Source organism: Agrobacterium sp. DKPNP3, assembly GCF_052686535.1.
Genome location: NZ_JBQYSN010000014.1, coordinates 1 through 57,671 on the forward strand (window position 1 = coordinate 1; position 57,671 = coordinate 57,671).

At 56.5% G+C, this 57,671-nt stretch carries 40 protein-coding genes and 6 pseudogenes (1 of these 46 running past the window's edge); 30 read left to right on the forward strand and 16 right to left on the reverse strand.

Translation table 11 applies throughout. The features are described 5' to 3' along the window. Together ACUTJJ_RS06215 and ACUTJJ_RS06220 are read right to left on the reverse strand one after the other, a co-directional pair. A partial coding sequence (locus ACUTJJ_RS06215; RefSeq protein ID WP_445541654.1) for a putative Ig domain-containing protein occupies window positions 1-2,580 on the reverse strand: 2,580 nt, incomplete at its 3' end. Between the two features lie 172 nt (window positions 2,581-2,752). Beyond that, a complete protein-coding gene (locus tag ACUTJJ_RS06220; protein ID WP_445541655.1) occupies window positions 2,753-3,322 on the reverse strand; it encodes a TetR/AcrR family transcriptional regulator in 570 nt (189 codons plus the stop codon). A gap of 47 nt (window positions 3,323-3,369) precedes the next feature. On the opposite strand from ACUTJJ_RS06220, the gene ACUTJJ_RS06225 reads away from it, so the two are divergent. Beyond that, window positions 3,370-3,897: a dihydrofolate reductase family protein gene (locus ACUTJJ_RS06225; protein WP_004438981.1), complete on the forward strand. Its 528-nt coding sequence runs from the start codon at window positions 3,370-3,372 to the stop codon at window positions 3,895-3,897. 39 nt (window positions 3,898-3,936) lie between these two features. On the opposite strand, the gene ACUTJJ_RS06230 is transcribed toward ACUTJJ_RS06225, so the two are convergent. Next, complete coding sequence (locus tag ACUTJJ_RS06230) at window positions 3,937-5,004, reverse strand: linear amide C-N hydrolase (RefSeq protein ID WP_445541656.1); 1,068 nt, start codon at window positions 5,002-5,004, stop codon at window positions 3,937-3,939. Window positions 5,005-5,144: 140 nt separating this feature from the next. Here ACUTJJ_RS06230 and ACUTJJ_RS06235 point away from each other — a divergent pair, with 140 nt between their 5' ends. Next, window positions 5,145-5,945 (forward strand): hypothetical protein, encoded by an 801-nt coding sequence (locus ACUTJJ_RS06235; protein WP_080843264.1) that lies wholly within the window; start codon window positions 5,145-5,147, stop codon window positions 5,943-5,945. Window positions 5,946-6,045: 100 nt separating this feature from the next. Here the strand turns inward: ACUTJJ_RS06235 and traA are convergent, their stop codons facing one another. Further along, window positions 6,046-9,864 carry a Ti-type conjugative transfer relaxase TraA gene (gene traA, locus ACUTJJ_RS06240; protein ID WP_445541657.1) on the reverse strand — a complete coding sequence of 1,273 codons (3,819 nt, stop codon included), beginning with the start codon at window positions 9,862-9,864 and terminating at the stop codon, window positions 6,046-6,048. A gap of 393 nt (window positions 9,865-10,257) precedes the next feature. Here traA and ACUTJJ_RS06245 point away from each other — a divergent pair, with 393 nt between their 5' ends. The 4 genes and pseudogenes from ACUTJJ_RS06245 (at window position 10,258) to ACUTJJ_RS06260 (ending at window position 14,520) form a co-directional block, all read left to right on the forward strand. Continuing rightward, window positions 10,258-11,175 carry a nucleotidyltransferase and HEPN domain-containing protein gene (locus ACUTJJ_RS06245; protein ID WP_445541691.1) on the forward strand — a complete coding sequence of 306 codons (918 nt, stop codon included), beginning with the start codon at window positions 10,258-10,260 and terminating at the stop codon, window positions 11,173-11,175. A gap of 185 nt (window positions 11,176-11,360) precedes the next feature. After that, on the forward strand, window positions 11,361-11,669 hold the full coding sequence (locus tag ACUTJJ_RS06250; protein WP_445541658.1) for a mobilization protein: 309 nt from the start codon (window positions 11,361-11,363) through the stop codon (window positions 11,667-11,669). Next, window positions 11,666-13,328, forward strand: a pseudogene (locus ACUTJJ_RS06255) (type IV secretory system conjugative DNA transfer family protein). Before ACUTJJ_RS06250 ends, ACUTJJ_RS06255 begins: the two are co-directional and overlap by 4 nt. Before the next feature lie 241 nt (window positions 13,329-13,569). Beyond that, a complete protein-coding gene (locus ACUTJJ_RS06260) occupies window positions 13,570-14,520 on the forward strand; it encodes a bile acid:sodium symporter family protein (RefSeq protein ID WP_445541659.1) in 951 nt (316 codons plus the stop codon). Window positions 14,521-14,569: 49 nt separating this feature from the next. Here ACUTJJ_RS06260 and ACUTJJ_RS06265 read toward each other — a convergent pair whose 3' ends face one another. Then, window positions 14,570-15,625 (reverse strand): aldo/keto reductase, encoded by a 1,056-nt coding sequence (locus tag ACUTJJ_RS06265; RefSeq protein ID WP_445541660.1) that lies wholly within the window; start codon window positions 15,623-15,625, stop codon window positions 14,570-14,572. A 184-nt stretch (window positions 15,626-15,809) separates the two neighbouring features. Here ACUTJJ_RS06265 and ACUTJJ_RS06270 point away from each other — a divergent pair, with 184 nt between their 5' ends. After that, window positions 15,810-16,715, forward strand: coding sequence for a LysR family transcriptional regulator (locus ACUTJJ_RS06270; protein ID WP_445541661.1), 906 nt, complete (start codon window positions 15,810-15,812; stop codon window positions 16,713-16,715). Window positions 16,716-16,809: 94 nt separating this feature from the next. On the opposite strand, the pseudogene ACUTJJ_RS06275 reads toward ACUTJJ_RS06270, so the two are convergent. From ACUTJJ_RS06275 to ACUTJJ_RS06285, 3 genes and pseudogenes are all read right to left on the reverse strand, one after another. Further along, a pseudogene (locus ACUTJJ_RS06275) lies at window positions 16,810-17,573 on the reverse strand (2-keto-4-pentenoate hydratase). Window positions 17,574-17,901: 328 nt separating this feature from the next. Further along, complete coding sequence (locus tag ACUTJJ_RS06280) at window positions 17,902-19,665, reverse strand: ABC transporter ATP-binding protein (protein WP_034495639.1); 1,764 nt, start codon at window positions 19,663-19,665, stop codon at window positions 17,902-17,904. Between the two features lie 373 nt (window positions 19,666-20,038). Then, the gene (locus ACUTJJ_RS06285) at window positions 20,039-21,346 is read right to left on the reverse strand and encodes a polysaccharide pyruvyl transferase family protein (protein WP_445541662.1); all 1,308 of its coding nucleotides are present in this window, start codon (window positions 21,344-21,346) and stop codon (window positions 20,039-20,041) included. A gap of 508 nt (window positions 21,347-21,854) precedes the next feature. On the opposite strand from ACUTJJ_RS06285, the gene ACUTJJ_RS06290 reads away from it, so the two are divergent. From ACUTJJ_RS06290 to ACUTJJ_RS06320, 7 genes and pseudogenes are all read left to right on the forward strand, one after another. Further along, on the forward strand, window positions 21,855-23,132 hold the full coding sequence (locus ACUTJJ_RS06290) for a glycosyltransferase family 4 protein (RefSeq protein WP_034495601.1): 1,278 nt from the start codon (window positions 21,855-21,857) through the stop codon (window positions 23,130-23,132). Between the two features lie 357 nt (window positions 23,133-23,489). Then, entirely contained in the window at window positions 23,490-24,950 is a 1,461-nt protein-coding gene (gene rfaE1 / locus ACUTJJ_RS06295) for a D-glycero-beta-D-manno-heptose-7-phosphate kinase (RefSeq protein ID WP_445541663.1), read from the forward strand. Next, the gene (gene rfaD / locus ACUTJJ_RS06300; RefSeq protein ID WP_445541664.1) at window positions 24,950-25,936 is read left to right on the forward strand and encodes an ADP-glyceromanno-heptose 6-epimerase; all 987 of its coding nucleotides are present in this window, start codon (window positions 24,950-24,952) and stop codon (window positions 25,934-25,936) included. The genes rfaE1 and rfaD overlap by 1 nt, the downstream gene beginning before the upstream one ends. Before the next feature lie 143 nt (window positions 25,937-26,079). Beyond that, complete coding sequence (locus tag ACUTJJ_RS06305; RefSeq protein WP_445541665.1) at window positions 26,080-27,759, forward strand: HAD-IIIA family hydrolase; 1,680 nt, start codon at window positions 26,080-26,082, stop codon at window positions 27,757-27,759. A gap of 40 nt (window positions 27,760-27,799) precedes the next feature. Next, on the forward strand, window positions 27,800-29,881 hold the full coding sequence (locus ACUTJJ_RS06310) for a glycosyltransferase family 9 protein (protein WP_445541666.1): 2,082 nt from the start codon (window positions 27,800-27,802) through the stop codon (window positions 29,879-29,881). A 54-nt stretch (window positions 29,882-29,935) separates the two neighbouring features. Next, window positions 29,936-31,048 carry a glycosyltransferase family 9 protein gene (locus ACUTJJ_RS06315; RefSeq protein WP_445541667.1) on the forward strand — a complete coding sequence of 371 codons (1,113 nt, stop codon included), beginning with the start codon at window positions 29,936-29,938 and terminating at the stop codon, window positions 31,046-31,048. A gap of 299 nt (window positions 31,049-31,347) precedes the next feature. Beyond that, window positions 31,348-31,560 (forward strand): annotated as a pseudogene (locus tag ACUTJJ_RS06320) (transposase); the annotation flags it as partial. Between the two features lie 57 nt (window positions 31,561-31,617). Here ACUTJJ_RS06320 and ACUTJJ_RS06325 read toward each other — a convergent pair. Continuing rightward, complete coding sequence (locus tag ACUTJJ_RS06325; protein ID WP_445541668.1) at window positions 31,618-33,156, reverse strand: IS3 family transposase; 1,539 nt, start codon at window positions 33,154-33,156, stop codon at window positions 31,618-31,620. A 174-nt stretch (window positions 33,157-33,330) separates the two neighbouring features. Between ACUTJJ_RS06325 and ACUTJJ_RS06330 the strand changes: the two genes are divergently transcribed. From ACUTJJ_RS06330 to tnpC, 5 genes and pseudogenes are all read left to right on the forward strand, one after another. Next, the gene (locus tag ACUTJJ_RS06330) at window positions 33,331-34,503 is read left to right on the forward strand and encodes an acyltransferase family protein (protein WP_445541669.1); all 1,173 of its coding nucleotides are present in this window, start codon (window positions 33,331-33,333) and stop codon (window positions 34,501-34,503) included. A 246-nt stretch (window positions 34,504-34,749) separates the two neighbouring features. Further along, a pseudogene (locus tag ACUTJJ_RS06335) lies at window positions 34,750-35,204 on the forward strand (transposase). A 349-nt stretch (window positions 35,205-35,553) separates the two neighbouring features. Continuing rightward, on the forward strand, window positions 35,554-35,916 hold the full coding sequence (tnpA, locus tag ACUTJJ_RS06340; RefSeq protein ID WP_445541670.1) for an IS66-like element accessory protein TnpA: 363 nt from the start codon (window positions 35,554-35,556) through the stop codon (window positions 35,914-35,916). Continuing rightward, window positions 35,913-36,260: an IS66 family insertion sequence element accessory protein TnpB gene (tnpB, locus tag ACUTJJ_RS06345; RefSeq protein ID WP_445541671.1), complete on the forward strand. Its 348-nt coding sequence runs from the start codon at window positions 35,913-35,915 to the stop codon at window positions 36,258-36,260. Before tnpA ends, tnpB begins: the two co-directional genes overlap by 4 nt. Before the next feature lie 72 nt (window positions 36,261-36,332). Then, window positions 36,333-37,666 (forward strand): annotated as a pseudogene (gene tnpC, locus ACUTJJ_RS06350) (IS66 family transposase); the annotation flags it as partial. 2 nt (window positions 37,667-37,668) lie between these two features. On the opposite strand, the pseudogene ACUTJJ_RS06355 reads toward tnpC, so the two are convergent. The 3 genes and pseudogenes from ACUTJJ_RS06355 to ACUTJJ_RS06365 all read right to left on the reverse strand — a co-directional run. Beyond that, window positions 37,669-38,013 (reverse strand): annotated as a pseudogene (locus tag ACUTJJ_RS06355) (IS110 family transposase); the annotation flags it as partial. Window positions 38,014-38,072: 59 nt separating this feature from the next. Beyond that, complete coding sequence (locus ACUTJJ_RS06360; protein ID WP_445541668.1) at window positions 38,073-39,611, reverse strand: IS3 family transposase; 1,539 nt, start codon at window positions 39,609-39,611, stop codon at window positions 38,073-38,075. A 154-nt stretch (window positions 39,612-39,765) separates the two neighbouring features. Further along, complete coding sequence (locus ACUTJJ_RS06365) at window positions 39,766-41,832, reverse strand: ATP-dependent helicase (protein ID WP_445541672.1); 2,067 nt, start codon at window positions 41,830-41,832, stop codon at window positions 39,766-39,768. A 412-nt stretch (window positions 41,833-42,244) separates the two neighbouring features. On the opposite strand from ACUTJJ_RS06365, the gene ACUTJJ_RS06370 reads away from it, so the two are divergent. The 7 genes from ACUTJJ_RS06370 to ACUTJJ_RS06400 all read left to right on the forward strand — a co-directional run bounded on the left by ACUTJJ_RS06370 (window position 42,245) and on the right by ACUTJJ_RS06400 (window position 50,024). Further along, a complete protein-coding gene (locus tag ACUTJJ_RS06370; RefSeq protein WP_445541673.1) occupies window positions 42,245-42,982 on the forward strand; it encodes a carboxylesterase family protein in 738 nt (245 codons plus the stop codon). 198 nt (window positions 42,983-43,180) lie between these two features. Next, window positions 43,181-44,251 carry a LacI family DNA-binding transcriptional regulator gene (locus ACUTJJ_RS06375; protein WP_100911468.1) on the forward strand — a complete coding sequence of 357 codons (1,071 nt, stop codon included), beginning with the start codon at window positions 43,181-43,183 and terminating at the stop codon, window positions 44,249-44,251. A 5-nt stretch (window positions 44,252-44,256) separates the two neighbouring features. Continuing rightward, on the forward strand, window positions 44,257-45,858 hold the full coding sequence (locus ACUTJJ_RS06380) for an FAD-dependent oxidoreductase (protein WP_445541692.1): 1,602 nt from the start codon (window positions 44,257-44,259) through the stop codon (window positions 45,856-45,858). Between the two features lie 49 nt (window positions 45,859-45,907). After that, window positions 45,908-47,179 (forward strand): ABC transporter substrate-binding protein, encoded by a 1,272-nt coding sequence (locus ACUTJJ_RS06385; RefSeq protein ID WP_445541674.1) that lies wholly within the window; start codon window positions 45,908-45,910, stop codon window positions 47,177-47,179. Between the two features lie 10 nt (window positions 47,180-47,189). Further along, a complete protein-coding gene (locus ACUTJJ_RS06390) occupies window positions 47,190-48,122 on the forward strand; it encodes a carbohydrate ABC transporter permease (RefSeq protein WP_445541675.1) in 933 nt (310 codons plus the stop codon). After that, the gene (locus ACUTJJ_RS06395; RefSeq protein ID WP_064264113.1) at window positions 48,112-48,954 is read left to right on the forward strand and encodes a carbohydrate ABC transporter permease; all 843 of its coding nucleotides are present in this window, start codon (window positions 48,112-48,114) and stop codon (window positions 48,952-48,954) included. Before ACUTJJ_RS06390 ends, ACUTJJ_RS06395 begins: the two co-directional genes overlap by 11 nt. A gap of 17 nt (window positions 48,955-48,971) precedes the next feature. Continuing rightward, a complete protein-coding gene (locus tag ACUTJJ_RS06400; protein ID WP_445541676.1) occupies window positions 48,972-50,024 on the forward strand; it encodes an ABC transporter ATP-binding protein in 1,053 nt (350 codons plus the stop codon). Between the two features lie 60 nt (window positions 50,025-50,084). Here ACUTJJ_RS06400 and ACUTJJ_RS06405 read toward each other — a convergent pair whose 3' ends face one another. From ACUTJJ_RS06405 to ACUTJJ_RS06420, 4 genes are read right to left on the reverse strand one after another with little or no spacing between them, the layout of a single operon-like run. After that, complete coding sequence (locus tag ACUTJJ_RS06405; RefSeq protein ID WP_034498002.1) at window positions 50,085-50,822, reverse strand: ABC transporter ATP-binding protein; 738 nt, start codon at window positions 50,820-50,822, stop codon at window positions 50,085-50,087. After that, window positions 50,819-51,664, reverse strand: coding sequence for an ABC transporter ATP-binding protein (locus ACUTJJ_RS06410; protein ID WP_004444772.1), 846 nt, complete (start codon window positions 51,662-51,664; stop codon window positions 50,819-50,821). Before ACUTJJ_RS06410 ends, ACUTJJ_RS06405 begins: the two co-directional genes overlap by 4 nt. Further along, entirely contained in the window at window positions 51,651-52,550 is a 900-nt protein-coding gene (locus ACUTJJ_RS06415; RefSeq protein ID WP_045533899.1) for an ABC transporter permease, read from the reverse strand. Before ACUTJJ_RS06415 ends, ACUTJJ_RS06410 begins: the two co-directional genes overlap by 14 nt. Further along, window positions 52,547-53,575 carry an ABC transporter permease gene (locus ACUTJJ_RS06420; RefSeq protein WP_445541677.1) on the reverse strand — a complete coding sequence of 343 codons (1,029 nt, stop codon included), beginning with the start codon at window positions 53,573-53,575 and terminating at the stop codon, window positions 52,547-52,549. Before ACUTJJ_RS06420 ends, ACUTJJ_RS06415 begins: the two co-directional genes overlap by 4 nt. Before the next feature lie 206 nt (window positions 53,576-53,781). Here ACUTJJ_RS06420 and ACUTJJ_RS06425 point away from each other — a divergent pair, with 206 nt between their 5' ends. The 4 genes from ACUTJJ_RS06425 to ACUTJJ_RS06440 form a co-directional block, all read left to right on the forward strand. Beyond that, the gene (locus tag ACUTJJ_RS06425) at window positions 53,782-54,495 is read left to right on the forward strand and encodes a FadR/GntR family transcriptional regulator (RefSeq protein WP_445541678.1); all 714 of its coding nucleotides are present in this window, start codon (window positions 53,782-53,784) and stop codon (window positions 54,493-54,495) included. A gap of 67 nt (window positions 54,496-54,562) precedes the next feature. Continuing rightward, complete coding sequence (locus tag ACUTJJ_RS06430; RefSeq protein WP_445541679.1) at window positions 54,563-55,543, forward strand: mannonate dehydratase; 981 nt, start codon at window positions 54,563-54,565, stop codon at window positions 55,541-55,543. Between the two features lie 124 nt (window positions 55,544-55,667). Beyond that, window positions 55,668-57,206, forward strand: a complete 1,539-nt coding sequence (locus ACUTJJ_RS06435; protein ID WP_445541693.1) for an ABC transporter substrate-binding protein — start codon at window positions 55,668-55,670, stop codon at window positions 57,204-57,206. 272 nt (window positions 57,207-57,478) lie between these two features. Then, on the forward strand, window positions 57,479-57,671 hold the 5' end (the start) of the coding sequence (locus tag ACUTJJ_RS06440; protein WP_445541680.1) for a hypothetical protein. Its footprint extends 911 nt past the window's final position; 193 of the gene's 1,104 nt are visible here — the first part of the coding sequence; its start codon is at window positions 57,479-57,481; the stop codon falls past the right edge of the window.

Here is a 57,671-nt window from a genome sequence, read left to right on the forward strand (position 1 = left end):
GAAGCTTGCGACGCCCTCCGCCGTCGGCACGCCAGCGATTTCGCCCGTTGCTGCATTCAAGCTCAAGCCGCTCGGAAGCGTGCCGCTGACGGCGTACTGATAGGGTGCACGTCCACCTGAAACCGAGATGATGGCCGTGTAAGGTACGGCAGTAAAAGCATCGGCCAGTCGTCCGGGAGCGGGCGAAAAAACAAGTGTCGTTGCGGTCACATTGATATTGACTGTCGCCGGCGCAGACGTACCACTGACATTGGTCGCAGTGTAGGTAAAGCTGTCCTGACCGGTATAGCCCGGCGCCGGCGTGTAGCTGATCGTGGTTCCAGTTGCGGTCGCCGTTCCATGCGCCGGTGCAGTCGCAACACTAACCGTGGTCGCTGCGCCGCCCGTTATGTCAAGAGGAAGGACGTTGTTGGATGAATCCGGCAGGATCGTGACCGAAACATCGTTTGCAATGGGCGCCGCTGGGTTGACCGTGAAACTACGCGTTACCTGCGTTGCGGCGAGGTAATTGTCGTTACCTGGCTGATCCGCGTTGATCGTGCAGGTTCCGGTCGACACAAATGCCAAGATGCCGGTCGTTGTAACCGTGCAGACGGCTGTGGTGCTGGATGTGAAGACAGGCGTCAGGCCGGAATCGCTTGTCGCTGTCAGAGTGGGCGTCGTACCGAATGTCTGCGTGCCGGGATTAGCGAACGTTATCGTTTGGGTTCCACGCGGCGTAATGCTATTTGATGCTGTCGAGGCAGAGCCGAACCCTACACTGTTTTCGGCTGTAACGGTGAAGGTGTAGCTTAGGCCGTTAGTGAGACCGGTAACAATGATTGGACTGCTCTGCCCCCTTACAGGCGCTACATCTGCGGGGATTGTGGTTACTACGTAGGACGAAACAGAGGTGCCGCCGGTTTTCTGCGGAGGCTGAAACGATACCGATGCCTGCGTATCGCCAGCGGTTGCAGAGACGCCTGTCGGCGCATCGGGAACGGTGGGGGCGACGTTGATGGAATAGGCCCGGCTACCTGTTTCGCCATTTGCATCTGTTGCGGTAATGGTGAAGGCCGTATTCTCAGCTGCTAACGGCGTACCGGAGACCACGCCAGCGGACGACAGTGTCAAGCCATACGGGAGAGCCCCCGTGGTTACCGAAAGGACTAGGGGGAGAGCGCCACCCGAGGCAGTCAGTGTCTGGTTGTAGGCGGTATCATAGGTTGCCGCGGGAAGACTGGTCGGATTGATTTCGATAACGGGAGCGGCGATTGCCATCGAATAGGATTGCGAGCCGGTGCCGCCCGTGGAATCCGTTGCGGTCACTGTAAAAGGGAAATTGCCGCTTCGGGTAGGGGTGCCGCTGAGTTCACCGTTGGTTGTCAGTGAGAGACCGGGGGGAAGCGCGCCAGCCGACACCGCAAAAGTGTGTGGCGCGGTGCCACCACCCGCGGAGAGGGTAATCGGCCCATAGGACTGCTGATAAACAGGGTTTGAAATCGTGACCGGCGTAATTCTTACCGGGTCATAGGTCACACTGTTGTCTGAACTTGTGGACGCTTCGTTTGGAAGCCCCGCCGGCGTCATCACGCTTCCGGCCGCAATTGCTGCAGTGACAGTTCCGGCGCGGCTCATTCCGGTTACCGCAACCCGGTAACTCGGGCCTGAGCCCGTGATCGCGACATTGGTCGCTCCTGCGGTGCCGGAAAGCTGAATGTCGGCTGCGGAAAAACCGACGATCGGCTTGTCAAAAACGACATCAAACAGGATTGGAGAGCGAGAGGTCGGATCTGCCTGAGTGGCGGCCTGATTGATCGTCACCGTTGGATTAGTGTCCACCGTATGGCTTGAGCCGGAACCTGTACCCGTGCTGCAACCGCCGCCGCCTGAATAGGATGCGTTTACCTGATAGGTGCCGGACGCAAGGGTCGTGGTACGAAATGTGGCGGACGACGCCGGGCTGACTGGCCCTGTCGGCGACAGGCCGAGATTTGCAGATTGCGAACCGATGGAAATGTTGACGCTGCCTGAAGGTGATTGGCCGGCGTTGCAACCCATCGAGGAGACCATCGCGGTCACGGCGACTTCTTGTCCGGGTATTGAAGGATTTGGCGACGATGTCACCGAAATGACAACGGGTCCGCCATCAACTGCTCGAACGACAGTCGGATTACTTTGGAACGACACAGGGATGCCGCCAAGTCTGAGGCCGGTGAATGAGGCTAGTTCCGTGAATTGGCCGGACATGACATCCATAGCATCCACTTGATAAGTAGCCGTGCAGAAAAGCTGCGCTCCGGTTCCTGTTGGGCTGTTGAATGGGTTACAGGAGATGTCCCTTTCCTTGATGGACGTCTTAGCGGGATCTAGCGTTGTTAAACTGTATGAGCCGGTGTCAATGACGAAGTCAAAGCGGACGGTGTCGCCGACCCGAGTGAACGTGTCGGGAGTGGCCGTCATCGAAACAGATTGAGCGAGGCTGGCCGTTACCGAAACGGTAACGAGCGCCAGGGCAAGCGAAGCCGACGTCAGTATCCCGTAAAAACTCGACGCCGCACCACGGGCAACGTCACTCCACCAACTACGCCCGCTGCCCATATGCCCCCCAGCATTAGAATGTGCGAATATGCGAGACTTTGCTAGAGATGATTGGAGGTGGGAGTCAACCTTTGCTTGAATAAATCACAGGTGCTTCTTGCTATTTGCGGACAGCGTGTCGTTTTTGCCCCATCTGAAGGCGAAAAGTCGGTGCAACGATGAGGATTTCTGTTCACCGCCCGGCCCGTTCCACCATATCCACCCAATCCTGAAGCGCTCTTCGAATTGCCGAATCCGCATCTTCACCGCGGGTGAACGCCCACCACGTGTGCGCGCCCTGCCAGACGGCAGCCATCTGCCAGCCGAGACTTGCTGCGGTTTCTTCATCTTTCGAAACCCGGCGCCCCAGCGATTGTGCGAGAATCTCGCCCCAGAGGGCACCTTTCGCCCTGAGTTTCGGATTGCGGATATCTTCTCTAAGCAGCAGGAGCCCGTCACAGGCGTTCCGTTCTGCAGCGTCGCCCGGCATAAGTCGCATCAGCAGGGATATCGCGCCCAGTGGGGTCAACGGCTCCTCCTCGTCCGCTGTCCGCGTCTGCGTCAGCAGGTTGTCCCATGCGCGCATCAGCACAGACTCCACGAGGTCTTCGCGGTTGCCGTAGCGCTGTACCAGCGTAGCGGCAGAGAGGCCACTGGCTTTGGCCGCGGCAGCAAAGGTCAGGCCGTCAGGCCCTGTCTGCAACATCAGCGGCAGCAGGGCGTCAAGTACCTCTTCATCGGAAACAAGCTTGTGTCTTGGCATGAGGATATTTATAAACGTATATTCATTTATAAATCAAGGAGGGTGGGATGGCAATCATTCGTGGATATATAGCTGCCAGTCTGGACGGCTTGATCGTAGCGGGAGACGGGTCTCTCGACTGGCTCTACAAGTATGACGACATGAACCTCGGCGAGCATGATTATCGCCTGTTCCTGAAGGGGATAAGGACCGTGGTCATGGGGCGGGCGACCTATGATTTCATTGCCGGGGAGCAGAGCCCCTGGGCCTATGACGGCCACCGTGTCATCGTCGTCACGTCGCGGCCGATCGAGCAGCCGAAAGGCGCGCTGGAAGTGCGCGCCGACCTGGATTCGCTGATCGAGGAACTGCGTGCTCTCGATGACGGCGATGTCTGGATGCTCGGCGGGGGCCGGCTGCAGATGGCCTTCATGGAGCGCGGCGCGCTGGATGAGATCGAAATATATGTGATCCCGGAAATGCTCGGCTCCGGCCAGCCTCTCTTTCCTCTGACCGGTTATCGGGCAAGCCCGACGCTGATAAGTGCAACGGCAATCGACAAGGGCTGTGTGAGATTGCATTACCGCTTTTCATGACGCTCCGGCGACCAGGAACCGCAGCGGCCAGGATGAGACTCAAAGCCCCAGGAATTTGAAAGGTGGAGCCTCCTTCAGGCTGTCATTCGCCATGCCGGAATAGATATGGATCTGATTGGGGCCCAGGTCGAGTTTCTTCACCGTACCCGTCTCTTTGGAAAGATCGAGCTTCGTCAGGTCAATCCAGAAAATATTCGGTGTCAGCGCGGATTCGAAGAAATACAGCTTGCGCTTGTGATCGATCACCGTGCGCCAGCGCGTGGAGGATATGTTGGGCTGGTCCGGGGCCGTGATGCCGTAAGGAACGGAGACGTTGCGGATGACACTGAACACGCTTGCGATGGCTTCGACCGGGTTTTCGCTTTTGGGTATTGCGTTTGCGTAAAAGGATGCGCGGGCGAAACGGTCGGACGCGCGGTTCGTGCCCGGCAGCATGACGGTGCCGCCAATCTGCTTCCAGTATTCGTTCAATGCCAACTGATGGTCGAAAGTCGGCGAATTGGTCATCACCTGATACTGGCGGCCGTGATGGATGACCTGCTTGCCATCGATATATTCAACGATCGCACTGTCGCCACTCCCATCGGAGAGCGATAGATGCAGTGTCGCCAGACGCTCTTCGCCGGGGACATTATCAGTCACGATCGTGAACGGGTTTTTCTCGAGCGCACGCACCGCTTCCTCCACGGTCGCGAAATTGTCGAGTACATATTGCGCCCATGCTGCGATAGACAAGCCCGGAGATTTCCCGTCATAGACGGGATAACTCGACTCAACGAGCCAGAGAACGTTGGCCGCCAGGCCTGCCTCGTTCATGCCGTCCGTCGTGGAAATGTCGTAACCCGATGCAATGACGCTGCCATATTTAGAGGTCCATTTTATGGAATTCGGACCGGCCTCACCGGAACGTTCCATGCCGCGGGGGAAAGCCCAGATATTTGTCCCCACATCCGTTTTCCAGTCCATCGAACGGGCCGTCATCACCTGATTATTTTCGCCCAGATAAACGAAACGCGTGCAGGCTTCCGCAACTGACGTGGTGAGCGTGGCGATGGAAAACATGGCGGCGGTGAAGGCAGAGAAAAGCGGCAGGGTCTTCGGGCGCATTTAAACGTCTCCGGTGCTTTCGGTACAAGATACAGCGTATGATAGAAGATCGGACTTGTTGGCGGGAGTCAAATAGGTTTAGCTACGGGCAATTAGTTGGGGAGAAGGCATTGCTAAAATTATCGGTTTTTGCGGTCTTTATGGCCTTTTCCGCAACTGCCGCCTCAGGCGCGGATGAGGTTCGTGCCGCGCCCGCAACGGTTGATGGAGCCGATTGGGCGTTTCAGGCCACGGGTTATCTGTGGGCCACTGGTTTGAACGGCAACATCTCGCCGTTCCGGCGGGCGCCCACGCTTCATGTCGAAAAATCCTTCTCCGACGTGATGGAGGATCTCAACTTCGGCGGGTTTCTTAACGTCTGGGGCCGTTATGACCGCTTCGTCCTTTCCGGCGACATCATGTATGTCGATACTACGGACAGCAAGGCGGCCGGGCCGCTGCCAGCGTTGCAGATTCCCGGTTTACCAACCTTGCCGGCCGGCGCTGCAATCGATGCAGATGTAGACACGCAGGAATTCATGGCGACGCTGCAGGCCGGGTACCGCATCGTTGACGCAGATGGATTTTCGCTGGACGCGCTGGCCGGGGCTCGCTTCTGGCATATTTCCAATGAGGTGGCGGTGACCGCCAGCCATCCCCTAATCGGCAGCGTGTCCGCCACCCACAAGGAAAGTTTTGGCTGGATAGATCCCGTCATCGGCGCACGCGCTTTTTTCAGCCTGACGGATAAGCTGTCCGTTCAGGGGCAGGTGGATATCGGCGGCTTTGGCGCGGGATCCGATCTCACCTGGTCAGCCTTGGCTACGGTCAACTACATCTTCACCGACACATTGTCCGTCTCGGCAGGCTATAAGGTGCTCGATGTCGATTATTCAGACGATGGTTATGTTTTTGATTCCCGATTGAGCGGGCCTGTGATGGGCCTAACTTACCGGTTCTAGTCATTGTTTGTCTCAGTCTCCGCCATAATGGGTCCACGGCCCAGAAGACGGAGGCGACCGGCGCAACAGCTAGTTAATGCTATGTAGCAGTCAGCGCTAGCTAACGGCTCAATCCAAGCCCGCGAGACCGGTTCATTTGCTGTTTCAGCGTATAGTCATGACTAAGCTCGGCATGGCGTGTCCGATCCACTATGCGGGCGATCGTCTTAATCTGCTCGGTCTGTTTTGCCAGCTCCGGGCGTGCCGCAAGCTCCTCGGCGAACCTGCGAGGATCGGAACTACCAAAGCGCCGGGTGAGCGCTTCGGCCACCAGCGTGGCCTCATCAAGCGCGGTCCGGCCCTCAGGCGATGATCGCAGTTCTTTGATGAACTTGCTTCGCCTCTCGACCGGCATTTTCTCCACCTGGCTGATGATCTCGGCACTACGCGGCGTGAGGCCTGGCACCTCGATCTTGTCACGCTTGTCGCGCTGCCATTGTTCGCTTTGACGTTCTTCGCCAAGCCGGCGCTCCCATGCCTCGGAGACATAGCCGATATGGGCCGACAGAGACCTGGCATATTGCAACGCCTCCTTCCGCTCCTTGCTGTTTCCGAACAGACCCGACTTGCCGCGTAGCTCCCCGAAGCGCTCTGGCTGCTCCGCCATGGCCTTCGCCATGATCTTGCCATTGCCTTCCTTGTCGGTCATCGCGGTGCGCAGTCTTGCTGCGACCTCGGCCGGATCACGGAACGCACGCCGCACTAGCGATTCCACCGTATCGAACCTCTGATCGATAACGGACATCGCCCTTTGTTGCGCCACCTCTTCGACGCTGCGGTCGTATCGGGTGATGGCTGGCACAAGCGGAGTGGGCTTACCGGGTTCCAGTGACGATTGCTGGCCGACAGTTTCTGTGGGGGCAGGGAAGGCGCCGCCTTGCGACATGAGGTCGGACCACCTGATGCGGCGATATCCTTTATTATCCTCTGTCCGGTCGTCCCGCTGTCCGTCATCGATATCTCCGGCGACCGAATTGCGAGGGTCTACGCGGTGAGCAGGACCGGGCAGATCGCCGGCAGGTTCCTCGTCAACCTGCTGACGCTCTGATGGCCGACCATGTTGCTCCCGTTGCAGATGGGCCGCACGGGACAAAACCTGTTGGCGCTCATTCCGGTCGGAAGCAAGTTCGATCTCGCTTTTGAGCCCGAGCTGCTCCGCGATCCCTTGGTCGCCTGCGATTCCCTGGTCGCTGGCAATCCATCGGTGGCTGGCGATCCCGCGCCGCTCGGCAAAGTCGCTGATGTAATCCAGCGTGGTTTCCTTGGCGCCGGAACGCGACAGGCGGCTTGCCAGCTTCTGGTAGGCGAGTTCATCACCCTTGACGACACGCCATGCATTGCGCTCGGCCTGCGTGCCGTCCGGAAGGGTGACGGGCGTCGCGCCTTCATGCTGCAGAACGATCCTGTCTCCGATCTTAGGTGATGCATCTCGCATGGCCCGCTTGAGGTCGACGCCCCACACCGTGCGCTGATCGCCCTTGTCATTCGCAAGGGTCACAAAATAGCTGTCGCGTGATTGCGGATTATGCTCGTAGGGCGCAACGCCGTGATCAACCAGCCGGCCCGCATTCGTGAACTCCTGGATGTCGGCATAGAGCTGCACGCTGTCGCGATGCCTGGTCATGGCGACATAGGCCAGATGCCGGTCCATGGTGCTGGACGCCAGCACAAAGGCGCGATCGACCGTCGCGCCTTGGTTTTTATGGATCGTCGTCGCATAACCGTGGTCGATCGCCTGGTAGCTGTCCGTGGCAATGCTGACACTGTCGCCGCCTCGACCATCGAGCCGGGCAACGATCCGACCCTTCTCGACATGCTCGACGGTGCCAAGCATGCCGTTTTTGACACCGAGGTCGCGGTTATTTTCGAGGAAGATGATCCGGTCACCAGGAGCGAAAGCGCGTTTGCCGTTACTGGTCTGGAAGGTGAGTTCTCCAACATTCTCACTGTTCCCACGGTCCTCAACCTCCCCACGGTCTCCTCGGTCCGCACCGGCGCTCAGCTCTTGAGTGCTCCCCAGCCTTTGACGGTCCTGAAGTTCGGAGCGGATAGCGGTATTGAGGGCGCGTACATCAGCGCGACGATGCGCCATGGCAACCCGGCTGCCATCGGCACGCCGCTCACTATCGGCAACATAATCACGCACGATCTCTGCCATCGCCGCGTCGCGGCTTTCCGCAAGGTGGATATCGCCGTGATCGCGATAGGCAGCCAAGCCATCTGCCGTCTTGTGGGTGGCAAAGGCAATCGATGCTTCTCGCTGCCAATCATGGCGCTGGCGGCGAATGCCGGAAAGTTCGACGTGGCCGATCTGCTCGGCAATCGCCCTGAAGGGGGCGCCGGCTCCGATTGCCTGGAGCTGTTCATGGTCGCCAACAAGAACGATCTTTGCGCCGCGCTCTTCAGCCTCGCCGATGAACCGGGCAAGCTGACGGCTTCCTACCATGCCGGCCTCGTCGATGACGAACACGTCACGTCGGCCGATTACGCCCCGACCACGGTCCCAACTGTAAGACCATGACGCCAGCGTGCGGCTCTCTATGCCGGAACTTTCCTCAAGACCCTCGGCTGCCTTTCCACTAAGCGCCGCACCATGGACTTGATAACCTTGAGCCTCCCACGCCTCACGCGCTGCTGCCAGCATGGTGGACTTTCCCGCACCGGCAAAACCGACCACGGCGGCGATGCGTTCTCGCCCGGTAATATGCGCAATCGCATAACGCTGTTCGTCCGACAATCCTGAAGAAGGATCGCTCGCGGCCACCATTCCGCCAGAGCTTGTCCGAAGAGCGTGATCCTGCCTTTCCATCGCGCGCTCGACATGGCGCGGATCGACGCCATGGGACTGCGCCTGATGCAGCCGCTCCGCCGATCGCGCCATTGCGAGTTCCAGATTTATCATGTCCCGCGTCGAATAGCGCGCATTGGAGACGTCGCCCGTCTCAGGATCGATGTGCTCAGCCTGGAGTTCGACAAGCGCTGGCGACGCCAAAACAGCGGCAAAGGCGTTCCGGAACGTTTGGGCGTCATCGTTGATATAGCGATGCAAGGTTTTGGCTATATCGTGCCGATCGAACACGTTCTTCTCATGGCTGATCAGCGTCAGAACCTGTTCCGGTTTTTGACGGATCAGTTCGGCATTTTGCCGTGCTGCCTCGTCATCCAGCCGGCCGCGCTCGACGGCCATTCCTTGCTGCTGCATCTGCGAGGCATGCACGCCCATATGTTCGGTCGGCGACAATTCGAGACCGCGCTCAATATGCGAGCGATGATCGATGCGAACATCAAGGCCTTCGCGTTGAAGCTGACGGTTGGCAATGCCTTCCCATGCCTGCCTGACATCGCGAAGCTGCATGTCGGTTGTCGCCATGCCTTGTGTCAGCAGCCGTGCGTTCTTGTGCTCGAGATAAGTTTTCTCACGAAGGCCGGTTCTGCCAACCTGTCGCGTCGTCATCAGCACATGCGCATGGTGGTTCCTGTCATCACCATGCTCACTTGGCGAATGGATGGCAAAATCCACGGCCGCGCCATAGCGGTTTGCAAGATCCCGGGCAAAGGCGCGTGCAGCCTTCAGCCGCCCTTCTGGCGACAGCTCATGCGGAAGCGCGATTTCGAATTCGCGGGCGACGCGGGCATCTTTTCGCCTTTCTGCAAATTCGGCCGCGTTCCACAAAGCCGAACGATCCAGAGCCCAATCGGCAGAAAGACCGTCCGGCAGCACGATCTCTTTATGCTCCACGCCCTCTTTGCGGGTAAAATCATGCACAAGGCCATCGCGATGATTGGTGAGAAGAACCGCGCAACGATAGGCGGCAGACGCCACAGCACTGCGGCCGGATGAGCGCGAGACAGGTTTGGTGCTGAGATGATAAATCGCCAACCGAAATCTCCGATCCGCAAACGGGGAAATTCAGCGCTCAACTGCGGTGCAAGTCGTAAGTGCGCCCTTGTCTCTTTACCGGTGGCGAGGTTAGCAACATCGAAGAGGCATTTCGACTACTAAAAGTAGTAGTCGCCAAGTGGCAATTACTCGTGTTTGAATAGGGACACAAACGCATCAATCAGGGGAGGGCGATAGGTGCAGGTCGATCGCACAAGCGACCAATGACAATCGACAAGGGACGAGGGAGCTGGAACGCGGAGGAAGATGTTGCAGGCGCGGCTCGACAAAACAGGAGCGGGCGCAGGCATTCGATTGGCGGCTGCCAAAAATCGGAGTTTCAAAGAAGTTTACAATGGACCATACAGGATACCGTCCAGAAACGGAGCAGACATGAAGACCAGCCTTGAACATTTGCCGGAGCGAAAGCAACGCGAGCTCGCGCGCGTCGTCGGGATTATCCAGGAAGAGTTTGCTGATCTGGTCGAGCGCTCGAAGTCTGACGCCAAGAAGGATGGCCGTATTTTCAAAATCATTCTGTTCGGTTCTTACGCGCGTGGCACCTGGGTGGATGAACCGCATACGTCAAAAGGCTACCGCTCGGACTTCGACATCCTCGTCATCGTCAGCAACAAGGAACTGGCCGATCCCAAATACTGGGACAAGGCGACAGACAGGCTGATGTGGGACAAGGAGATCGAGACGCCGGTGGGACTCATCATGCACGGCGCTCGCGAGATCAGTAATTTTTTACGTGATGGCCAGTACTTCTTCGTCGACCTCGCCCGCGAAGGTGTTGTTCTTTACGAATTCGACGACAGGCCGCTGGCTGAAGCGAAACCGCTCAGCCCTTCCGATGCACTCAGGGTGGCCGAGGAGCATTTCAGTACCCAGCTTAATAGCGCCAAATTCTTTCGTGAACTCGCTCTATATTCTATCACCCATGATCAGCGAAATCACGCGGCTTTCAATCTTCATCAGGCGGTCGAGACGGCTTACAACTGCTACCTCCTGACACTGACAAATTACTCGCCCGCGTCGCACAACCTCAAATTCTTGCGTGGACTTTCCGAAGGTCGTGACCACCGTTTGATCGACATCTGGCCGCGCGACCGTCAGCGATTTACCACGTGGTACAACATACTGAATGAGGCCTACGTCAAGGCACGCTATTCGAAGCGTTTCGAGGTTTCCGAAGAGGCGCTGACCTGGCTTCAGGAGCGGACGGCGGAACTTCACAAGCTGGTTGAGACGCTCTGCCGTGAGCACATCGAAAAGCTCAAACAGGCCGCGGGACAAGCCGCCGACTGAGCCTTACCGGTGACAGAATAATCCTGAGCTCAGGCAGCAGCCACCGCGGCGTCATGAACCACAGGGTCCAACGGACCCTCACAATCGCAATGTCGATCTCCTCGTAGAAACTGGTCTGTCTTCCAGGAGCAAAGCCGCAGCCAACAACGGCCGTTCCGGTGCGACCGCAATCGAAAGGAACAATCGTGGCAAGGAAAACCATCGAACAGCGCCTGGCTGAACTGGACGCGCAACGGTCCGCGCTCAAGGCCCGTCTTTCGAAAACTGAGCGCAACAACGATATGCGTCGCAAGGTCCTGATCGGCTCGCTCGTTCTGCATCACCTCGAAACCTCGGATGATCAGGAGTTCAGCAAACAACTCGGTGAATGGCTGCGTCGCGAACTGCCGGGCTTTCTGACACGCGACAATGACAAGGCGCTGTTTGCCGATCTGATCGGACAAGTGCAGCCGGGCACAGGAGAGAATGATGCAAGCGGGCGGGGCGCTCCATGAACCGATTACGGCTTGCTTTGGCCGCATTCAAGAACATGATGCGCGCCGCCGCGCGTGATCCGCTTTGGGCATTTCTGGCTTTGCTTGCCATGCCCTTCCGGATCTGGAAGCGGCTTCTTGCATTTATGTTCATACTGTTCAACGTCACCTTTGTGATCGGCATGGTTGGCGGTCATTTCCTCGAGCAAATGGGTTTCGAGCGGGGCTCGCCTGTCTACATCATTCCAGGTCTCTTAACCCTGCTGGCGCTCGCCGTAATCACCTTCTGGTTCATCACCACTCCACTGATTTTGCATTTCGGGGACAGTGACGATGATACTCATGGCTCCGCCCGCTTTGCGACAGACAAGGAGATAGCCGCTCTGACCGCATCCGGTTCCGGCCTCCTGATCGGTCGTGATACGAAAACGGGCAAGCCCCTGCGCTATGATGGTGCGGCCCATCTCCTCACCATGGCGCCGACCCTTACCGGCAAGGGCGTTGGCACGATCATCCCAAACCTGCTGACCGCCGATCGTTCAGTGATCTGCATCGATCCAAAAGGCGAGAATGCAAGGATCACCGGCCGTGCCCGCCAAAAGTTCGGGCCGGTTTATGTGCTCGATCCTTTTGCTGTTACCGGCAGACCTTCGGCAGCCTTCAATCCTCTTGCCATGCTTGATCCCCAAAACCTCGATGTCGCGGAAGACGCCAGTGCGCTTGCCGACGCTCTCGTGTTCGACGAACCGGGAATGGCAGGCGAGGCGCATTGGAACGAGGAGGCAAAAGCATTGATCGCCGGATTGCTGCTCGAGATCGCTGCGGCGGAACCTTTGCGACGCCGGCATCTTGCAACGCTTCGCGAGCATCTCACCCTTGCTCCGGGACAGTTTGCAGCACTGCTCAAGCGTATGCAGGAGAGCGATGCGGCAGGCGGTCTTGTCGCGCGTGCCGCAAACCGCCACCTCGGAAAATCCGATCGCGAAGCCGCAGGCGTGCTGTCCTCGGCTCAACGCCATACGCATTTTCTTGATTCACCGCGCATGACGGCCGTGCTCAGCCGCTCTGATTTCCGGTTCGCTGATCTCAAGCGCAGTAACATGACGGTTTTCCTCGTTCTTCCGCCCGACCGCCTCTCGACCTATTCGCGCTGGCTTCGCCTGCTTGTCTCGCAAAGCCTGCTCGAAATGGCTCGCGATCCGGCAAAGCCGGCGGCACCGGTCCTCTATTTGCTCGATGAGTTCGCATCGCTTGGGCATCTGGCACCAGTCGAACGTGCGATGGGTTTGATGGCGGGTTATGGTGTCCAGCTTTGGCCCATCCTCCAGGACATCCATCAGCTGCGTGCCACATACGGTCACCGCGCCGGAACTTTTCTGTCAAGCGCCGGCGTGCTGCAGGTTTTTGGCGTCAACGATCATGACAGCGCCCGCCTCATCTCTGATTTGCTCGGGCAGGAAACGGTCGTGTTCCAGACGATGGCGAGAGCGCTTGATTCCGATAAGACAGGCATATCCTACAGCGCAGCATACCGGCCGGCCGTTACTCACCCCGGACGAGGTGCGCAATCTTCCAGCGAACGGACAATTGCTGTTCCTGGCCGGGCAACGACCAATTTTCGCTGAGAAGCTTGTCTACTTTGTCGATCCGGAGTTCAGGGAGATGTTTGACGCAGTCTAACGGGATGCACGACGAAAAGGCAGTCCAGCATTTGAGACCTTGTGTACGCGGCCCTCGGGCTCTCTTCGGCGCAATAGGAAGCGGATAGATGAGCCTTCGTCCAAATTGCAGTCCTGTGGCGACGGTGGTATCGCGGCGGAGGGATCGTTTTCGACCGCGAGGTCTAGCATTGGAGTAATGACCTTGACAGGGCACCATAGGAGTCTAGACGGGGTTGCATGATCATCTTGGGAGAATGGAAATGAAAACGCTGGCAGCCGTTTCGGCTTTCGTGGGCAAGACTTTTGCCATCTGGGTTATCCTGTTCGCCGTACTCGGCTTTTTCTTTCCTGACACTTTTAAGCAAATCGCGCCCTGGATCGTCACGCTTCTTTCAATCATCATGTTCGGCATGGGCCTCACCCTTTCGGTCGATGATTTCAGAGAGGTTGTGAAAAGGCCGTTCGATGTAACGATTGGCGTGCTCGGCCAGTTTCTTATCATGCCGCTTCTGGCGGTGCTTCTCACCCGCATCATTCCCATGCCGCCGGAAGTCGCGGCGGGCGTCATTCTGGTCGGCTGCTGCCCGGGCGGCACATCTTCTAATGTCATGACCTATCTCTCCAAGGGCGATGTCGCCTTGTCCGTTGCCTGCACCTCGGTCACCACGCTTGCCGCGCCGCTGGTGACGCCGTTCCTCGTCTGGCTCTTCGCAAGCCAGTTCCTGCCGGTTGACGGCTGGGCCATGTTCCTCAGCATCGTCAAGGTCGTTCTGGTTCCACTCGCTCTCGGCGCCGCCCTGCAGAAGCTGCTGCCTGGTCTCGTCAAGACCGCAGTTCCGGCATTGCCGCTGGTAAGCGTCATCGGCATCGTCCTTATCGTTTCGGCGGTGGTGGGAGGATCCAAGGCGGCCATCGCCCAGTCCGGGCTGATGATTTTTGCCGTCGTGGTTCTGCACAATAGCCTTGGCTATCTGCTCGGTTACCTCGCTGCAAAGGCAACGGGCCTGTCGCTTGCCAAGCGCAAGGCCATTGCGATCGAGGTCGGCATGCAGAATTCGGGCCTTGGTGCAGCACTTGCCACGGCCTATTTTTCGCCTCTCGCTGCCGTTCCGAGCGCCATTTTCAGCGTCTGGCACAATATTTCCGGCGCAATCCTCGCGAACTGGTTTTCGGGCCGGGTGGACGCAGGCTCCGCCAACAAAACCGCCTGAAGCTCCGCATTTGTCAGGCCGCCCGTCGTTCAGGCGGCCTGACCGTGCCTTAGAACGGCACGGTCTGACATGCTACGGCCGGTGGATTAAGCCGGGCGAAGCCCTCCTGGCGCTGATACGGGAAATGCGGATAGGGAGCAGTCGTCTCGCTGGCCTCGTCCAGCGTCGCTACCTGCGCCGATGTCAGCTCCCATCCCACAGCATCGAGATTCTGGCGAAGCTGTTCCTCATTACGCGCGCCGATAATAACAGTGGAAACAGTCGGGCGTCTGAGCAACCAGTTAAGAGCGACCTGAGGCACGGTCCGGCCTGCCTCCTTCGCAACAGCGTCGAGCGCATCGATGACGCGGTAAAGGACTTCATCATTGACCGGCGGGCCGAAGCCGGCGGTTTCATGCAGGCGGCTGCCTTCAGGCAGCAGTGCGCCGCGACGGATTTTTCCGGTCAGTCGCCCCCAGCCAAGCGGGCTCCAGACCATGGCTCCAAGGCCCTGATCCGCGCCGAGCGGCATCAGATCCCATTCGTAGTCGCGGCCAACTAGGGAATAATAGACCTGGTTGACCACATAACGCGGCCAGCCATATCTGTCCGCGACATCAAGCGATTTCATGATCTGCCAGCCGGAAAAATTCGAGGTACCGGTATATCGCACCTTGCCCGACCGGACGAGCGTGTCGAGCGTCGAGAGCACCTCATCAATTGGCGTAAAGGCATCGAAGGCGTGGAGCTGAAGGATATCGATATAATCGGTCTTAAGGCGGCGCAGGGCGTCATCCACCGCGCGAAGTAGTCGGAAACGGGGCGATCCAGCGTCGTTTGGCCCGTCACCCATCGGCAGGCTGGTCTTGGTTGAGATAAGAACGCCGTCGCGCTTTCCCTTGACGGCTTCGCCGAGCACTTCCTCGGACGCGACATTAGAATAGACATCGGCGGTATCAAACAGGTTCACACCTGCTTCCAGACAGATATCGATCAGGCGGCGGGCTTCTGCGGCATCTGAATTGCCCCAGTTGCTGAAGAGAGGGCCAGAACCGCCGAAGGTTCCGGTACCGAAACTCAAGACCGGCACTTTCAGGCCGGATTGGCCGAGATGGCGATATTCCATGGGGCGTTCCTTTGTTGCTTCGAAATGGTCGCGGGTGGGGCTATGGCCGCGCCGCGCTCTGTCCATCCCGTCATTATCTGGCAGATGAAGATTGCGATGCGTTGCAATCGCTGTCTTAAGATAGACGCCTGCTTTTCAATGAAATAGAATGCCGAAACTATTATCACTTGTGAGATGAAGTCACATGGCGCGCTTAGAAGTCAACCGGGCAGGGGAGATGGAAATTTTTGTGCGGGTTGTCGAGCTTGGTGGTTTTTCCCGTGCGGCCGCTGCGGCTAACATGACGCCTTCCGCCGTGAGCAAGCTGATAGCGCGGCTGGAAAGCCGCCTTGGTGCGCGCCTGCTCAACCGTTCCACCCGTCAGCTTCAGATCACCCCCGAGGGCTGCGCCTTCTATGAGCGGGCCACCCGCATCCTCGCCGATCTTGAAGAGGCCGAACGCGCCGCCGGCTTGGGCGAGCAGCCTGTCGGCCGCGTTCGGATCAACACCAGCGCATCCTATGCAACGCATGTTCTTGCGCCCATCCTGCCACGCTTTCTCGCGCTTTATCCCAATATCACGCTCGATATCGTCCAGACGGATCTCGTGGTCGATCTTCTTGCGGAGCGTATGGATGTCGCGGTCAGGGCGGGGCCGCTGAAAAGCTCCAGCCTCGTTGCCCGCAAACTCGGCGAGACAAGGATGATCATCGCCGCCGCCCCTGACTATCTGGAGCGCTGCGGTGTGCCGCAAACAATCACCGATCTGGAAGATCACAATCGTCTAGGGTTTGGTTATGCCCGGTCAGTCGACGGATGGCCGTTGCGGGACGACGGCAAGACCGTCGTGATCCCGGCAACGGGACGCGTGCAGGTAAGCGATGGCGAGGGTCTTCGCCGTCTTGCTCTTGCCGGTGTCGGGCTAGTGCGTCTTGCCTCTTTCACCGTGATAGACGATATCGCCGCCGGCCAGCTGGTCCCGGTGCTCGATCATCTCGATACGGGCGAAACGGAGATGTTTCATGCCGTCTGTGTCGGCCAACGCGGGCCGCTTCCCTCACGCATCCGGGCGCTGCTCGATTTTCTGGGTGAATACGGGCGGGTGAAATAAAACGACGCAAACAGATAACGGTTGGAACCGGCGCCTGTTTGCTTCTCATGCCTGGGGATCGGGCGCGTGTGATCGTATCCGTTAGGCTGGCGGCTTAATCTTTCGGACCTGACAATGTGAAAGCACCAACTGATTCCAGACTAATGCCGGTCTCGCCAGAAAGTACACTCGGCAACGCACCGCAGAGGCTGCCCGTCGTCACCACTTGGCCTGCTCTCAGCATATGTCCTGTGTTGAGTGCGGCGTTGGCGAAGGCGAGAAGCGGCGCCAACGGATCAATATTCGGGTGTTTTACCTTGGCATTGAAGATCTGCACTGGACCTTCGGTGACGATGAGCAGCGGTAGGTCATCGCTATTAGCCGCAAAAACATCCACGATGCGCTTGTCCACTTCCGGCCCGAGGGCGAAACCGTGGTTGGCGAGGCGATCTGCCAGAAAGAGCGGAAACGGAACCTGATTTTTCTCTTCCAGCCTGTATCGGAGAAGCTCGACACCAAGATGCACCTTGTCGATATACTGCATCATATCCGCCTTGGTGAGCTGCCTTTCAGCGGCGGCGGGAATATCGGCAGCGAGCGTAAAGCATATCTCGACTTCAATTCCCTCCGTTCCATCTAACGGGAAGGAAGCGAGATTGGCATCGTTCACCCGGCAGCAATCGAAGATGCCGGGCGGATCGCCAGCTTCCAGACGCCGATCGGTTTTCCCAAATATCCTGCAAAGTCTCGCTGAACCGCCATCGCCTCTGCAAGCGTGCCCGGAACGAGGCCCTCCGCCTCCAGCTCAGCTAAAGCAATTCTATCACCCTCCCGGCTTGCCTTTGCAAAACGCTCCGCCAGTTTTTCGATCGCCGTCATTCCGCTCATGTCTCCTGATGATCTCGCGCGCCGAACGCTGCCACGATTTGGCGCGGTCTGCCAAGGCCATCAAGGCTGAGTACAGTTCCGACTTTGCGGAGGACGATTCTTCAGCATGGCTGCGGAATCGTCACGACTTTTTCAACGACATGAGGCAGCCGGCCTATCATCGTTTCGTAGGGCTAAGGGGGCAGAACAACGATGGATCGCGCCGCTTTAACGCGGGAAGCACGCTAACCACAAATCGCGCCGTAGCAAATGCGTCCCAATCATTTTTTTTTAAGAGAAGTAAAGTCGAGCGGTATTGCCGCTCGATTTCCTTCCTCGATTACGCGACGTCCGCTTCGAACTGGATGCTGTGGAGGCGCTTGTAGAGACCGTCATTGGCCAGCAATTCACGCCGGCTGCCCTGTTCGACTACTTCACCGTTGTCCATCACGACAATCTTGTCGGCGCGATTGATAGTAGAAAGACGGTGAGCGATGACGATAGAGGTCTTGTTAAACGTCAAACGCTCCAAGGCGTCGCGGACAAGAGCCTCCGACTCTGAATCCAGGGCGCTCGTCGCTTCATCGAGAATCAGAATATCCGCGTCCCGCAGCATTGCACGAGCAATAGCCACACGCTGTCTCTGGCCACCGGACAGGCCGGAGCCGTTCTCTCCGAGCTTGGTGTCGTACCCATCCCGCATCTTGATGATGAAATCATGCGCATTTGCGGCCTTGGCGGCAGCGATGATCTCTTCCTCCGTCGCATTGTCACGACCGACCGAGATGTTGTGCCTAATGGTTCCAGAGAACAGGAAGGTTTCCTGGCCCACGTAAGAAACATGTTCGCGCAGGCTGGAAAAGGATACGTCGCGCAGATCCATACCATTGATTTCAACGGAGCCGTTCTGCGGGTCGTAAAGGCGCATCATGAGGTTGATGATGGTAGATTTGCCGCTGCCAGAAGGGCCTACCAGCGCAGTCATTTTACCTCCTTCGAAGAGGACGCTGACATCCCTGAGAACCGGCTGACCTGAAACGTACTCGAAGCTGACATTCTTGAGCTCGACATCGCCACTTGCCTTGGGGAGCGGCATGGCATCCTTTTTTTCTGCGAGTGTCAGCGGCGCGTCCAGCACTTCGAACATCATGCGCACTCCGATCATCCCGCCCTCGATCTGCACGCGCATGCGAGCCAGACGTTTTGCCGGTTCGTAAGCGAGAAGTAGTGCGGTGATGAATGCCATTAGATCACCTGGCGAGCCGCCTTTCTCAAGGACTGTGTATCCAGAGACGGCGATAACCACCGCGATCGCAAGGCCTGACAAAGTTTCCATAATGGGACTTGTCGCTGCTTCAAGCTTCGCAATGCCGTTGGCGCGCTGCTCGACATCTGAGACCGCCTTATTCATGCGTTGGCGCATAAGCTTCTCCAAGGAGAACGCCTTGATGACGCGCACGCCGATGCTCGTTTCCTGAACCACGTTGACGATTTCACCGAGGGAAGCAAGTTCTGCTTCCATGATCTTGCGCACGCGGCGCAGAACCAGGCGCACGCTAAAAATGGCGAGTGGTCCAATAATCATCGAAATAGCGCTCAACAGAAAATTTTGAGCGAACATTACAATGATTAACCCGAGAAGCGAAAAGAGGTCGCGTACGAACGACGTTACAATTGTGTCTATGACGCTACGAGCTGATTGAGCATTATAGGTAACACGGACCAGCAATTCAGAAGACGGCAAATTCTGAAAAAAGGAGACTCCTTGTTTCAAAAGTCGGTCGTAAATTCTGCGCTGCTGCTCGGCCACAATGCTGTTGCCAGCTTTGCTCAGGTAGTAGCTCTGCACAAAGGTCGCGAGTCCCTTGACTATAAATATAACCGCGACGGCAAATGCAATTTCGAGAACAACGTCGAAACCCTGCTTCAAATAAACACTGTTGACGATATCGCGCATAATCCATGCACTAAGAGATGTCATGCCGGCAACTATCAGCATAGCCACGATTGCCGCGGAGTACCAACCAACGTGTTTTTTGAAATTTTCTTTAAAAAGTCGCGTCAGCAACTTCTTGTCGTTTGGCGACAAAAACGATCCGATCACAGAAACATCCTTATTTGACGTCGACGCTCGCGCAGATTTTCCATCGCACATTCAGGCGCTTGTTGTTTGTGAGGAATGGCTCTCCAGTTTTCAATAAATGCCATGAGACGCCCGATAGTTTTTTTGTCACGCTCTTCGAGTGGAATGCGCAGAAAAGCTCAGCGGAATTAGGAAACCTACATGGCTTCATCCAGACCACGCCAATAAGCCTAGGGGCCTAACGTGTCAACATTGCGCTTTGGTATCCTCGAAACACGCACTACCGGCCCGCCAAGGGTAGCGTCGTGAATAGAAGCTTTCGGGCTGTGCCTGAATTAAGTAGGTGTTCCTTGTACACCGATTGATGTTATGAGGAGCTACTTTTCTGTAACGATTACTGACGGCTCATTAAGTGGTTGATTTTGTTTTCAATATTAATGAGGCGCGTACGTATTTCCGGCGCCAGAGCCCCCATTCGATCGCCATCTTTCTCCGTTGCGGCGCCCAGCTTAATTGCCTCCAATGCAGAAGCGAGAGGCCGAAGCTCCTCCATAGTGAACGTGTGGCCGCTACTAATATCCCAAGACGACTGGTAGCTGACCGCCCTATCATTCAAGGCGTCGCGAACCAAAGTCTTGTATCGATCCATTGTCAGTCTTTTATGCTTCTTTAGAATCGCACTGCGAGATGCGATATTGGCGATCATATCCGCGATTTTGGCCAAAGCTTCAGACTCTGGCGTTCCGACTGACAATACCTCTGCTAGGAAGCCCTTCGTCGTGGATCCGCGAGAGTCATGCGAGATCGCTATTCCTGGTACACCCAGAGATGCAGCGACACCGACGCCGTGCACACGCGGGCCAACCACGAGATCGAACTGAGAATATATGTGGTAATAATCTTTCGACTCGAACGAATATTCGATTTCCAGATCAGGAAAATCGCGCCTAGCCAGCGGAATTTCGTCGATATAGTGACATACAATCGAAAACTGATATTGACCTGCGTAGTCTGATAACAAGCGCCGGTACAGTGAGTTCGTGTAATTAAAGGCGTCGGAAGAGAATCCGTTCCAGATAACTGAATCGTCCGCCGTGGCATGGTAAATCAACGCAATTCTCTTTACATTCTGGATGTTGAGCTCTTGGTTGACCTCGGCGCTGAGCAAGGCCGGACAAGGGATTTCCTCGGCGGAAAAACCTTGTTTCAACACGGCCTTGAAGGTATTGTGGTCTCTCACCGTCAGTAGCTTTGATTTCGAGATTACCTCACGATAGCTTTCGTGGTAAATATCGCAGTTGCCGCCGACACCGATTATCATAACCGGCAAGTTGTAGCGTAATATCAAGGAATAGAGATCGGTCATTCTCGCGCTACACCATTCCGGCGTGCCTGACATAATGACCCAGTCGACAAACTCACAGTTCGTGTCCGGTTTCACAGAGTTGTCAAAAAATCCGAGTTTGAGGTTTGCTTCCAAGTCAACAAAGTCCACCTGAGAGTTGAAATCGCTGGGCAGCTTCGATGTTCTAAAGAGCTGGCGGTCCTGATGCGAGGGGCGGATGTCTGGATTTCTATTGTAAATGACAGGACAGTGGTCGACCTCTAGTTCTTTCAGCACATTTCTGACGCCTTGCAAGATGAATTCATCGCCAGGGTTCCACTGCCGGGTTGTCGAAAAAATGATGTTTAGCTTTTTCATTGGAATAAACTCCCTCATCAAATCCAATGGAGCAAAACGGCAAGATCGCCGTTTTAAGCGTCTAGCAAACGGTGCGCGCCGGCGTCGGATCGGTTCAACGGGCTGCGTCGGTGCTACCGCAAAGCGCTGCTTCAGTACGGATTTCCCAATTATCTCTCACATTCAGCGTTCTTGGGTTTTCAAGCCAGAGAGGGCAACTACGAGAAATAACCCATAACTTTTGTCGCGGAGCAGTTGCGTTGCTGGCTCCTTTACTGATTGACTATATTCTGGGACTTAGCCTGCTAAGGGCGATAATCAATTGGAACGTGCCACTTCGACAGTTTGGTAGCTGCGCGATTGACAAGCCTACCGGCCGAAATCTATATCGGCCAAATGTCGCGTGGGCTATCGCCTGGCACGTTTTGGCATTGGCGAGGTTGCACTATTCCATTCGCTGATTCAGGACAATTTTGTTCGCAGCCCCGATGACGGTCGTCGGGCCACTTCAAGGCAGGCAGGTCAGTGAATGCCCGATGTTTTTTTTGATCTATCCGAACTATATTTGAATTCCGGCGTGAAGTTCAAATATTATGGTATCGCTCGCACGGTGATGGAGGTGGCATATGAGCTGACGAAGCTTGACGCATCAGTTCGATACGTCATTTATTCGCCATTGCACCGACGGTTTTTCGAAGTTTTTCCTCGCGCGGGTGATGCGTCGCCGACTGGCGTACTTGATCCTAATATTCCAACTTCGGCTACGCCACTGCGTCTTCGCCAGAATATCTATGATGCAAACGCCGTGAAAAAGACGTTTTACAAGCTGCTGCATAAGATCGTTCAATATCGTAATCGTAAGCGCTGGGCCACGGTTCCTGCGGGGGCCGCCAAAGATGTCGATCTACATGAGCAAATTCTGGTTGCGCTAGGGCGTCCGAAGATTATGTCTGACTATCTGATGGCTCTCGCAGAAAGCGGCACTAAGCCTATTTTTATTCCACTGCTTCACGACATGATACCTTTGCATGATTTCAGTCACCGAAACCAGTTTTCATTCCCTAGAAACTTTATCCACGACAATCAGGTAGCGATCAGTGCGGCATCGATGATTTTGACTAACTCCGAGTTCACGGCCGCTGAAGTGAAGCATTTCTCCAAGGTTGGGACGCTGCCCCCCGTACCGAATGTTATCGCTGTTCCTCTCTGCCATGAATTGCGGCCTACCAATGAGCCCGTCGAGAAACGTGGTCCGGAAAAGCCGTATCTCCTATGCGTCGGCATATACAACGGACGGAAGAATCTGGAGTGCGTCGTCGAGGCTATGCTCTTGCTGCATCGGCGAGGCGTTTCTGTTCCTGAGCTCGTGTTGGCAGGTGCGCGCCGGAAGAGGGTGGAGAAATTTCTAAAGAAAGAGAAATTTGCCCCTTTGTTCACGAAATTTCACTTTGTCCTCAACCCGAATCAGGCGGAGTTGCGGTCGCTTTACGAAAAAGCCTATGCTCTTCTTCTGCCCAGCCGGATGGAAGGTTGGGGGCTTCCCGTCAGTGAGGCATTATGGTGCGGAACTCCTGCCTTAGCCGCAGATGTCCCTGCTTTAAGAGAAGCGGGGGGCGATTGGGCTCGCTACTTCGACCCCGAGAGTCCGGAGGAGCTGGCGACCCAACTAGAGAATCTGATTGAAAATCCAGCGGAATATGCAGCATTGAAAAAAAATATCGAACTATCCAAACCACAAATGCGCACGTGGAAGGACGTTGCAGCTGACCTGCTTGAGGCAACAAAAAAGAGCATGCTAATTAAGTAGAAATTGGACTAATTTAATCGTCTTCTTCCGTATTATTTTTGGTTGGAGGCGTTTCGGGATGTTGCATCTGGTTTTCGGGTCGGCTATCGCTCATTTCCGGAGAGTATATTTGGGATTTATTCTCGGGATATTGAGTGGGCAGTGATGTATTCGCTGGAGATAAGTTGGCGAAATATTCTCGAAACCTGAATGTGGGGTCGGATGTTGGGCGCAATGTTGGTGAATAGAAGATAGATTGATTCGCCTGAATCGTTGTGTGGGGGTGTGGGGCTCTGTCGATTTAGAGCGATTTTTTGGCATTGTCGTTTATGTGTTCTCTGGATCATATGAATGAATGGACAGGAAGAGTAACTGGTGATGTTGGACTATTTGAGGTTTTCTGAGGTTAAAGTTCTCTGCATCGGTGACGTCATGCTGGATTGCTTTATTTCTGGTGATGTGGGTCGCATTTCGCCAGAAGGTCCAGTCCCCGTCATGTGTGCGCGGTCAGAAGAGTATTTCGCAGGCGGCGCCGCGAATGTTGCTCGCAATATATCATCTCTCGGCGCAAGTTGTACCCTGCTGGGGGCGATTGGCAGAGACAGCAACGGAAGCAAGCTGCTTGAGCTCTTGAATGCCGTTCATGATGTGTCAGCGGAGTTTGTCACGCTGGATAAACGTCCGACAACCGTCAAGACACGCTTTTTAGGCCATGGCCAGCAAATGTTGCGCGTCGATTTTGAAGACGCCTCTCCAATTTCGTCAGAAGAAGAAGATCGAGTTATCTCAACCGCAACATCACTGATCAGCTCGCACAGCGTTGTCATTCTCTCAGACTATGCCAAAGGGCTCTTAAGCGAGAGGGTTGTCAAAGCTGTTATTGCGGCCTGCCGGTCTGAGGGAAAGCCAATTATTATCGACCCCAAGACTTCCGATTTCTCTCGGTATGCTGGGGCCGCGATTGTAACGCCCAATCAAAAGGAAACGCAGGCTGTGACGGGTCTGTGGCCAGATACCGACCAGGAAGCGGAATTGGCCGGCGAACTGATTCTGTCTCGCTTTGACATCGAGGCGGTCCTCATTACGCGTGCTGAGAAAGGAATGACGCTTATTGAGCGGGATCATCAGCCTTTCCACATCCGCGCAGACGCGAAAGAGGTTTTCGATGTTGTCGGCGCGGGGGATACGGTGATTGCAGCACTCGCAGTCGGCCTTGGTTCACATATTTCGCGCGCTGAAGCGGCGCGCGTCGCGAATGCTGCCGCTGGTATTGTAGTGGGGAAAAAAGGAACGGCGACCGTCTCTGTTGCGGAGCTTCGAGATGCATTGTCTCATGATACCTCATCCGGTGAGATAAGTCCGTCGGATAAACTTGTTGCCTGGAACGATATTCAGGCTCTAACAGAAGATTGGCGAAGCGATAATCTGAAAGTGGGCTTCACCAATGGCTGCTTCGATATCCTGCATGTTGGACATATCAGGCTTTTGCAATATGCACGGGATAATTGCGACCGGCTGGTCGTAGGTGTGAATTCAGATAGCTCGGTAAAGCGCCTCAAGGGACCGGCGCGGCCGATAAATACCGAATTTGATAGGGCGGAATTGTTGGGCGCCCTTGCTTTTGTCGACGCAGTGGTGGTGTTTGAAGAAGACACGCCGCTTGAACTCATCCAAATGATACGTCCTGACGTGTTGGTGAAAGGTGCGGACTACACGGTTGATAAAATTGTCGGTGCCGACGTCGTCATGGCGGCTGGCGGCAAGGTTGTGACGTTCGAGATAGTACCGGGGAAAAGCACGACGGCGACAATAGCGCGAAGCCAGGAAAGGGCAGTTTGATGTATATTGTAACTGGGGCGGCTGGATTTATTGGGTCAAACATTGTCGCTGATTTGGAAGCGGCGGGTCTGGGACCAATCGCCGTGGTTGACTGGTTCGGGCGCGGTGACAAGTGGCGCAATCTAGCGAAGAGGAACATCGCGGCTTATGTTTCTCCTGAGGGATTGCCAGAGTATCTTCGCGGCCTAAAGATGGAAGTTAAGGCTGTGATCCACATGGGCGCGATCTCGGCCACCACTGAAGCTGACGTAGACAGACTGATCGATCTAAACATTAACTATTCAGTTATATTGTGGGATTGGTGCGCTGAGCATGGTGTCCCATTCATTTACGCATCTTCCGCTGCGACCTACGGCGGAATCGAGGATGGATTTGATGATAATGAGTCATCCGCCGCTCGAGCGGGCCTGGCACCGCTAAATGCGTATGGCTGGAGCAAAAAAACGACAGATGATATTTTTGTCGAACGTGTCGCCCGAGGTGAGAATGCTCCCCCCCAATGGGTTGGTCTGAAATTCTTTAATGTGTATGGCCCCAACGAGTACCACAAGGATGACATGCGCAGCGTAGCCTGCAAGCTCTTTGACGTTGTGCAGACTACGAATGAGGTCTCCCTATTCAAATCCTATCGACCCGACATCGCCCATGGCGAACAACGTCGCGACTTTGTCTATGTTAAAGACTGCACGTCTTTCATTCTTTGGCTTTTGCACAATAGAAACCGGAGTGGAATATTCAACTGCGGATCCGGCAAGGCGAGGTCGTTCGCAGATATCGTCCACGTCATGGGGGATATTTTAGGCAAGAAACTGAATATAAACTTCATTGAAATGCCCGAGGCCATTCGTGGAAAATATCAGTATTTCACGGAGGCAAATATGTCGAAAGTGGCATCGATAGGCTATAACGGCCCGCAGTCGTCGCTGGAAGAAGGGCTACATGACTACATTAATAGTTATCTACGGCATGATGACAGGTATCGGTAAACTCAATACGTAGTGTGCGAGGAACCTTTAAGTCGAAGTGGATATCTATCTTTGGTGGAAGCCCGTTCGACCTCAAAAATTTCGGTGGCACGATTATCCATCTTCCAATTAATTTAGCCGGACAGTAAGTAGGGAAACCGTCAATGGTGCAGCCGGGTTTTGATTCCGCCCAGAGTGAGTATCTGGACCTTAAGAAATGGCTTTTCGAAGCGGCACTTCCTTTATGGTCTTCCGTCGGGCGAGACGATGTTAATGGCGGCTTTTTTGAGAAAATCGACAAAAACGGAGTTGCTGTGGAAGCTGCTCGCAGGACGAGAGTCGTCTGCCGCCAAATCTACAGCTTTTCTGCTGCGAAGAACATGGGCTGGTCAGGCGACGCTGAAGGGCTGGTTCAGCACGGGTGGAGTTTTCTTCGACGCCACTGTTTTAATGCAAACGGAACGCTGATTGCGACTGTGGACGCGGCTACCGGTTCAAAGAATACTTCGTTTGATCTTTATGACCATGCTTTTGCATTATTTGGCTTGAGTTATGTAGCTGAGACTCTCAGAAGCGCAGAGAATGCCGCAGATGACGCTCTTGATTGTCTCGAGGCGATGATCTCCGGGTGGAAACATCCGATCGCGGGTTTCGAAGAGGCGATTCCCCCCATCGTGCCACTTCGGTCAAATCCGCATATGCATCTTTTTGAGGCTTTTCTTACCTGGTTGGAAAATCCGCTCGTTAAGAATCCCGATCGTTGGCTCTCTTGTCTCAATGAGATCGGAGACTTGTGTCTGTCTGCATTTATATCCAATGAAAATGGATCGCTTAGTGAGTATTTTAATCACGACTGGTCAGTGATGCGTGACAACTCTCTGGCGCCTGTCGAGCCCGGGCACCAATTCGAGTGGGCTTGGCTGCTCACAAGGTGGGGTAAAATGGCTGGGCGGAAGGACGCCCTGATCGCGGCTCGCAGACTGGTGGCGATTGGCGAGAAAGGTGTCGACGAATCGCTTTCATTGGCTCGAAATGGCCTTGATTTCAGCTTAAATTCGTTAGATGGAGCTTTTCGTTTATGGCCGCAAACGGAGCGGATCAAGGCTTGGCTTATGATGGCCGAAACGGCGATCACGCCCGAAGACAGAGAGAATGCTTATGCGAAGGTAGCGGACGCAGCCTCTGGTCTGAAACGTTTTTTCAGCGACGTTCTGCCTGGCCTCTGGATTGACCGTTTTGACGAAAACGGAAATGTTGTAGATGAACACGCACCAGCGTCTTCTCTATATCATATAGTCTGCGCCATTGAGGAAATGCATAGACTGCTGGAGCCTCATACGCAGAGCGTGCCCGGGCTTTTTCTGGACCGTGACGGCGTTATCATCGAAGATAGCGGATATCCGAGTAAAGTGGAGGGTGTCCGGCTGATTCCCGGAGCCGCGGAATTTATAAGCTCTTTTAGAGAGCGAGGATACCGCGTATTTGTCGTAACAAATCAGTCTGGCATAGGACGCGGTTATTACGATGATCTCGACTATATCATTTTGAAGGCGCATATTGGGAAGTTGCTCCGGAAGGAGGGAGCTTATATCGATGACGAGCGCCTTTGTCCTTTTCACGAAAGCGCCACCGTCGAAAAGTATCGGGGAAATCACTATTGGAGAAAGCCGTCTCCAGGGATGATTGAGGATATTGTCGTCCGTTGGAACATAGACCGAAAGCGAAGCGTGCTTATTGGCGACAAACCATCTGATATTGAGGCGGCAAACGCAGCTAAAATAGACGGTCGTCTTTTTAGCGGCAACAACTTGATGCATTTCGCCGAAGAAGAAAACATTTTATGATGGGAAATGTTTTGAAGTCTTCGCACGGGAAAACCAAGGCATGAAAGAAGGCGTTTCCTATGAAGCTTTCGAGGCCTATCTGTCGCAGCAGCGTTGTCCCGATTATAGCGGCCCAGCGACATATAAGGTGCTTTTCTGTGCGCTGACCGATGAGTTGAAAGAGTCGCGTGTCGCCGCGCTGTTTGGTTCGTGGTCAGAAAGCGAAATTGATTGGATAACGGCTCAAGGCTGGACAGCGGACGCCGGCGAGAATCCTGATATTTTGGCAGACCGCCCAGATGACGGCAAAAGTTCGACCGCCAATCTGGTGATTTGCCGACTGATGGATGCGCCACTTGATTCAAAGATTGCGTATCAGATTGTTTCTAAAGCACGTGGTCGCCTTTCTGCCGGGGGCGTCCTTATTTTGGAAATAAAGCGGTCGAACGGTGATGTTGCTGCGTCGCACGTGCGGAATTTTCCCTTTTCCGAAATTGTCCCCGAATTCATCGTGGCTGAAGCCGGACGGTATTTAGGTTTTTCTTCAATCGAGACACGTTACTTTCCAACCGGCCTAGTTGGAGAGTCCGACATGAGCTTTGTAGCTGCGGTTATTTTGCAGAAGTCATATGCTGACGGAAACAATCCCATCTCGGTTGTCGGGCGGGCAATCAATTCAATGAACGGATATACTGATTTAAGAGCTGCAACCCACTCTCAAGAGACCGAAGTGCTTCACCGCGAAGAATTACTGTCTGCAATACGCGACTGGCGCAGTCAGTCGAAGATGAGCGCGGATGTAATTGCGGAACTATCGAGCGCTGCATTAGAAGCAGGAAGTGTTTCCCATCGCCTCTCAAAAGCAGAGCGCCGTATACGACGATTGACTTGGCAGACCGCGATATTCCTGCCTCTGACTTACCCGCTATCTTTGGTGATATCGGGAGCCGCCGGATTGGTGGCGCGGATCAAGGATAAAAGACGCAAAGGTCGCTTTGAACCAAAAAAAAAACTCCCATCTGACCAACGAGAAATCTATGACCGGCAGATAGTAACATCGTCGCCGCTTGCTGGGTATTTTGCCGGCAATTCGGAACCTAAAATACTTATCGTGAAACTGGATCATATAGGCGATTTCATTTTGTCTTTGCCTGCCATTAGGGTCCTAAAGGACGCGTGGCCGCACGGGCATTTTACGATTGTCTGTTCACCGACCATCTCTGGTTTGGCCAAAGCGTGTGGTTACTTCGATGAAGTGAGAGAGTATAATTTTTTTGCGCAGCTTTCGCAGGACGTGAAAAAAGCTGACATGTCTAAATTCTCTAGGATCAGGGATGTTGTTGGTGAGGTTTACGACATCGCGATCGATCTTAGGCATGACCAAGATACGCGACCAACATTGGCTTTTGTTGATGCAAAGATTAAGGCGGGGTATCAGACGCACGGGAAGCACTTTGTTCCACTCGATGTCTCGCTTCCTCCTATTCCCGAACGTTCCGGCCTTCACAAAAGCCCTCATAATATCGGCAGGCTAATGTTGCTTTGCAGCCACGTTGTAAACTCAGTGAAGCCGTTGATGTTCGATGCGGGAAGTGCTTTGGTGTTGGCTGGGCGTGAGGCGCCTCTGCCGAACGGAGAAAAATATGCAATTTTAGCACCTGGTGGTGGCACGCTGGCCAAGAAGTGGCCAGCTGAAAGATTTGCCGAACTGGCTGTTCGAATAGCCCAGCACCATGATCTAAAAATTGTCGTCTTGGGCGGCGCCCAGGAAAAAGAATATGGTGAAGCGGTATCGAGAGCGCTTCCCGCAGGACAGGTATTTGACCTGACAGGAAGTCTTCCTCTTGTCGACATGGCGAAAGTCTCAGCGGGTGCAACGATATTTGTTGGGAGCGATACGGGTGCGACGCAGCTAGCGGCTCTTTTAGGCACCCCTACCGTTGCAGTGTTTAGCGGCGTCGCAGATGTGAACCTGTGGCAACCAGTCGGCATGAGAGTGGAAGTCGTGAGGCGACCAATTCCTTGTTCCCCGTGTTATATCGCGAAATTAGAGAATTGCGTGCAAGGTCATGCGTGTATGAACGACATTCAGGTGGATCACGTCTACAAGTCGGTAGAGAGCTTGATCTCTACAACTGAGTGAAGCTGTCTCAGGTTGATTCAGCCGTAAATATCTTGAAAAAGTAGAGAGTGTGTGGTGGCAGTTTTCAAAGCAATCGAAAAAAAGCTGAGACATGTGTATAAACGACGCAAACTCGCATCGTCCGGTATCGTTGAAAATGACGGCGGAGCCATACTGGTAACAGGAGGCTTAGGCGACCTCATTGTGATCGCGCGGTTCATGCGCGATCTCCTGGGGCATTTGGGCGGTGGATCCTTTTCGATTTTTTACAGTTCGCCAATGGTGGCGGATATGGTTTTCAAAAGTGTGCCGGGATTTTCCGGTGCGTATCCGTCGCACTTTTTCAAATATGCGAAAGATGTCTATCTTTACGGGCTGAAGATTAATCAATTTATATATGTCGAGAAATGGCCAGGTCATCGTGCGATGACACTTGCTGATACAAAAATATATGAGCTTGTGAGAATACTTGAGGCTTATGAGAAGAAGATGGAGCCGCTTCATGTTGTGCGTATGCATCATCCGTTTCTTGATGGCACTTTAGGCAGATATGCGGCGATCAAAGGCCGCTCGCGGAACGACTTTCTCCATTACGCAGCCGATATTCCATATGGGGGCGATACATTATCTCTCAGTGGCGATGACACGATTCTAGCCCGACATGATCTCGTCCCCGGTAGATACATAACGATTCACAATGGATATGATGAGGCGATGCAAGGCTTGCCCGGCCAGCGGGCCACCAAGGCCTATCCGGGATGGGGCGATGTGGTTTCCTATTTGCCGGAAAAGTTTGGCGAGGACTTGAAGGTTGTTCAATTAGGTACGGAGAAGACCAGTGCGCCTATTGCCGGTGTAGATGTCAACTTGATTGGAAAGACTTCGTTAAAGCAGGCGCTGGGACTTCTCGCGAATACCGCATTTCATCTGGATAATGAAGGAGGATTTGTACATGCTGCGGCTGCGTTTGGGAAGAAAAGCTGCGTCGTCTTCGGGCCGACATCGGTAGATTATTTTGGTTATCGATCAAACTTGAATTTCTCTCCTCTCCAATGCGGTGATTGTTGGTGGAGCGAAAAGACTTGGATGATGGCGTGTCCAAGAGGTGACACTTTGCCGGCTTGCATGTCGGCCTATGATCCTCGGGTCCTAGCTGAGGAGATTTATCGCTGGTGGACGGCCATGTAGATAACAATCTTGGTAGTAGGCGCGGGGTCTACCCTACTGCCAGGCTGAATCCCAGGCCGCTCAGCTAAGCCACGGGTATAATTTTGATTTCCTGATTTCATCGACAAAAATAAGGTTACCGGACGTAGCGAAATGGACGTAGTATCCTGCTTTTGTCATAAGACGAAAAATTTCGTCTTTTTTACCACCAGCCCCGGTGATCTGAACTGACGTGCTCCTGACGTGCCCCCGTTAAATTAGGCCATTTAGAACTGGAATTCTCCACTTATGATCCCTGGTGGGAAGAAGAGGAGAATTCGATGAAGGCCTCGAAGTTTTCGGAAGCGCAGATCGCATTCGTATTGAAGCAGGCGGATCATGGAACGCCGATAGGCGGGGTCTGCCGCAAGGCAGGGGTTTCGGACGCGACGTTTTACAATTGGCGCAAAAAATACGCGGGCTTGATGCCCTCGGAGATGAAGCGGCTGCGACAGCTTGAGGAAGAGAATGCCAAGCTGAAGCTGTTGGTTTCCGCGCAGAAGTGAGCCGGTTAGGCGCATAAGGGGGTGCGGATAAAAAGTTGGACTGCTTCATAAGTTCAAGCCGAGGCTCTGACGATACTCGACCGGGCTGAGTGATCCCAGCGATATTTTGATACGCTTCTCATTGTACCAGAGGATGTAGGCATCCACCTCGGCGACGAACTGTTCGATCGTAATGGTTTTCCAGTCTCGTGGATAGAAGAACTCTGTTTTCAGTCGGCCGAAGAAGCCTTCGCACGCGGCGTTGTCTTGCGAGCAACCCTTTCGGGACATCGAACGAACCAACTGCGCATTGCTGGTCCTGTTGAGCCAGCCCGGCCAGCGATAATGGGCTCCTCGATCAGAATGGATGATTGGCCGTTGTTCGCTGTCGTCCACTGTCCCGATGGCTGCATCCAGCATGGTGTTGACGAGACCCGCATCTGGTTGGGTTCCGATGGACCAGCTGATGACCATGCCGTCAAAGCAGTCGATAATGGGGGAAAGGTACACCTTGCCGGCGGGGATCTGGAACTCGGTGATGTCTGTAAGCCACTTCAGGTTCGGCGCTTTTGCATGGAAGTCGCGATTAATCAGGTTGTCGGGTGCGGGACTGATCTCTCCCAGGTACGATCCGAAACGCCGGCGACGCGGTCTGGCAACGACCAACTGCTCCTGCTTCATCAAGCGCTGGATAACCTTTTCCGAGATTATCACGCTCTGCCTGGCCAGCGACGCCTGCAGTCGTCGATAACCGTAGCAACGACGGTTCGCTTCAAAGATCTCCGCTAGGCTGTGGCGGACGGCGGCATATTTGTCTGCCAGGCGCACGCGGGCTCGGTGGTAGAAGTAGGAGCTTCGGGCTATTCGCAGCTGGGTGAGCAGTTCCGGCAGACAATAGGTTTCCTTAAGGGCGTCAATCAGGTGGGTCTTCTCCCGATTACTCAGGATCTGCAGATCGACGCCCAGATCTTTTTTTAGGAGTTCATTGGCCTTCTTCAGGAGATCATGTTCGAGTTGTAACTGGTGGACATCACGCTGGAGGGCTTCAAGCTGTCGCTCGAGCTCTTCACGTTCAGGCACCTTGGGATGGGCTTTGCGGCGTTTCATGGATGACGGGGCCTCACGATCGAGAAGCTGATCTTTCCAGCTGTACAATGTAGGCCTTGAGACGCCTAGTCGGTCAGCTACCTGTTGAGCGGTTTCATCTCCACTGCATAGCCCAATGACGCCTGCTTGCCAGACATCCTCGCAATAGCCAGGATGCCACGATCGACCGGCCATCGATGTCCGTGTCTCCGGAAAGGCCTCGCGAACCCATGCAGTCAGTGTCCCTCGTCCGGGATAGCCAAGTGCCCTCATCGTCGCAGAGATGCAACGATCATGGGTGCGAAAGTGCTCAAGTGCCGCCTGCCTCTGAGCCTCTGAAAATTTTGGCGCTCGCGCGACCGGCTGAGTACGCAGCTCGAGATGCTGTACGTACTCGCGATACCAGCCCCTCAGCGCATTCTTGGTCGGATACCCCAGCTGGCGAATGGTCGCGTTAAGTCGCTTCTCAAGCCGGATATAGAGCTCAACCGCTCGAACTCTGTCTGCGTAGGAATACATGAACTACCTCCTGTTAGTCCAAGTTTTCGTCCGCACCCCCCTATCCGCCTAACCGGCTCACTTCTGCGCGGGAACCAACAGTTATCGCTTACATTGCTGTTGACACAGCGGGAAATATGGCTCAGTCGAAGACGCTAACGCAAGACACTGTCCGGGAGCATTATGGGAAGTGAATTGAAACGCGAGAAGCGTGGCGAATTGGAGGCCATCCGGGGTCTCGCAGCCTGCTCTGTAGTGGGCGGTCATTTTTTTGGTTGCTTCGCTCAGCCGGATAAGTTGCCCGACATCAGCCGCAGTCTTTATTCCGCACTTACAAACGGCTCGGCGGCTGTTGTAGTGTTTTTCGTCCTTTCCGGCGTTGTACTCCCTCTCTCCTTCTTTCGATCCGGAGGCAAGACAAGCACGATCACGGTGGCTGCGTTAAACCGCTTCCCTCGGCTGATGCTCTTAGTGTTTTTGACCGTGATGGGTTCCTACCTAATCACTGTTTTCGGAGTGAACTATTCCAAGGCTGCGGCACAAATATCCGGCTCAACCTGGCTCGCTACCTACGGCTTCCCGCATCCAACAGAACACTTTGAACCGAGTTTCGGTACCGCTCTCTGGCAAGGGCTCTTCGGAACGCTCTTGGAAAACAGGAGCGAGTTCAACGTGTCTCTTTGGACAATGCATCACGAGCTGTACGGCAGCTTCGTCACTTTTGGTTTGGCTATGGTGTTGTTTAAAGCACCGATGAAAATTATCTGTATCATGACCGCGCTGGCTTTTGTTGTTCTTCAGTTTACCGCTTGGCGCTTGACCCCTTTTGTTGTCGGAACCGCACTTTCAGCGTTCTTCTATCAGCGCCCACAGTTTTCGCTTAAACTCCCCTTGTCCCTTGGCCTAATTGTTTTTGGCTTCCTCTTTTACGGGTTCGTTCCGGCTAACAGTGGTTACTGGCCCACGACATTCATTCCTTGGGGCACGGACGATCAAAAAGGGTGGTTGGTTCACACCCTTGCAGGCGTGAGTTTTATCCTCGGCGTGGCGGGCAACGATCGCGTCAGGAGAGTGATGAATGCGGATTGGTTGGTCGCCTTGGGACGGTACTCGTTTGCCATGTATGCCGTCCACATGTTGATTATGAGTTCTTTGGTGAGCTTAGTGCTGATCCACGTTGCACCACTAGGCAAGCTCCCAGCTCTTATTATCATTACGATCGTGTTCGTATTGTCTCTGGCCGCAGCATCTTATGTGCTAACGAAAATCGACGAGTGGTGGACGAAGTGGACGCGGTCAGCGATCAAGTCCCTTACGGCTACCCAACCGAAGGCGCCAGCGCAGTGTCCGAGCGTGCCTTCTTTTTGAGGCGCTTGAGGGCGCGCGAATGCGTCCCCAGCACTCGTTTGTTAGCCAATGGACCAGCGTATTATAATTTTTGCCGAAGTTTTGGAACCGGCTAAGATTTCGATTTCGTATAAAAAAAATCCTAAATCGCGCCGTAGGGTACAGTTATTGCACTCTTTGTAAGCGCCGTCTCCTTCCCATCGGGTCCGCTGCTTTCTGAGCATGATTGGTCATGCGAAAAGACTTCCAGGCGTATCTGGAAGTTGAATTATGGATGATGGATTTGTTGTCGTTATGAGGTCGTTGAACCGCGGCGGGGTAACCGGCGGTGGCCGGATGACGTGAAGGCTCGTATTGTCGCGAAAAGCCTCGAGCCTGGTGCGCGGGTAGTGGATGTCGCTCGCGGTCACGGTGTTGTAGCAAATCAACTTTCCGGTTGGCGACGTCAGGTGGGAGCACCATTCTGGCCCTGCCGTTTGCGACGGCAACGACGCCGTCGTGGCACAATGGTTCCGAGCAGTAGTCGTGCCTCTGGCAATTGCTCCGGGGCCGCCTGAGCCTGGCAATCCTTAGTCGCTACCAAAGCCGACCTGCGCCAGACCGCAGGCGGGATCAGCGGTGTTGACGTTGAATTTGGCTTAGACGTCGTGATGCGGATTCCTGGCGATGTGCCGGTGGAACGAGTCGTTGCGCTGTCTCGCGCTGTGCCAGGAGCATCATGATCGTCGCAGGCCAACGCTTGCCGATCCTGATCGCCGCACGGCCGGTTGACTTCCGCTGTGGGCATCAAACGCTGGCTCTGATGGTGCAGACCTAGTTTAAGCTCGACCCGCATTCCGGGGTGACGGTGGTCGTCCGGTCGAAGCGCGGGGATCGCCCGAAGATCCTGGTGTGGGATGGCACTGAGAGCTGGCTCGGTTTGTCTCAACAGTTTCGGGCTTTTTGTTAAGTGGATTCCCCCTCGATGTGAGCGTCCGGTGAGCTGTTTTTGCTGATCGGGCAAATCAGGCGATGTTCTGGCATTCGAACCAGCATTAGTGCTGACATTAATACCAGAACAAAGAGGTTTTCATGGCTCGCATGGAGATCATGTCCGGTACCGAGCGCAGGCGGCGCTGGTCGGACGAGGCGAAGCTGAGGATACTGGCGCAAGCTGATGAACCCGGTGCTCGCATTGGTGAGGTGGCGCGCCGGCATGACGTTCATCCTGGCCAGATCCGCTTGTGGCGGAAGTCGTTCAGCTATGTTGATCGACCGACGGTGTTCCTTCCAGTGGAAATCATGGAGGAGGCTGGCGTAAGTCAGTCGTCTACCACGGTAACGAGGCCGGCGATCGTCGAGATATTGCTGCGGAACGGTCGGTGCCTGAAGGTTCCTGCTGACGTTGAGTTGAAGCTGCTCGGTCCGCTGGTCGCTTGTGTGGAGGCGGCATGATCAGGCCATCGGGCAATGTAAGGGTCTATCTGGCCTGCGGAGTCACCGATATGCGGCGTGGCATTGATGGTCTGTCCGCGCTGGTCGAAACGATCGTGAAGGAGGCGCCGGGCTCGGGCGCGATCTTCGGCTTCCGCGGAAAGCGCGCTGACCGGATCAAGCTTCTCTGGTGGGACGGTCAGGGGTTTTGCTTGTTGTACAAGATTTTGGAGCGCGGGTACTTTCCCTGGCCGACGGCGAAAGAGGGCGTCGCCCACCTGACGCAGGCGCAGCTTTCCATGCTCGTCGAAGGGATCGATTGGCGGCGCCCAGCGTGGACGTCCGCTCCTGCCCGAACGGGATAAAAGCTATATTTTGCAAGGGCATCCGAAGCTTAACGCTGGCGCGTCAGAGGCAAATCGGCTAGATTTGCGGATATGGAAACAGCGCCGCTGAACAGTCAGGACGAACTCACTGCTTTGCGCGCACTGGTCGCCGAACAGGCGGCGAAGCTTAAGAGCCAGGAAGCCGAGGTCATCAAGCGAGACTCCATCATAGGGCTTCTTCGCGCGCAACTGGAGCTTCTCCGACATCGGCAGCATGGCGCCTCTTCGGAAAAGATCGACGGAAGATAGAGCAGTTCGAACTGATGCTGGAGGAGATCGAGGCCTCCCGTGCCGAGGCTGAACTGCGCTCCGGCAAAACTCCTCTGCCAGAGTTGCATGACGCATCCGAAAAGCCGAAGCGTAAGCCTTTGCCCGATGGTCTTCCCACCGAAGAGCTGATTTATGCGGTTCCCTGTAATTGCCCGACCTGCGGTGGCACCTCGTTCCTCAAGGCGCCCGACAGGGTGGTCCAAGTGCTGGAACACGTGCCGGCGTCGGTCAAGATTGTCCGCCATGTCGAAAAGCGCATGATCTGCAGGGAGTGCGATACGACGGTGGCTGGCGAGATGCCGACCTTGCCGATCGAGCGCGGCAAGCCCGGGCCTGGATTGCTCGCCCATATCATGGTCTCCAAGTTCGATGATCACATTCCGCTTTACCGTCTCTCAGAGATGTATGATCGGCAGGGAATAGACATATCGCGCTCCGTGATGGCCGACTGGGTCGGCCGCGTATCCGCTTTGCTGACACCCATCATCTTGTTGATCAGGGCCCATATCGCCGCGCTTGACCGAATACATACGGACGATACCCCGGTCGATGTTCTCGACCCTGGGCGGGGCAAGACAAAAACCGGCAGGGTCTGGGTCTATGTCTTCGACGGCAGTGGCTATCAAGCCACCATTCCGGCAGCCATCGCCTATTACTACAGTCCTGATCGAAAGGGCATACATCCGGCTGACCACCTGGCAAGCTTCAGCGGCGTCATGCATGCCGACGGTTATGGAGGCTACAAAAAACTCTACGGCAACCAGATCGTTGAGGCCGCCTGCATGGCGCATGTGCGGCGCAAGTTCCATGATGTGATCAAGCTGAAGCCGTCACCGGTCGCGGAGGAAGCGCTGTCGCGCATCGGCGCGCTCTACGATATCGAGAACCGTATCCGCTGCATGTCAGCTGACGAGCGGTGTACCCCGCGCCAAGCACATGCCCGGCCCGTTCTGGATGAGCTCAAGGCCTGGATCGAAGCCACGCTTTCTACACTGCCACAGAAGCAGAAGCTGGCCGAGGCAATGCGATACGCGCTGTCTCGATGGGCAGCCTTGAGCGTTTACATCGATGATGGCCGTGTCGAAATCGACACGGATGTTGTTGAACAGCCCCTTTCTCAATTTTTTTGTGGTTTAGCTGGCCGATCTCTCCAGGCTTCGATCATTGCCGCGTAGGCTGCCGCCGCCTGTGCAACGAGCTCCATCTCTCGATGTCGGATTTCCTTGATCCAGTAATCGCGGGCGGGACCAGCGGGCCCATGTGCTCTGGGAGCGCCAGCACGAAGTTCAAGCTTGCGCATCTTCATGGCGACAAAGGCGGGCCGAGCCCATCTGTAGGGAGCCTCCTTGGTCAGCAACTGCCAGATCAGATTTGCGATCTTGCGCGCCGTGGCGACCGCAGCGACGTTGAGGCCTTTGCGGTCCTTGATCCGGAGAAAGAAGGCACGCAGCGGTGTTGGTTTCCGCGCAGAAGTGAGCCGGTTAGGCGCATAAGGGGGTGCGGATAAAAAGTTGGACTGCTTCATAAGTTCAAGCCGAGGCTCTGACGATACTCGACCGGGCTGAGTGATCCCAGCGATATTTTGATACGCTTCTCATTGTACCAGAGGATGTAGGCATCCACCTCGGCGACGAACTGTTCGATCGTAATGGTTTTCCAGTCTCGTGGATAGAAGAACTCTGTTTTCAGTCGGCCGAAGAAGCCTTCGCACGCGGCGTTGTCTTGCGAGCAACCCTTTCGGGACATCGAACGAACCAACTGCGCATTGCTGGTCCTGTTGAGCCAGCCCGGCCAGCGATAATGGGCTCCTCGATCAGAATGGATGATTGGCCGTTGTTCGCTGTCGTCCACTGTCCCGATGGCTGCATCCAGCATGGTGTTGACGAGACCCGCATCTGGTTGGGTTCCGATGGACCAGCTGATGACCATGCCGTCAAAGCAGTCGATAATGGGGGAAAGGTACACCTTGCCGGCGGGGATCTGGAACTCGGTGATGTCTGTAAGCCACTTCAGGTTCGGCGCTTTTGCATGGAAGTCGCGATTAATCAGGTTGTCGGGTGCGGGACTGATCTCTCCCAGGTACGATCCGAAACGCCGGCGACGCGGTCTGGCAACGACCAACTGCTCCTGCTTCATCAAGCGCTGGATAACCTTTTCCGAGATTATCACGCTCTGCCTGGCCAGCGACGCCTGCAGTCGTCGATAACCGTAGCAACGACGGTTCGCTTCAAAGATCTCCGCTAGGCTGTGGCGGACGGCGGCATATTTGTCTGCCAGGCGCACGCGGGCTCGGTGGTAGAAGTAGGAGCTTCGGGCTATTCGCAGCTGGGTGAGCAGTTCCGGCAGACAATAGGTTTCCTTAAGGGCGTCAATCAGGTGGGTCTTCTCCCGATTACTCAGGATCTGCAGATCGACGCCCAGATCTTTTTTTAGGAGTTCATTGGCCTTCTTCAGGAGATCATGTTCGAGTTGTAACTGGTGGACATCACGCTGGAGGGCTTCAAGCTGTCGCTCGAGCTCTTCACGTTCAGGCACCTTGGGATGGGCTTTGCGGCGTTTCATGGATGACGGGGCCTCACGATCGAGAAGCTGATCTTTCCAGCTGTACAATGTAGGCCTTGAGACGCCTAGTCGGTCAGCTACCTGTTGAGCGGTTTCATCTCCACTGCATAGCCCAATGACGCCTGCTTGCCAGACATCCTCGCAATAGCCAGGATGCCACGATCGACCGGCCATCGATGTCCGTGTCTCCGGAAAGGCCTCGCGAACCCATGCAGTCAGTGTCCCTCGTCCGGGATAGCCAAGTGCCCTCATCGTCGCAGAGATGCAACGATCATGGGTGCGAAAGTGCTCAAGTGCCGCCTGCCTCTGAGCCTCTGAAAATTTTGGCGCTCGCGCGACCGGCTGAGTACGCAGCTCGAGATGCTGTACGTACTCGCGATACCAGCCCCTCAGCGCATTCTTGGTCGGATACCCCAGCTGGCGAATGGTCGCGTTAAGTCGCTTCTCAAGCCGGATATAGAGCTCAACCGCTCGAACTCTGTCTGCGTAGGAATACATGAACTACCTCCTGTTAGTCCAAGTTTTCGTCCGCACCCCCACCGGCTCACTTCTGCGCGGAAACCAACACCATAAGCCGATAGCCCTCAATAACCACACGCTTCTAAGGATGGACACTAGTTTGCCCCAGATGCCGGGCGACTGGAACGAAAACCTACTTCCACATAGCCCTCATCCGCGCACCCACATCAATCCGGATCTGCTGCGCGCTGCGTTCCGAAGCGGCGGCTGAAACCAGTGGCCAGGTCATCGTCTCAAAAAACTGCAGCAATGTCGCCGGGATGAAGCGGGTTCTGGCGGCGTAAACATGCCGGTCACCCTGCTGACTCTGCCCGCCTGTGAAGAAGCGTTGGGGCGTGATCAGCGACAGGCTGTCCTTGGCGCGGGTCATGGCGACGTAGAGCAGCCGGCGTTCCTCCTCCAGTTCCTGGGTGGTGCCGACGCCGAGGTCGGAGGGGATGCAGCCGTCGACCACGTTCAGGATGAAGACGGAGCGCCATTCCTGGCCTTTTGCCGAATGGATGGTGGAGAGGCTCAGATAATCCTCGTCAAGCAGCGGCACGCCGGCCTGATCGCTGGTGGCGTCCGGCGGATCGAGCGTCAGTTCAGTCAGAAAGCGCTCGCGCGATGGGTAGCCGCCGGCGATCTGCTCTAGCTGCAGCAGATCGGCCTTGCGGGTGTCCGCATCCTCATGCAGGCGTTCGAGATGCGGTTCGTACCACAGCCGCGCCTGCCCGATCTGGCCCGGCCAGTCATTCGGCGCCTGCCGCAGGCCCACAAGCATTTGTGTGAAGGCTGTCCAGTCATCGCCGGTCTTCGGCGGCGGCGGAATTTCGGCGAGGGCAAGCAGCGGCTCTGGGTCTGTCGCAATCGCATCGAGAATGTTGCCAGCCTTTTTTGGTCCGATGCCTGGCAGCATCTGCAGCAGCCGGAAACCGGCGACGCGGTCGCGCGGGTTCTGTGCGAAGCGCAGCACGGCCAGCATGTCCTTCACATGGGCGCTGTCCAGGAATTTCAGGCCGCCGAATTTGACGAAGGGGATGTTGCGGCGGGTCAGTTCCACCTCGAGCGGGCCACTATGGCTGGAGGTTCGAAACAGCACGGCCTGCTGTTTCAGCGTCATGCCGCTCTCGCGATTGGCGAGGATCTGGTCGATGATGAAGTTCGCCTGCTCGGTCTCGTCTTTCACCGTGACGAGTTTCGGGCGCTCCAGCGACTGCCGCTCGGTCCAGAGATTCTTGGTGAAGCGCTCGCGCGCGAGATCGATGACCCCGTTGGCGGCTGCAAGGATCGGCTGCGTCGAGCGATAGTTGCGATCCAGCGTGATGATATCGGCCGCCGGGCTGAAGGAAGCCGGGAAATCGAGGATGTTGCGCACTGTCGCCGCCCGGAAGGAATAGATCGACTGCGCATCGTCACCCACCACGGTCAAGCCGCGGCCACCGGGCTTCAGCGCCATCAGCACCGATGCCTGCAACCGGTTGGTATCTTGATATTCATCGACCATCACATGGTCGAAGCGGTTGCCTATATCGTTGGCCAGAACGGGGTCGCTGACCATCTGGGCCCAGTAGAGCAGAAGATCGTCGTAATCGAGCACGTTCTGGACCTGCTTGGCCTCGACATAGGCCGCGAACAGTTCCTTGAGTTCGCTTTCCCAGTTGGCAACCCAGGGATAGTGCTGGCGCAAGATGTCCTTGAGTGGTGTCTGGGAATTCACGACACGCGAATAGATCGCAAGACAGGTGCCCTTTGTCGGAAAGCGGCTTTCAGTTTTGGAAAAACCCAGCTCGTGCCGGGAAAGATTCATCAGGTCGGCGCTGTCTTCGCGGTCGTGGATGGTGAAATCGATGTTGAGGCCGATCTGCTCAGCGTAGATGCGCAACAGCCGTGCACCAATGCCGTGAAACGTGCCGGACCACGCCAATGCATCTGTCATAATTGCCGAATTTGCCCCGAGGACCTGCTTGCATATCCGTTCGACACGGCGCGCCATCTCGGAGGCTGCGCGCCTTGAGAACGTCATCAGCAGGATACGGCGGGGATCGGCGCCATTCACGATCAGATGCGCAACACGGTGAGCCAGCGTATTGGTCTTTCCCGAGCCAGCGCCGGCGATGATCAGAAGCGGACCGGCGACATGTCCATCCACCAGTCCAACACCATGTTCCACGGCCTTGCGCTGCTGCTCGTTCAGTTTTTCCAGATAGGCAACCGCCATCCTGCACTAATCCTCGATATTTGCCCCAGGCGAAGTTGCCTGCCCGAAAACGGCGGGCGACTGAGCCTGCGCCGCCATGTCGCCTTCGTGCCGCAATGATTAGCAAAGACTCAAACAGCAAGCCAGAACAAATGCTGAACGCAAAAGCCTTGCTGCGCAAGTCCGGTTGGCGCCATCACCTGACAGCTCGATTTCCGAAGTCTCTTCCGCGAATGTTGCCTCAGGAGCGGAAGCGGATATGCTGTCGTCGCATCGCCGGAAATCGGATGAGGCAGTTGTCTCATTGGCCTGAAATGATGAGATATTTCATGTGTTCCGAGGCGCTTTTTCTGCTTTTTCCGGGAGCGTTGAACCCGATCGGGTTTAACGGTCATTACCATGGAAGAGCCTTATTCACTGGGAGGAAAAAATCATGAGACGACTTAAATTCTGCCTGATCGCTCTGGCTGCAATCACTGCCTCGACATTTGCACAGGCCGAACAGAAAGCGATGAAATCCGATGTCACCATCGCTTCTGACCTCAACTACCTGCTTTATACGCCCAAGGATTACGCCGGCTCGAACAAGACTCATCCTCTTGTCGTCTGGCTGCATGGCGGCGATCAGGGCGGCAGCGACGTCGAAAAGCTACGGTCGAGCGGCTTGCCGAAAATGATAGAGGACGGACGTGACTTTCCCTTCCTGGTGTTTTCACCGCAAAATCCGAGCGAGGAACTACTTTACCCGATCGAGCGTGTCGCCAGTGTTCTTGAGGCGGTGGTGGCCAACCACCGGGTGGACCGGGAGCGCATCTATCTGATCGGCTATAGCCGGGGAGGGTTCGGCGCATGGTCCATGGCAGAGCAGTTTCCTCAAACTTTCGCCGCGGTGGTTCCGATTGCCGGCGGCGGCATTCGGCACTACCTCAATCGAACGAACGAGAAGGCGGCTTTCTGGGCCTTTCATGGCGCAGATGACGAGGTGATCCCGCTGTCCGATACAGTGGTGCTCGTGCAACGTCTTAAGGAGCTGAAGCGCAATGTTCGGCTCACGGCGCTTGAGGACACTGACCATCAGGCGGTCGAGGGAAAGGTGCTGAACGACGAGGCGATGTGGACTTGGTTGCTTGAGCAGAAGCTTGCGGGCGAAAAAGCACCCTTGAATCCGTAAATTCGGGCCGACCGCTGTCTTTTACAGCTGACATTGCCGTTTCTGCCGCGTTTTGCCATTGCAGCGCAGGCTTGCGATAATCTGCGACCCTTTCAGCGAATGCACTTTATCGCTTGACTCCCTACGCGGAGATGGTGCTAATGCGCATTAGCTGCTAATACGTATTAGCAGGGAACGGATGCCGGAGGAGGGCATGGCGTGTCCAGTCACAGACGTCTCACGCAGAACGATATTGCCAAGCTTGCCGGCGTCAGCCAGGCAACGGTGTCTCTAGTTCTGAACGGCGCGCCGGCAGCGGTCGCGCGCATCCCGGACGAAACCCGGGAAAGGGTGCAGGCCGTCATTCGCCAGACCGGTTATGTTGCCGATCCGATTGCGCGGCGCATGGCCAAGGGGCTGAACCGGATCCTCGGCGTTTTCACCTATGAGCCAGCATTCCCGAGCGCCCAGGCTGATTTCTTTACGCCCTTCCTGCTGGGTATCGAAGAAGAGGCGCAGCAGCAGGCTTATGATCTTCTGCTGCTGACGAGCGCTGGTGTCGGCGATAACCGCAAGATTTTCTCGGAAGGCAACAGGCTTCGGATTGCGGACGGCTGTCTGGTTCTCGGCCGCGAGTTCGATCGCAAGGAACTCGCCCGGCTGGTTTCGGAAGACTATCCCTTCGTCGCGATCGGCCGCCGTGAAGATGCCGGTGGTCCGGTTCCCTATGTCGGCGGCGACTACGCTGCGGGAACGCGTCAGCTCGTCGAAGACGCCATCGCGCTGGGGCACACCAGGCTCGCCTATATCGGGCCTCATGGTCCGGCAGAATCGATTGCCGATCGCTGGCAAGGTTTCAGCGCGGCGCTCGCAGATGCGGCCACGATTGCCCTGCATATCAAGGCGGTCAACCGGCCGGCCGAGAAAATACTCGATGCCATCATTGAGAGCGGGGCCACAGTCGCCTTCTTCATAGAATTGGCCGATGCCGTGCGCGTCGAGGCGCTGGCGCGGGCGAGGGGGCTTGTCGTGCCGGACGCATTTTCGATGATCGTGCTTGGCAGCCATATCAGGGCCGCACGCAGCCCCGTGCGTTTCACCTCTTATGAAATTCCGCGCGAGGAGATGGGGCGGCAGGCAACCGCCATGCTGGTCAACCGCATCGAGACCGGCAGCGCCGGTGGGCAGATCCTTCTCAAATGTGAACCCGTCAAGGGAGAGACGTTGGGGCCGGCCCCGACCGGCTCGGCAAACAAGTCCTCAGTCAACAAAACGGATGTGACGTCGTGAAAGACATGAAAGCAGATATTCTCGTGGTCGGTGGCGGCCTTGGCGGCGTAGCGGCGGCACTGGCGGCCGCACGAGCGGGCAAACGCGTGATCATGACCGAAGAATACGACTGGATCGGCGGCCAATTGACCAGTCAGGCCGTTCCCTCGGACGAGCATACATGGGTTGAACAGTTCGGCATCACCCGGTCCTACCGGGCGCTGCGCAACGGTGTGCGGCAATATTATCGAGACCATTATCCGCTGACGGAAGGCGCGCGCGCGTGGGGCGACCTTAATCCGGGCGGCGGATGGGTGAGCCGGATCTGCGCCGAGCCGCGTGTCAGCCTCGCGGTCATGGAAAGCATGCTGATGCCCTATATTGGCGCAGGTCGCCTGACGATACTCAAGCCTTGGCGTCCCGTCGGGGCCGATGTGGACGGCGACTTGGTTCGCTCCGTGACCCTCCGCCATCGCGACAGCGGCGCTGAAATCGTCATATCCGCCGATTACGTACTCGACGCCACCGAACTTGGCGATCTGCTGCCGATGACCGGCACGGAATATGCCAAGGGTTTTGAGGCGCAGTCGGACACGGAAGAACCGAGCGCGCCAGAGCACGCTCAACCGGACAATGTGCAGGCTGTCTCAATCTGCTTTGCCATTGACCATGTCGATGGCGACCAGACGATCGACAAGCCTGAGAACTACGACTATTGGCGCTCTTACCGGCCGCATTTCTGGGGTGGTCCGCTCCTCGGCTTCACTGCGCCGCATCCGCGCACGCTGGAGCATACCACCCGCTCCTTCACGCCAAATCCCGATGATAATCCGCTGCTGGTCGATGCCGACCAGCGCAAGGGCGGCGGTGATGAGAATCTCTGGATTTTCCGGCGCATCGCGGCACGGAAAAACTTTGCGCCCGGCTTCTACCAATCGGATATCTGCCTCGTGAATTGGCCGATGATCGATTACATGGATGGCACGATCATCGATGTGGCCGAGGAAGAAAAGGCGCGCCACCTGAAGGCGGCGGCAGATCTTTCCTATTCGGTCTTTTACTGGCTGCAGACGGAAGCGCCGCGCCTTGATGGCGGGCAGGGGTTTGGCGGGCTTCGGCTGCGTGGCGATGTCACCGGCACCGACCATGGGCTTGCCATGGCGCCCTACATTCGCGAAAGCCGCCGTATCAAGCCGGTAACGCGCATTGTCGAGCAGGACCTGTCCTACACGGTTCGCGGCGAAAGAGGCGCGGTCCGCTATCGCGACAGCATCGGTATCGGCATGTACCGCATCGACCTGCATCCATCCACCGGCGGCGACAACTACATCGACGTGCCATCCTGCCCGTTTGAAATTCCGCTCGGTGCGCTGATCCCGCAGCGGGTGAGAAACCTGATCCCGGCCGGCAAGAACATCGGCACGACACATATTACTAATGGTTGCTACCGCCTGCATCCGGTCGAGTGGAACATCGGCGAAGTGGCCGGGATGCTTGCGGCGCACTGCCTGGAAAATGGCCTGACGCCGCATCAGGTGCAGGAAGACGATGACCGTCTGGAAGCCTTCCAGACGCAGCTGACCCGTCAGGGCATCGAAATACGCTGGCCTGATATCGCGGCCTATTAGGACGGCGGTTTGCTGTCTGATCGAACCCATCTTTGGAGGAGGACCGGGAATGAACAATAATTTTAAACTGAAATCCACGGCCTGTGCGCTTGCCCTGGTCGGCTCGCTTGCGTTTGCGGGCGGAGCGATTGCGCAGGATGCGGTTAATCTGCGCATGACGATCTGGAGCGCCAACGAGGCGCATCTCAAGCTCTTCAACGAGATCGCAGCCGGTTTCAAGAAGGATCATCCAAATGTCAGCGTGACTTATGAGTCCCTGCCTTTCGATACCTACACGACTGCACTCACCACACAGATCGCGGGTGGCAACGCACCTGACATGGCCTGGATTTTCGAGACGTCGGCTTATGATTTCGTCAAGTCCGGGGCGCTCTACCCGCTGACGGACACACTGAAGGCTGCGCCGGGATATAATCTTGAGGAGGTGGGTGCCGGCGCCACGGAACGCTGGTCGCAGGACGGTACGCTTTACGCCTATCCGTTTTCGACCTCGCCCTTCGCCGTCTTCGTCAATAACGATCTCATCAAGGCTGCCGGTGCCAAGACCCCTGCCGACATGATCGCTGCCGGCGAATGGACGTGGGACAACGCCATCGCAACCGCGTCGGCTGTCGCCAAGACCGGAAAGGGCGGGCTTGTCGTCCGCGATTTCAATTACCAGAGCTGGCAATACCTCACCTCCGTCTGGAATGGCTGGGGGGCTTCACCCTGGAGCGCTGACGGCACCACCTGCACCATGGCGGAAAAGCCGATGGCGGATGCCATTTCATTCATCCACGACGCCATCTTCGACAAGAAGGCCATTCCGGGCCCCGGCGAGACGGTCGATTTCTTCGCTGGCAATGCGGCGATGACGATTACGCAGATCAGCCGCGCCTCGCTTCTGCCGAAGGACAAGCCATTTGGCTGGGACCTCGTGCCTCTTCCGAAGGGCCCTGCCGGCGATTATGCGCTGATCGGCCAGGCGGGTATCGGCGTCATGCAATCAGGCAAGAATGCCGAGACCGCGGCGCAATTCGTGGCCTACATGACCAATCCGGAAAATTCCGCCAAACTCAGCCAGTTCTTCCCTTCAGCGCGCAAGTCTTTGCTGAATGCGCAGGTGCTGAAAAAGACGAACCCGCTTCTCAGCGAGGAGCAGATCGAAAAGGTTGTCATCTCCGGCATCTCGACCGGCAAGGTCATGCCCGGCCACACCGGTTTTGCGCAGATCCAGCAGATCGTGCGTTCGAACCTTGACGCCGTCTGGCGGCCGCAGGCCGATGTGGCCGGTGCGCTTCAAAAAATCTGCGGCCAGATCGGGCCGCTCTTGAAGCGCTGAGGAGAAAACCATGGCTGTCGCGCAGGATATTGCCCGAACTCAGGAGAGTCCGGCCCCGGCGTTCTGGACCATCGCGCGGCGCGACAGCCTTGCGGGCTTCCTGTTCATCGCACCGCAGCTGATCGGCATCGTCATCTTCGTTCTGATCCCGCTCGGGCTGGTGTTCTGGTATTCGCTGCATGAATGGAATGTGCTCGCCAACACCTTCACCTATACGGGTGCGCAGAACTACCGGATGTTGGTCGAGGACAGCAATCTTCGCGACGTCCTTGGCGCGACGGCGATTTTTTCGGCCGGGCTAGTCGTGTTCAACCTGTCACTGGCGCTGCTTCTGGCCGTATTGCTGAACCAGAAACTGGCTGGCATCGCGATATTCAGGACGCTGTTCTTCTCGCCGGTCGTCGTTTCGCTGGTTGCCTGGACGATCGTCTGGGGGTTCCTGTTGCAGAAAAATGGCGGCATCAACGGCATGTTGCTGATGGCCGGCATCGAAGGCCCAAACTGGCTGCGCGAGGAAACGACCGCGATGATTTCAGTCATCGTCGTGCAGGTCTTCAAGAATGTCGGGCTTAACATGATCCTGTTTCTGGCGGCACTTCAGGGTGTGCCGAAGGAACTCTACGAGGCGGCCCGCATCGACGGCGCGCCCGCCTTCAAGCAGTTTCGTCGCATTACCCTGCCGCTGATCAGTCCGACGATCCTGTTAACCTCGATCATTACGATTGTTGGCTCGCTGCAGGTTTTTGCGCAGATCGCAGTTCTGACCCAGGGGGGGCCGGGTCTCTCGACCACGGTGCTGGTCTATTACCTCTATCAGCAGGCCTTCCAGTTTCATTTCTTTGGCTACGGCTCGACGCTGTCCATCCTGCTGTTTGTGATCGTCGCCGTACTGACCTTCGCCCAGTGGCAGATGCGCAAGAGGATCGTCTTTTATGAAAGCTGACCTTTCCCCACGCATGCAGGTCGCTCTTTACGGGTTGTTGTGCGTGCTCCTGATCCCGTTCGTCTTTCCGACATGGTGGATGGTGACGTCATCGATCAAGCCGATCAGCGATATCTTCGCCTTCCCGCCGCAATTCTTCCCGCAAAACCAGGACTGGACGAGCTATTCCAAGGTCTTCGAGTTGCAGCCTTTCGTGCGGCAATACTGGAACTCCGCCTATATTGCCGCTGTGGTGACGGCAGGAACGATGATCATATCGTCCATGGCAGGCTATGCTTTTGCGCGGATCCGGTTTCCGGGCGCAAATCTCATTTTCATGGTCGTGCTGCTTGGCCTGCTCATTCCGTCGGAAGTCACGATCGTGCCGCTGTTTCAGATGTTTCTGAAGGCGGGCATGGTCAACACACACTGGCCGCTCATTCTGGTGCCGATCTTCGGTGCGCCCAGTGTTTTTGCCACCTTCGTCATGCGGCAGTTCTTCGTGACGCTGCCCGCCGAGCTCGAAGAGGCGGCGCGTGTCGATGGTCTCGGGCGCTTCAAGATATTCCGCAAGATCGCGCTGCCGCTGGCAAAACCGGCGCTGGCCTCGGTCGCGATCTTCACCTTCCTGCACTCCTGGAACCTGTTCCTTGAGCCCATCGTCTTTCTCTCCAGCGCAGAGATGTTCACGCTGCCGCAGGCGCTAACCCAATATACCGACGCCTATGGCGGACCGATGTGGAATATCCAGCTTGCCGCAGCGACGCTGACGGCGCTGCCCGTGCTCATCGTCTTCGTGATTGCCCAGAAGCAGTTCGTCGAAGGCCTCGCCCATACCGGCCTCAAGGGCTGAAGAACCGGATTTAATCGATGGCTAACGTAACCCTGTCCGACATCCGCAAAAGCTATGGCGCGGTAAAAACCATTCACGGCGTCGATCTCGATATCAGGGATGGCGAATTTGTCGTCCTCGTCGGCCCCTCCGGCTGCGGCAAGTCTACCCTGCTGCGGATGGTCGCCGGTCTCGAAACGATCACGGGTGGTGAACTCAAGATCGGCGAGCGGATCGTCAACGATCTCGATCCCAAGGACCGCGACATCGCCATGGTGTTCCAGTCATACGCTCTTTACCCGCATATGACGGTCGCAACCAATATGGGCTTTTCGCTTGAGCATCGCGGCTCAAGCAAACAGGAAATTGCCGAGAAGGTGAACTGGGCGGCGGAGATCCTTGGTCTTACCGCATTGCTCGACCGTTATCCCCGCCAGCTCTCCGGCGGTCAGCGCCAGCGTGTTGCGATGGGCCGCGCCATTGTTCGCAATCCGCAGGTGTTCCTGTTCGACGAACCCCTCTCAAACCTTGATGCCAAACTGCGCGTCGTGATGCGTGGCGAGATCAAAGCCTTGCACCAGAAACTCAGGACCACCACGATCTATGTGACGCATGACCAGGTGGAGGCGATGACGATGGCTGACAGGGTCGTCGTGCTGAACGGCGGCCGTGTCGAACAGGTCGGCACGCCGCTCGAACTTTACGACCGTCCGGCAAACCAGTTCGTTGCCGGCTTCATAGGCTCACCTTCCATAAACTTTCTGCCTGGCGTGATATCGCAAGCCGGTTTTGAAACCGGCGGTGTGGTCTTGCCATTGCCGGCCGCTGCCGCCGCTCTTGCGCGAAAAGGGGCGACTTATGGCATCCGGCCCGAGCACCTCGTCCTTGATCCCTCGGGCGTACCGGCCGAGATCCTGCTTGTCGAACCGCTGGGATCGGAAACACAGGTCACCATGACCCTGGGTGGTTCGCGGGTGCTCGGCGTTTTTCGCGAACGCATAGGCCAGGCGGTCGGCGAGGAGATAAGGATATCCCCGGCTTTGGACGGCATTCATCTGTTTTCGGACGAAAACGGCAATCGGCTGAACTGAGCCCCGGCGCGCGTTCAGACAGGTCCGGCCGCGGCGGTGCCATCTCCGCGACCGATCATCTCAAAGAAAACTGCTTTCGAACAGCTCGCCTGAATAGGCGGCATGGGTAACGCCTGCTTCAAGGTCGGCCTTGGTCAGCTCATCTACAAAAACGCCGTTCTGCATCACCAGCACGCGGTCGCACATATGGGCGATGACAGCCAGATCATGGCTGACGAGAACAAAGGTCAGATCGCGTTCTTCGCGCTGGTCGGCAAGAAGGTTGAGGATTTCGGCCTGGATGGAAACGTCGAGCGCGGATGTCGGCTCGTCGAGCAGCAGGATAGGTGGTTCGAGGATCAGCGCGCGGGCGATTGCCACGCGCTGGCGCTGACCGCCGGAAAGTTCATGCGGGAAGCGCTCGGCAAAATGCGCAGGCAAGCCAACCTGTTGCAGGGCGGCGGGAACCTTCGACCAGCCGTCGCCAAGCCCCATGGCGCGGATGGGCTCGGCCAGAGCCCGACCGATGCGGTGGCGAGGATGCAGTGAACCGTAGGGATCCTGAAACACCATCTGGGCCAGTTTCAGTTCGTCGCGGCTGCGGGTCTTGCCGACTGGTTTTCCATTAAAGCTTATCGAGCCGGTCCAGCCACCCTCCAGACCTGCCAGCGAGCGAAGCAGGGTCGATTTTCCGCAGCCGCTTTCGCCGACGATTCCGAGGGTTTCGCCTTTGTTGACCGTAAGGCTGACGCCGCGCACGACGTGGTTTCGTTTTTCCTTGGCGCCGTAGACGACGTCGAGCTTGTCTACCGTGATCACCGCATCACCTCCGCATCGATTGCCTGACGATCCAACACCTTGAGGCGCCTGACCGGATTGCGGGGATCGGGCATGGCCGCGATCAGGCCGCGCGTATAGGGATGCTGCGCATCTTCAAGCTTCGTCAGCGTTTCCACCACGCGCCCGCCATACATGACCAGCACGCGTTCGCAGAAGGCCGCCACCATGCGGATGTCGTGGCTGATGAGGATCAGGCCCGAATTGTTCTCGCGCACCATCTCATCCAGAAGCAGAAGTACATCCTTGCGCACGCTGACATCGAGGGCCGAGGTCGGTTCGTCGGCGATGACAAGCTTCGGCTTGGCGAGCAGCATCATGGCGATCATCACCCGCTGCCCCATGCCGCCCGATATCTGGTGCGGATAAAGCGCCATGACGCGGTCGGGATCGTTGATACGCACACGCAGCAGCATGTCGCGCGCAGCAGCCCTTGCCGCCTGGCCGGTAAGCGCCAGATGCAGTTCGGCGGCTTCCGCCACCTGTTTGCCGATGGGTAGCACCGGGTTCAGCGAATAACGCGGGTCCTGCATGATCAGCGCCATCTCGCTGCCACGGATCGCGCCCATCTGCCGTTCGGTTTTTGTGAGCAGCGGTTCGCCGAGAAAATCCATTTTCTCCGCCGTCACCGTCGCGCTCTTTGGCAAAAGGCGCATCGCGGCCCGGCCGGTGGTGGATTTGCCGGAACCGGATTCACCGACGATACCGACCCTTTCGCGGCCGACGTCGAAATTGACGTTGGAAACGGCGGAAATGGCATTGCGCCCAAAACGGACATTGAGGTCGCGTACCGAGAGTATGGGAGTGCTGTCAGGAACGGGCATGACGCGGATCCAGAAGGTCGCGCAGCGTATCGCCGGCGATGTTGAAGGCAAGGCTCGTCAGCAGGATGGCGATGCCGGGCATGACGGCGACCCACCAGTAATCGAGCATGAATTTGCGGCCGCTGGAGATCATCGCACCCCATTCAGGCAGCGGCGGCTGCGCCCCAAGGCCGAGAAAGCCGAGCGAAGCAGCCGTCAGGATGATGCCCGCCATGTTCAGCGTGAGGCGAACGATGACCGAGGGAATACACATCGGCGCGATATAGAGAAACAGGATGCGCAGCGGCGAGGCACCGTAGAGGCGGGCGGCGGCCACATAATCGGTGTTTCGCACCACCAGTGCTTCCGCGCGAGCGAGACGCGCAATCGGTGGCCACGCCGTCAGCGAGATCGCGATGATCGCTGTTCCGAGACCGGCTCCCATCGCAGCTGCAAAGGCAAGTGCGAGCACGAGCGAGGGGAAGGAGAGGACGATATCGGTCGCGCGCATTAAGATGGCATCGGTGCGCCCGCCGAAGAAACCGGCCATGACGCCAATCGCAAGGCCGATCGGACCAACGATGACCGAGACCGACAGGACGGTCTGGATGGTGATGCGGGTGCCGTAGACGAGCCGGCTGAAAATATCGCGGCCAAATTCGTCGGTTCCTGCCAGATGCGCCCAGCTTGGCGGCTGAAGCGCGTTTTCGAGCGCCTGGCGGGCAGGATCGTAAGGCGCAATCAGCGGAGCGAAAATGGCGACCAGAACCAGAACCGCCAGAATGGCGAAGCCGAACATCCCAAGTGGCTCGTCTGCGAGCTTTCTAAGTGTCCGCACGGTTGTGGTCGACAGGCGCGACAGGGCGCCGGGGCGATCAACTGTATTGTTTTGCGCGATATCGGTCATCGTGCGGCCTCCCGTGTGCGGGGATCAAGCGTAGTGTAGGCCAGATCGGCGAGGAAGTTGAGCAACATGAATATGAAGCCGATGACGATCGTGGCGGCGAGGATTGCATTCATGTCGCCGATGAGCAGCGCATTGGTCATATATTGGCCGATGCCCGGCCAAGAAAAGACGATCTCGGTGACCACGGCGCCTTCCAGCAGATTGCCGTAGGAAATTGCCAGAACGGTGATGAGCTGCACGGCGATATTGGGCAGTACATGGCGTGTTATGGTGCGTGCGGGGCTGACACCTTTGGCCCGCGCCGCGATGACATAGTCCTGGCTCAGCTGTTCGAGGGTGAAGGCCCTGGTCATGCGGGTGATATAGGCCATGGCCATATAGGCAAGGATTACGGCCGGCAGGATGATGTGTCCGAGCGCGTTCCAGAAGATTTCCGTCTCGCCCGCAAGCAGGCTGTCGACCAGCATCAGGCCGGTTCTGGGCTCCACAAGGCCCTCGTAGAACACGTCCACCCGGCCGGGTCCTCCGACCAGATTGAGACCGGCATAAAAAATGACGAGCCCGACAATGCCGAACCAGAAGACAGGTATCGAATGTCCAATTAGCGCAAAGACACGCGCGAACTTGTCGATGAACGTATCTCGAAACAGAGCTGCTGCAAGACCGAGGGGAACGCCGATGATCGTCGAGATGATGATCGCCAGGGTCGCGAGTTCGAAGGTTGCGGGGAAGGCCTGCGCCAGATCGCGCGTCACGGGATTGCCCGTCAGGATCGCGATACCGAAATCTCCATGCAGCAGCCCACGCAAATAAATGAAGAACTGCTGATAAAGTGGCAGATCAAGGCCAAGCCGCGCCCTCATGGCCTCATAGGCCTTTGGATCGGCAAGCTCGCCGACGATTGCTCCGACCGGATCGGTCGGCATCACACGGCCTATGATGAAGGTGATGCAGAGCAGGATGAAGAGGCTGACGATCAGTTGCAGAAAACGATGTCCAAGCCCGCGCAGTGAAATCTCCGTCATAGCTGGCCGCACTTTCTTGAGAGAAATCCGTCAGCGGCCGGCCCTTTGCCCGCTGCTCGCCGCAGACGCGCAATTCTCTTTTGTAAAAACTCTTGATGGTACTTCATCCCAACCCCTCCCTGAGTTAACATGAAAACATATGACGTGCCGCAATGTCATAATATGAGTAACGAAGGGATTCGTATTCTGCAAGAGGGAAGACTGGCATGATTGGCGACAAAGCGAGGCCGCGGGAGAGGCGGGCGCAACAGATCATCGATAATCTCAGCGCAGAAATTCGCAGTGGAAAACTGAAAAATGGCGACCAGCTTCCCACGGAGCCGGAATTGGAACGCGCTTATGGCGTGAGCCGGACGGTGGTCCGCGAAGCGATTGCCGATTTGCGTTCTGCCGGTTACGTCGTCTCTATTCAGGGCAAGGGGGTTTTTGTCAGCAGTGACAGTGAGTGGGCCGGCGTGAAACTAACGCAGTCTGAAGTTGGCACCATTGCCGAGACGCTGGAAATGCTGGAGTTCCGCCTGGCAACGGAAGGGGAGGCGGCGGCGATCGCAGCCTATCGCCGGACGGCCCAGCAGGAAGCGGCAATCTCGGCGGCGCACAGGAAAATGGCTCGTGCCATCGACGCTGGCGAATCGACCGTCGATGCGGATTACGAATTCCATTCGGCCATCGCGACCGCAACCAATAACCGCTTCTATCTGGAGGCATTGCGCCAGTTCGGTTCACGCTCGATACCGCGTGGGCAGTTCCCAACGCTGCCTGAAACTGGCGACGCGAATTATCTTCGCAAAGTCCAGGCCGAGCACGAGGCAATCCTGCGCGCCATCGTCGAGCAGGATCCCGATGCGGCCCGAAAAGCCATGCGTGAACACATGCTGGCAAGCCAGCGGCGATACAGGCTGCTCGCGGAGGCGCAATAGCATCTCGACACTCATCTTATTTCATGCGATGTCATATGATGACTTGCATGGAGAGAGGAGAGAATCGATGTATGTCGGCACCCAGGTTGCTGCGCGCGACGACGAGGATTACAAGGTCTGGGCGCAGCTCGGCGTCAAAAACATCAGCGCGGATCCGCCCGGAGCACCCGCGAGCTGGACTTTCGAGGATTTCGAGCGCCACCGTGACAAGGTCGAAAGCTTTGGCCTTGTCCTCGATATGGTGCAACTGCCGTTGCCGTCCCGGCCTATCGAGCAGGCGTCATATCCCGATATTCTGCTTGCCGGCCCGGATCGCGACCGGCAGATCGATGCCGTCTGCGCGATGATCGAAAATATCGCGAGGGCCGGAATTCCTGCCGCGAAATACAATCTCAACCTCATTGGCATCCCGCGCACGGAGATGGAGCGCGGCCGTGGCGGTTCGCTCAACGAGGCATGGCGCTGGGACAAGGCGGACCATGATGCCGCACCGGGCCTCGCCGGCGTTCTGTCCGAAGACGAGAACTGGGAACGCATCGACTACTTCCTCGAACGCGTCGTGCCGGTTGCTGAAAGCAACAGGGTGCGTCTCGCCTGCCACCCCCATGATCCCTATACACCGCCGGGCTACAGGGGCGTCACCCGTGTGCTCGGCACAGTCGATGGGCTGAAAAAGTTCGTGCAGATGCGTGAAAACCCCTATCACGGGCTGAATTTCTGCCAAGGGTCCATCGGCGAGATGCTCGACAATCCGCGCGAGGAGATCGACGACATCATCCGCTGGTTCGGCAGCCGCGACAAGATTTTCAACGTCCACTTCCGCAACATCAGCGGCGGGAAATTGTCTTTCATGGAGACTTTCCCCGATGAGGGGGACATGGACATGGTGCGCTCGCTGAAACTCTATCACGAACTCGGTTATCGCTACATGATCATGCCGGACCATGTGCCGACGATTGCCGGACGCGATCCCGTCGGCGTCGCTTTCGCCTTCTGCTACGGCTACATCGCAGCCTTGATCGAAGCACTTGATAACAAACATCTTTGACCGTTTTGGCCCGCGACGCCCCGCTGCGTCGCGGCTTTTCCCGAACATCAATTACCGATCTGTAGGAGGAGCAGGTATGAAAAAAACATTGATCCGTCTCGCATTCACCACCATTCTTGGCGCTATGCTCGTGCAGGGATCGCCCGTCGCGGCCAAAACCCCCAACGACCAGCTGGTTATCGGCACGTCACTGGCCCAGGTGCTGTCACTCGACCCCCATCAGGCCACCGAAGCAAAAGCCAACGAAATCATGGCAAATCTTTATGATCGCCTGATCTCGGTGGACGGTTCCGGCAAGGTTTCACCGCAGCTCGCCGAGCGCTGGGAAACGGATGAGAAAGGCATCACCTTCCATCTTCGCGAGGCGAATTTCGCCTCCGGTAACCCGGTGACCTCGGCCGATGTGGTTTATTCGCTCAGCCGCCTTCTGAAGATGAACCAGGCGGCCGCAGCGAACCTCAAGCGCGTGGGCTACAATGCCGACAACATCGACAAGCTGGTCAGTGCTCCGGATGAAAAAACGGTTCGTGTCGATCTTTCAGGTGAAACGACGTCGGAATTGCTGCTCTATCGCCTCGCCATGGTCATTGCCAGCGTGGTGGACAGCAAGGAACTGAAGTCCCACGAGGTCAATGATGACTGGGGGAATGCATGGCTGAGAACAAATTCGGCCGGTTCCGGCCCTTTCACCCTTAACCGCTGGTCGCCGAATGAGATCATCATTCTGGAGGCGAATAAGGACTATGTGGCCGGCAGCCCCAAAATGCGCCGCGTCATCGTGCGGCATGTGCCGGAAAGCCAGGTTGAACGCCTGATGCTGGAGCGCGGCGATATTGACATCGCCAGCGCGCTGACGGCTGCGGATCTCGCGATCTTCAACAACAAGGAAGGTTTCCAGATTCAGCGTGTGCCGACGGGCGGTTTTTACGTCCTGTCCATGAATGCCGGCAAGGAGCCCCTGTCCAACCCCAAGGTCCGCGAAGCGATCGCCTACGGCATCGACTACAAGGGCATGGAAAAAACCATCATGGGTCCCTACGGCCGGGCGCGCACGGTGCCCGTGCCGGAAAACTTCGAATATGCCATTCCGAGCCCGGATTGGAAGCTCGACGTGGAGAAGGGAAAAGCACTCCTCAAGGAGGCCGGCTACGAGAACGGTTTCGCGCTCAATCTGAAGACGATCGCGCAGACGCCGCGCATCGATCTCGCCACTGCCATTCAGGCCACGCTCAGCCAGATTGGTATCAAGGTCAATATCCAGCAAGGTAACGGCTCGGACGTGATTGCCGCGCACCGCGCGCGGGATTTTGATCTGCTCATCCCGCAGACCGGAGCCTACATGCCGAACGTTCTGGGCTCGATGGAACAGTTCTCCAGCAATCCGGACAACTCGCTTGCCGCCAACAACGCCGGCAATTTTGTCTGGCGCTCGGCCTGGGATATTCCGGAACTGACCGCACTCACGGCAAAGGCGTCACTCGAGCCCGATGCCAAGAAGCGCGGAGAAATCTACACCCAGATGCAGGAGATGTTCGTCGCGCAGAAGCCGGCGGTGCTGCCGATGTTCGAAAGATTTGAGCCGATCGTGCTGAATACGCGCGTCAAGGATTATGTAGGCCATCCCAGCCAGACGACCCGGCTTGAAAACGTCACGAAGGACTGAACAACATCAGCAGGCTCTAAAACAATCGACGGGCGGCTTGACCGCCCGTTTATTCATGGATGGCCTCAGGAGCATTCCTGCACCTGCACTGAGCTCTTCCTAAACTTTGCGGTCCCTACAAGCAGGCCGGGAAAGAGTTTACAACTTTATCCCGTAATTTCAGGGGGTTTTCTCGAGAAGTTGATCGGTTTAGACCGACCGACAGCAATCTTCTCCACCGGGTGAGAGTCGCAGGCTCTGCCCGTCTACTCCCAAGAAATGCGTTGTCGACCATGAACCTTGCACAAATAAAACTTCCGTCGCGGCCTTTGACGCTGAAGCGTGGCGCCATTTCGGTGCCTGCCGCCTATTATTTCTCCGTTCCGGTGCTTGTAGCGATCCTCGTCGTGATGCTTGTTGCAGAAGGGCCGGGGGTCATGCGCGATTATCGGATCAGCAAGGACCCACTTGAAATCGAGAACGGCG

Excerpts from the sequence above, each read along its gene's own strand:
- ACUTJJ_RS06425 (WP_445541678.1), top strand. The coding sequence starts at position 53,782 with ATGATTGGCGACAAAGCGAGGCCGCGGGAGAGGCGGGCGCAACAGATC.
- ACUTJJ_RS06235 (WP_080843264.1), top strand. The coding sequence starts at position 5,145 with ATGGCCTTTTCCGCAACTGCCGCCTCAGGCGCGGATGAGGTTCGTGCC.
- ACUTJJ_RS06435 (WP_445541693.1), top strand. The coding sequence starts at position 55,668 with ATGCTCGTGCAGGGATCGCCCGTCGCGGCCAAAACCCCCAACGACCAG.
- ACUTJJ_RS06415 (WP_045533899.1), bottom strand. The coding sequence starts at position 52,550 with ATGACCGATATCGCGCAAAACAATACAGTTGATCGCCCCGGCGCCCTG.
- ACUTJJ_RS06365 (WP_445541672.1), bottom strand. The coding sequence starts at position 41,832 with ATGGCGGTTGCCTATCTGGAAAAACTGAACGAGCAGCAGCGCAAGGCC.
- ACUTJJ_RS06385 (WP_445541674.1), top strand. The coding sequence starts at position 45,908 with ATGAACAATAATTTTAAACTGAAATCCACGGCCTGTGCGCTTGCCCTG.
- ACUTJJ_RS06395 (WP_064264113.1), top strand. The coding sequence starts at position 48,112 with ATGAAAGCTGACCTTTCCCCACGCATGCAGGTCGCTCTTTACGGGTTG.
- ACUTJJ_RS06370 (WP_445541673.1), top strand. The coding sequence starts at position 42,245 with ATGAGACGACTTAAATTCTGCCTGATCGCTCTGGCTGCAATCACTGCC.
- ACUTJJ_RS06220 (WP_445541655.1), bottom strand. The coding sequence starts at position 3,322 with ATGCCAAGACACAAGCTTGTTTCCGATGAAGAGGTACTTGACGCCCTG.
- ACUTJJ_RS06325 (WP_445541668.1), bottom strand. The coding sequence starts at position 33,156 with ATGTATTCCTACGCAGACAGAGTTCGAGCGGTTGAGCTCTATATCCGG.
- ACUTJJ_RS06290 (WP_034495601.1), top strand. The coding sequence starts at position 21,855 with ATGCCCGATGTTTTTTTTGATCTATCCGAACTATATTTGAATTCCGGC.
- ACUTJJ_RS06380 (WP_445541692.1), top strand. The coding sequence starts at position 44,257 with ATGAAAGCAGATATTCTCGTGGTCGGTGGCGGCCTTGGCGGCGTAGCG.
- ACUTJJ_RS06260 (WP_445541659.1), top strand. The coding sequence starts at position 13,570 with ATGAAAACGCTGGCAGCCGTTTCGGCTTTCGTGGGCAAGACTTTTGCC.
- rfaE1 (WP_445541663.1), top strand. The coding sequence starts at position 23,490 with ATGTTGGACTATTTGAGGTTTTCTGAGGTTAAAGTTCTCTGCATCGGT.
- ACUTJJ_RS06400 (WP_445541676.1), top strand. The coding sequence starts at position 48,972 with ATGGCTAACGTAACCCTGTCCGACATCCGCAAAAGCTATGGCGCGGTA.
- ACUTJJ_RS06410 (WP_004444772.1), bottom strand. The coding sequence starts at position 51,664 with ATGCCCGTTCCTGACAGCACTCCCATACTCTCGGTACGCGACCTCAAT.
- ACUTJJ_RS06230 (WP_445541656.1), bottom strand. The coding sequence starts at position 5,004 with ATGCGCCCGAAGACCCTGCCGCTTTTCTCTGCCTTCACCGCCGCCATG.
- tnpB (WP_445541671.1), top strand. The coding sequence starts at position 35,913 with ATGATCAGGCCATCGGGCAATGTAAGGGTCTATCTGGCCTGCGGAGTC.
- ACUTJJ_RS06265 (WP_445541660.1), bottom strand. The coding sequence starts at position 15,625 with ATGGAATATCGCCATCTCGGCCAATCCGGCCTGAAAGTGCCGGTCTTG.
- ACUTJJ_RS06430 (WP_445541679.1), top strand. The coding sequence starts at position 54,563 with ATGTATGTCGGCACCCAGGTTGCTGCGCGCGACGACGAGGATTACAAG.
- ACUTJJ_RS06305 (WP_445541665.1), top strand. The coding sequence starts at position 26,080 with ATGGTGCAGCCGGGTTTTGATTCCGCCCAGAGTGAGTATCTGGACCTT.
- ACUTJJ_RS06420 (WP_445541677.1), bottom strand. The coding sequence starts at position 53,575 with ATGACGGAGATTTCACTGCGCGGGCTTGGACATCGTTTTCTGCAACTG.
- ACUTJJ_RS06360 (WP_445541668.1), bottom strand. The coding sequence starts at position 39,611 with ATGTATTCCTACGCAGACAGAGTTCGAGCGGTTGAGCTCTATATCCGG.
- ACUTJJ_RS06270 (WP_445541661.1), top strand. The coding sequence starts at position 15,810 with ATGGCGCGCTTAGAAGTCAACCGGGCAGGGGAGATGGAAATTTTTGTG.
- ACUTJJ_RS06390 (WP_445541675.1), top strand. The coding sequence starts at position 47,190 with ATGGCTGTCGCGCAGGATATTGCCCGAACTCAGGAGAGTCCGGCCCCG.
- ACUTJJ_RS06245 (WP_445541691.1), top strand. The coding sequence starts at position 10,258 with ATGAAGACCAGCCTTGAACATTTGCCGGAGCGAAAGCAACGCGAGCTC.
- ACUTJJ_RS06285 (WP_445541662.1), bottom strand. The coding sequence starts at position 21,346 with ATGAAAAAGCTAAACATCATTTTTTCGACAACCCGGCAGTGGAACCCT.
- ACUTJJ_RS06225 (WP_004438981.1), top strand. The coding sequence starts at position 3,370 with ATGGCAATCATTCGTGGATATATAGCTGCCAGTCTGGACGGCTTGATC.
- rfaD (WP_445541664.1), top strand. The coding sequence starts at position 24,950 with ATGTATATTGTAACTGGGGCGGCTGGATTTATTGGGTCAAACATTGTC.
- ACUTJJ_RS06310 (WP_445541666.1), top strand. The coding sequence starts at position 27,800 with ATGAAAGAAGGCGTTTCCTATGAAGCTTTCGAGGCCTATCTGTCGCAG.
- tnpA (WP_445541670.1), top strand. The coding sequence starts at position 35,554 with ATGGCTCGCATGGAGATCATGTCCGGTACCGAGCGCAGGCGGCGCTGG.